General features: G+C 64.7%; 45 protein-coding genes (2 of these 45 only partly in view). 28 read left to right on the top strand and 17 right to left on the bottom strand.

The genetic code is table 11. From position 1 onward, the window contains the following. Positions 1-674: the 3' portion of an Mrp/NBP35 family ATP-binding protein gene (locus tag GA615_RS08535; protein WP_152050854.1), read on the top strand. It extends 424 nt beyond the left edge of the window; the window shows 674 of its 1,098 coding nt (coding positions 425-1,098); the start codon falls outside the window, past its left edge; its stop codon occupies positions 672-674. A gap of 129 nt (positions 675-803) precedes the next feature. Here the strand turns inward: GA615_RS08535 and GA615_RS27780 are convergent, their stop codons facing one another. The 5 genes from GA615_RS27780 to GA615_RS08560 form a co-directional block, all read right to left on the bottom strand. Continuing rightward, the gene (locus GA615_RS27780) at positions 804-1,448 is read right to left on the bottom strand and encodes a DUF433 domain-containing protein (RefSeq protein WP_201750142.1); all 645 of its coding nucleotides are present in this window, start codon (positions 1,446-1,448) and stop codon (positions 804-806) included. 422 nt (positions 1,449-1,870) lie between these two features. Beyond that, positions 1,871-3,436 carry an N-acyl-D-amino-acid deacylase family protein gene (locus GA615_RS08545; protein ID WP_152050855.1) on the bottom strand — a complete coding sequence of 522 codons (1,566 nt, stop codon included), beginning with the start codon at positions 3,434-3,436 and terminating at the stop codon, positions 1,871-1,873. A 9-nt stretch (positions 3,437-3,445) separates the two neighbouring features. Then, positions 3,446-3,943 carry a hypothetical protein gene (locus GA615_RS08550; RefSeq protein ID WP_152050856.1) on the bottom strand — a complete coding sequence of 166 codons (498 nt, stop codon included), beginning with the start codon at positions 3,941-3,943 and terminating at the stop codon, positions 3,446-3,448. Between the two features lie 54 nt (positions 3,944-3,997). Then, positions 3,998-4,678: a DNA-3-methyladenine glycosylase family protein gene (locus GA615_RS08555; protein WP_152050857.1), complete on the bottom strand. Its 681-nt coding sequence runs from the start codon at positions 4,676-4,678 to the stop codon at positions 3,998-4,000. Next, entirely contained in the window at positions 4,647-5,216 is a 570-nt protein-coding gene (locus GA615_RS08560) for a glutathione peroxidase (protein ID WP_152050858.1), read from the bottom strand. Before GA615_RS08560 ends, GA615_RS08555 begins: the two co-directional genes overlap by 32 nt. 321 nt (positions 5,217-5,537) lie before the next feature. Between GA615_RS08560 and GA615_RS08565 the strand changes: the two genes are divergently transcribed. Next, a complete protein-coding gene (locus tag GA615_RS08565; protein ID WP_152050859.1) occupies positions 5,538-6,833 on the top strand; it encodes a formylmethanofuran dehydrogenase subunit B in 1,296 nt (431 codons plus the stop codon). Positions 6,834-6,882: 49 nt separating this feature from the next. After that, the gene (gene fhcD, locus GA615_RS08570; RefSeq protein ID WP_152050860.1) at positions 6,883-7,824 is read left to right on the top strand and encodes a formylmethanofuran--tetrahydromethanopterin N-formyltransferase; all 942 of its coding nucleotides are present in this window, start codon (positions 6,883-6,885) and stop codon (positions 7,822-7,824) included. A 23-nt stretch (positions 7,825-7,847) separates the two neighbouring features. Here fhcD and GA615_RS08575 read toward each other — a convergent pair whose 3' ends face one another. Together GA615_RS08575 and GA615_RS08580 are read right to left on the bottom strand one after the other, a co-directional pair. Next, on the bottom strand, positions 7,848-9,065 hold the full coding sequence (locus GA615_RS08575) for a glycosyltransferase (RefSeq protein ID WP_152050861.1): 1,218 nt from the start codon (positions 9,063-9,065) through the stop codon (positions 7,848-7,850). 21 nt (positions 9,066-9,086) lie between these two features. Beyond that, complete coding sequence (locus GA615_RS08580; RefSeq protein ID WP_152050862.1) at positions 9,087-10,622, bottom strand: phytoene desaturase family protein; 1,536 nt, start codon at positions 10,620-10,622, stop codon at positions 9,087-9,089. A gap of 337 nt (positions 10,623-10,959) precedes the next feature. Here GA615_RS08580 and GA615_RS08585 point away from each other — a divergent pair, with 337 nt between their 5' ends. Further along, the gene (locus GA615_RS08585; protein WP_152050863.1) at positions 10,960-11,397 is read left to right on the top strand and encodes a CBS domain-containing protein; all 438 of its coding nucleotides are present in this window, start codon (positions 10,960-10,962) and stop codon (positions 11,395-11,397) included. Positions 11,398-11,484: 87 nt separating this feature from the next. Here the strand turns inward: GA615_RS08585 and GA615_RS08590 are convergent, their stop codons facing one another. Both GA615_RS08590 and GA615_RS08595 read right to left on the bottom strand, forming a co-directional pair. Continuing rightward, a complete protein-coding gene (locus GA615_RS08590; protein ID WP_152050864.1) occupies positions 11,485-12,690 on the bottom strand; it encodes a trans-sulfuration enzyme family protein in 1,206 nt (401 codons plus the stop codon). A 76-nt stretch (positions 12,691-12,766) separates the two neighbouring features. Continuing rightward, complete coding sequence (locus GA615_RS08595; protein ID WP_152050865.1) at positions 12,767-13,930, bottom strand: PP2C family protein-serine/threonine phosphatase; 1,164 nt, start codon at positions 13,928-13,930, stop codon at positions 12,767-12,769. 385 nt (positions 13,931-14,315) lie between these two features. On the opposite strand from GA615_RS08595, the gene GA615_RS08600 reads away from it, so the two are divergent. The 3 genes from GA615_RS08600 (at position 14,316) to GA615_RS08610 (ending at position 20,383) form a co-directional block, all read left to right on the top strand. After that, entirely contained in the window at positions 14,316-16,988 is a 2,673-nt protein-coding gene (locus tag GA615_RS08600) for a M16 family metallopeptidase (protein WP_152050866.1), read from the top strand. 140 nt (positions 16,989-17,128) lie between these two features. Beyond that, positions 17,129-18,733 carry a prenyltransferase/squalene oxidase repeat-containing protein gene (locus GA615_RS08605; protein WP_152050867.1) on the top strand — a complete coding sequence of 535 codons (1,605 nt, stop codon included), beginning with the start codon at positions 17,129-17,131 and terminating at the stop codon, positions 18,731-18,733. Between the two features lie 330 nt (positions 18,734-19,063). Then, entirely contained in the window at positions 19,064-20,383 is a 1,320-nt protein-coding gene (locus GA615_RS08610) for a tetratricopeptide repeat protein (protein ID WP_161602235.1), read from the top strand. A 61-nt stretch (positions 20,384-20,444) separates the two neighbouring features. Here the strand turns inward: GA615_RS08610 and GA615_RS08615 are convergent, their stop codons facing one another. Then, positions 20,445-21,191, bottom strand: coding sequence for a hypothetical protein (locus GA615_RS08615; protein WP_152050869.1), 747 nt, complete (start codon positions 21,189-21,191; stop codon positions 20,445-20,447). 388 nt (positions 21,192-21,579) lie between these two features. Between GA615_RS08615 and GA615_RS08620 the strand changes: the two genes are divergently transcribed. The 3 genes from GA615_RS08620 (at position 21,580) to GA615_RS08630 (ending at position 26,828) form a co-directional block, all read left to right on the top strand. After that, entirely contained in the window at positions 21,580-23,268 is a 1,689-nt protein-coding gene (locus GA615_RS08620) for a protein kinase domain-containing protein (RefSeq protein ID WP_152050870.1), read from the top strand. 134 nt (positions 23,269-23,402) lie between these two features. Next, entirely contained in the window at positions 23,403-25,106 is a 1,704-nt protein-coding gene (locus GA615_RS08625; protein WP_152050871.1) for a SpoIIE family protein phosphatase, read from the top strand. A gap of 129 nt (positions 25,107-25,235) precedes the next feature. Then, positions 25,236-26,828 carry an NAD(P)/FAD-dependent oxidoreductase gene (locus GA615_RS08630; RefSeq protein ID WP_152050872.1) on the top strand — a complete coding sequence of 531 codons (1,593 nt, stop codon included), beginning with the start codon at positions 25,236-25,238 and terminating at the stop codon, positions 26,826-26,828. Between the two features lie 21 nt (positions 26,829-26,849). On the opposite strand, the gene GA615_RS08635 is transcribed toward GA615_RS08630, so the two are convergent. Together GA615_RS08635 and GA615_RS08640 are read right to left on the bottom strand one after the other, a co-directional pair. Next, on the bottom strand, positions 26,850-29,000 hold the full coding sequence (locus tag GA615_RS08635) for a YfbK domain-containing protein (RefSeq protein WP_152050873.1): 2,151 nt from the start codon (positions 28,998-29,000) through the stop codon (positions 26,850-26,852). Between the two features lie 53 nt (positions 29,001-29,053). Then, complete coding sequence (locus GA615_RS08640; RefSeq protein ID WP_152050874.1) at positions 29,054-29,617, bottom strand: RNA polymerase sigma factor; 564 nt, start codon at positions 29,615-29,617, stop codon at positions 29,054-29,056. Positions 29,618-29,870: 253 nt separating this feature from the next. Between GA615_RS08640 and GA615_RS08645 the strand changes: the two genes are divergently transcribed. Further along, on the top strand, positions 29,871-30,587 hold the full coding sequence (locus GA615_RS08645) for a methyltransferase domain-containing protein (protein ID WP_152050875.1): 717 nt from the start codon (positions 29,871-29,873) through the stop codon (positions 30,585-30,587). 25 nt (positions 30,588-30,612) lie between these two features. Then, positions 30,613-32,247, top strand: a complete 1,635-nt coding sequence (locus GA615_RS08650; protein WP_152050876.1) for an alkaline phosphatase family protein — start codon at positions 30,613-30,615, stop codon at positions 32,245-32,247. Positions 32,248-32,345: 98 nt separating this feature from the next. Here GA615_RS08650 and GA615_RS08655 read toward each other — a convergent pair whose 3' ends face one another. The 4 genes from GA615_RS08655 to GA615_RS08670 all read right to left on the bottom strand — a co-directional run bounded on the left by GA615_RS08655 (position 32,346) and on the right by GA615_RS08670 (position 39,250). Next, positions 32,346-33,365 (bottom strand): HAF repeat-containing protein, encoded by a 1,020-nt coding sequence (locus GA615_RS08655; RefSeq protein ID WP_152050877.1) that lies wholly within the window; start codon positions 33,363-33,365, stop codon positions 32,346-32,348. A gap of 116 nt (positions 33,366-33,481) precedes the next feature. After that, entirely contained in the window at positions 33,482-35,206 is a 1,725-nt protein-coding gene (locus GA615_RS08660) for a M3 family oligoendopeptidase (RefSeq protein WP_152050878.1), read from the bottom strand. A gap of 118 nt (positions 35,207-35,324) precedes the next feature. Next, positions 35,325-37,652 carry an exo-beta-N-acetylmuramidase NamZ domain-containing protein gene (locus GA615_RS08665; protein ID WP_152050879.1) on the bottom strand — a complete coding sequence of 776 codons (2,328 nt, stop codon included), beginning with the start codon at positions 37,650-37,652 and terminating at the stop codon, positions 35,325-35,327. A 53-nt stretch (positions 37,653-37,705) separates the two neighbouring features. Further along, positions 37,706-39,250: a sodium:solute symporter gene (locus GA615_RS08670; RefSeq protein WP_201750143.1), complete on the bottom strand. Its 1,545-nt coding sequence runs from the start codon at positions 39,248-39,250 to the stop codon at positions 37,706-37,708. A gap of 252 nt (positions 39,251-39,502) precedes the next feature. Here GA615_RS08670 and GA615_RS08675 point away from each other — a divergent pair, with 252 nt between their 5' ends. The 15 genes from GA615_RS08675 to GA615_RS08745 all read left to right on the top strand — a co-directional run bounded on the left by GA615_RS08675 (position 39,503) and on the right by GA615_RS08745 (position 55,576). Beyond that, on the top strand, positions 39,503-40,663 hold the full coding sequence (locus GA615_RS08675; protein ID WP_152050881.1) for an FAD:protein FMN transferase: 1,161 nt from the start codon (positions 39,503-39,505) through the stop codon (positions 40,661-40,663). Positions 40,664-40,771: 108 nt separating this feature from the next. Next, positions 40,772-41,725 (top strand): DoxX family protein, encoded by a 954-nt coding sequence (locus GA615_RS08680; protein WP_152050882.1) that lies wholly within the window; start codon positions 40,772-40,774, stop codon positions 41,723-41,725. 100 nt (positions 41,726-41,825) lie between these two features. Then, positions 41,826-43,508, top strand: coding sequence for a Gfo/Idh/MocA family protein (locus GA615_RS28415; RefSeq protein ID WP_152050883.1), 1,683 nt, complete (start codon positions 41,826-41,828; stop codon positions 43,506-43,508). A gap of 234 nt (positions 43,509-43,742) precedes the next feature. Next, positions 43,743-44,324 carry a hypothetical protein gene (locus tag GA615_RS08690; protein ID WP_152050884.1) on the top strand — a complete coding sequence of 194 codons (582 nt, stop codon included), beginning with the start codon at positions 43,743-43,745 and terminating at the stop codon, positions 44,322-44,324. 82 nt (positions 44,325-44,406) lie between these two features. Further along, complete coding sequence (locus GA615_RS08695) at positions 44,407-45,024, top strand: hypothetical protein (RefSeq protein WP_152050885.1); 618 nt, start codon at positions 44,407-44,409, stop codon at positions 45,022-45,024. A 30-nt stretch (positions 45,025-45,054) separates the two neighbouring features. Beyond that, entirely contained in the window at positions 45,055-48,186 is a 3,132-nt protein-coding gene (locus GA615_RS08700; RefSeq protein ID WP_152050886.1) for a PVC-type heme-binding CxxCH protein, read from the top strand. Further along, positions 48,183-49,241, top strand: coding sequence for a low-specificity L-threonine aldolase (gene ltaE, locus GA615_RS08705; protein ID WP_152050887.1), 1,059 nt, complete (start codon positions 48,183-48,185; stop codon positions 49,239-49,241). The genes GA615_RS08700 and ltaE overlap by 4 nt, the downstream gene beginning before the upstream one ends. A 9-nt stretch (positions 49,242-49,250) precedes the next feature. Next, positions 49,251-49,946 (top strand): endonuclease V, encoded by a 696-nt coding sequence (locus GA615_RS08710; RefSeq protein WP_152050888.1) that lies wholly within the window; start codon positions 49,251-49,253, stop codon positions 49,944-49,946. A gap of 118 nt (positions 49,947-50,064) precedes the next feature. Beyond that, positions 50,065-50,526 (top strand): hypothetical protein, encoded by a 462-nt coding sequence (locus tag GA615_RS08715; RefSeq protein ID WP_152050889.1) that lies wholly within the window; start codon positions 50,065-50,067, stop codon positions 50,524-50,526. Positions 50,527-50,573: 47 nt separating this feature from the next. Further along, positions 50,574-51,461, top strand: a complete 888-nt coding sequence (locus GA615_RS08720) for an ABC transporter permease (RefSeq protein ID WP_152050890.1) — start codon at positions 50,574-50,576, stop codon at positions 51,459-51,461. Between the two features lie 48 nt (positions 51,462-51,509). Further along, a complete protein-coding gene (locus tag GA615_RS08725; protein ID WP_152050891.1) occupies positions 51,510-52,796 on the top strand; it encodes an MlaD family protein in 1,287 nt (428 codons plus the stop codon). A 223-nt stretch (positions 52,797-53,019) separates the two neighbouring features. Continuing rightward, positions 53,020-53,304, top strand: coding sequence for a flagellar biosynthesis anti-sigma factor FlgM (locus tag GA615_RS08730; protein ID WP_152050892.1), 285 nt, complete (start codon positions 53,020-53,022; stop codon positions 53,302-53,304). Positions 53,305-53,538: 234 nt separating this feature from the next. Beyond that, entirely contained in the window at positions 53,539-54,042 is a 504-nt protein-coding gene (locus tag GA615_RS08735; RefSeq protein ID WP_235905237.1) for a Fur family transcriptional regulator, read from the top strand. 80 nt (positions 54,043-54,122) lie between these two features. Further along, positions 54,123-54,419, top strand: a complete 297-nt coding sequence (locus tag GA615_RS08740) for a putative quinol monooxygenase (protein ID WP_152050894.1) — start codon at positions 54,123-54,125, stop codon at positions 54,417-54,419. 5 nt (positions 54,420-54,424) lie between these two features. Next, positions 54,425-55,576: an iron-containing alcohol dehydrogenase gene (locus GA615_RS08745; RefSeq protein ID WP_152050895.1), complete on the top strand. Its 1,152-nt coding sequence runs from the start codon at positions 54,425-54,427 to the stop codon at positions 55,574-55,576. Positions 55,577-55,752: 176 nt separating this feature from the next. On the opposite strand, the gene GA615_RS08750 is transcribed toward GA615_RS08745, so the two are convergent. Next, entirely contained in the window at positions 55,753-56,412 is a 660-nt protein-coding gene (locus GA615_RS08750) for an MBL fold metallo-hydrolase (protein ID WP_152050896.1), read from the bottom strand. A gap of 424 nt (positions 56,413-56,836) precedes the next feature. Between GA615_RS08750 and GA615_RS08755 the strand changes: the two genes are divergently transcribed. Further along, positions 56,837-57,671: the 5' portion of a hypothetical protein gene (locus tag GA615_RS08755; RefSeq protein ID WP_161602236.1), read on the top strand. Its footprint extends 8 nt past the window's final position; the window shows 835 of its 843 coding nt (coding positions 1-835); its start codon is at positions 56,837-56,839; the stop codon falls past the right edge of the window.

Raw genomic sequence — 57,671 nt, forward strand, 5'->3', positions numbered from 1 at the left:
ATGTCTACGGTCCATCGGTTCCTCATCTCGTCGGTGCCTCGGGCCGACCGATGGCCAAGGGAGAACGCATTCAGCCCATTGAGGCGAACGGTCTCAAGCTCATGTCGATCGGCTTCCTGGTGAAGCCCGAGCAGGCGGTCATCATGCGAGGCCCGATGCTGCACGGCATCGTCAACCAGTTCCTCCATCAGGTGGACTGGGGAGAGCTGGATTACCTCGTCATCGACCTGCCGCCCGGCACTGGGGACGTGCCGCTCACCCTCTCGCAGACGCTTCCCCTGACCGGCGCGGTGGTCGTCTGCACCCCGCAAGAGGTGGCCTTGCTCGATGCGACCCGGGCCGTCGCCATGTTCCGACAGCTCAAGGTTCCCTTGCTCGGCATGGTCGAGAACATGAGCTTCCTCGATCCTCCCGGCGGTGGCGATCGCATGTATCCGTTCGGCCACGGGGGAGCCCGTCGTCGGGCTGAGGAGCTGGACGTGCCGTTCCTGGGGGAAGTTCCGCTCGTCTTCGACATCCGAGAGAAAGGGGACGTTGGCCTCTTGCACGAAACTCTTGCCGAGGGCTCACCGTCGCGTCCCTACTTGCTTGGTGTCGTCGAGGCGCTCGCCCAGCAAATCAGCATCCGCAACCTCAAGGCTCCGAAGATGCCGACATTGGAAATCATCAGCTAAACGTTCCGCGCCCTTCAAGACCGCCTCGGAGGCGGCTCGTACCGGTTCAACGCCTTGAGGGCCGGAGGGGGAATGCTCCCTCCGGCCCTCATGATGTTGAGCCGTTCGTCAAGCCACGATCCTCCTGGTTCAGAAGGCGATCGGTCCGTCCTGTTCGACCGTGAAGGAAAGGCACGCCCGGAGATCGGCTTCGGTCAGCTCGGGGTAGTTCTTAAGAATGGCGTCCCAGCTCCAACCATCGACGATCAACGAGACAACTTGACCGGCCGTAATCCAGGTGCCTCGAACCACCGGAGACTCTTCCGAGACGTGATCGTCGAACACCAGGCGGTCTCGCCAGGGAAGTTCGTCGCCTTCGGTCGCAGGAGCAACCGGATGGTCATCGGTGAAGCTCGCGGACAGTTCGTTCTTGCTCGGCAGCGGGGTCATCGACGACGTGTCGCCGATGCGGCTGGACGACGGAGCCGGATGTCCCCATCCCTCGGCACGAGCCGATCGGGCCGTGATCAGAGCGTCGAGGGCGCGGTCGATCGACTGCTCGGCCTGGGCCACTTCCTCGGCTCTTGCGTTCAGGCCGTTTTCCCCGGCAACCAGTGTTCGTAATCGGGCCACGGCCAGGACGACGCGATCCGCCATCAACGATTCCACCAATCCGCTCGGTGCCAGCTCGGCCCGAAGCGCTTCGATCGTGTTCGAAAATTCCCGGTCGGTTCCACCCAGCACGCCAAGCGTGGCCGAGACGCTGCTCATTGCGGGAAACAAGGCGGTATCCATGTTGATCCTCTTTGATGTGAAATCCAAAGCAGTCGTTTGATTCGAGCTCGAAACCAGAAACGGAAAGCGAACCGCAAGCGTTTCATTCGAGAACGGAGACATGGCTGTGGGCTCCATCGCAGGGGTCGATCGTCGACCAGTTGCTTTCAGTGATCACCGTCGATCACCGGTTGCGTGTCTTACGAAAACAACATCGTTTTTTTGGGAAGCTCTAGTCACAAAAAGTTTGTGGACAGACGCCATAAAATGACAAGTTCCGGCCTAAGTTCTGATTGGGCAAGGAGTAAAAAAATTGTCCGGTTGCAGGAGGTCTTGCGCAACTAGGCAGAATGGTCTTCGTCGGCGCAAGCACAGACCCCGGACGGCATCGACCGGGGCCTGATCGGAGGAGGAAGATCGGGGGCTACGGCCCCAGGGACGGATCATCGGCCGCGCCGGAGGGCTCGACCGGGGGTGGCGCCGGTGGGCTCACCGTCGAAGAGGGCGAGCGTGCCGTTGACCAGGACGTGGCGAACCCCTTCGGCTTCGGTACGGCCGGCCTCGTAGGTCGAGTGATCGCAAATCGTCGCCGGGTCGAAGATTGCCAGGTCGGCGGCAAAGCCGGGGCGGACCAGGCCACGATCGGTCAGGCGATAGCGGCGCGCCGCATGGCTGGCGAGGTGAACGATCGCGGTTCCCCAGTCGTAATCCTTCTTCTCTCGGGTGTGATAACCGAGATAGCGGGCAAAGGCACCCCAGCCTCTCGGGTGGGGATGGCTGCCCCGGAAAATCCCATCAGACCCGGCCATGTGAGCGGGGTGGCGGAGGATGGTTCGAATATCCTCCTCAGTGCGATCGCCGGCCCGGGCGCCGAAAATTCCGACAGCCATCCCCGACCGGATCAAAAGGTCGCAGACCATGTCGCCGGGAGAGACCCCGGCCTGTCGAGCCGCCTCGACCAGGTTCATCCCCTCGGTCCACTGGTCGTCGGGGTTGGCGGTCATGGTGATGGTGATGGTGTCGAGCCCGTAGGTTAAGCCTCCGCTGAACCATTCGGAGTGCAACCGGGCTCGGATCTTGGGGTCGGCCAGGCGCTCGACGGTCGCCTCGATGCCCCCTTCCTGAACCCAGGGGGGCAGGGCGATCATGCCGAGGATGGTGCTGCCCACCAGGTACGGGTAACTATCGAAGGTCAGGTCGATTCCCTCGGCTCGGGTCTGATCGACGAGCCCGAGCAGCAATTCGGCAGGGCCGTTGTAGTGGGAGATATGCACCGCCGCGCCGGATTGGCGGCCAACCTCGGCAATCTCGGCCACGCCTTCGGGAGCTCGCGGACCGTAACCCCTGATATGAGAAACGTAGACCCCGTCCAGCGGAGCAATCTCCTCGCAGAGCGCGACGATCTCGCGGACATCTGCGTAGCGACTGGGAATGTAGTCGAGCCCGCTGGACACCCCGACGGCTCCTGCCTCCATCCCTTCGCGGACGAGTTGGCGCATGGCCTTCAGTTCGTCGTCGGTGGCGGCCCGAGTGTCGAGCCCCATGACCTCCATCCGAACATTGCCGTTGGGAATCAGGTAGGCCACATTCAGGGCCGTCGTTTGATTGAAGCGGGCAAGGTATTCGGCAACCGTATTCCAGTCGTAGGTGATCCAGTCGGGGTTGCCATTGAAGCCGGCGGTGTAACGCCGCATGTAGTCGAGCGTCTTGGGCGAGGCAGGAGCGAAGGCGCTCCCGTCCTGGCCGATGATGTAGGTCGTCACCCCCTGCTTCAGGGCCGCCCGATGAACCGGGTCGGCCAGCAGCATCAGGTCTCCGTGAACGTGCGCGTCGATGAAACCCGGCACGACATAGAGGCCGGTGGCATCGATGACCTGGCCCGCCTCCGCTTGATCGAGACGACCCACCTCGGCGATCGAGGTGTCGAGTAGACCGACATCGGCTCGGAACGGAGGTGCTCCGGTCCCATCGACGACCATACCACCCCGGATGACCAAATCAAACCGCATGAAAATGGCTCACTTGTTGGCGGGGACATGTCGGACCCGGCGCAGGTTCATCACCAGTCCTCCGGGAACCTCGACGGCGCGGACCTCCAATCGGTTCCGGCCGCTCGGTAAGGTGATCGCTCCTTTCATCGGCTGCGGAAAGAAGCGTGTCGGGCTTCCGGTTGCGTGAACCAGAGCCTCTCGTATCTGATCGTTCGACACCACCTGGACCACCGATCCTCCTCGACCGGCAGGGGCGGCGTATTCCACCACGACGACATATCGACCGGGATCGTCGAGCTCGAAATCCCAGCGGATCTCCTCGGCCTTCGAAACCCAGTCGACCACGTACGCCGGTTCTCCCGTCAGACGGAGCCGATCACCGAGCAAGATTGCCCGATCGGCCGGGAAATCGAGAATTCCGTGACGGTCGGCCTCGGGGCGAAACGGTTCATCGGCCCAGGATGGCGGAATGACGACCAGGGTCAGGGCCAAAATCGCCAAGACGCGTCGGGGAAGGTCGAGCATCAGGAGGGTCCGATTGAGAACAAGTCAGGAAGTCGACCGACGGTCAGGAGCGCGTCAGGTGGGCGGAGTGTCGATGCTTCGCCAGAGATACCACATTGCCACGGATCGAAACGGGCGCCAGGGCTCGGCCAGTTCAACGCAACGCCTGGGGTTTGGCAAGGATTCGAGTTCGTAGTGATCCCGAATCCCGACCCGGACTCCAAGATCACCGACCGAAAGCACATCGGGCCGGTTCAGGGCGAAGATCAGGAACATCTCGGCCGTCCAGGGGCCGATCCCTCGGATTTCGGTCAATTGCGCCATGATCTCCGCATCACCAAGGCGGCCGATTCGGGAAAGGACGAGTCGTCCCGACGCAACCGCTTCGCTCAGGTGAAGCACGTACGAGGCTTTGACCCCCGAGAGGCCCGCGTTCCGGATCCCCTCCACACCCAGCGCCAGCAGCGTTTCCGCCTGATGGCGAGGCGTCCCCTGACCTTCGAGCAACCGACGATTGATCGATGCCGCGGCCTTCGAGGAAATCTGCTGACCGACGATCGCCCGGACCAGAATTCCAAAACGATCGGTCTTCGGCCGGAGCAAACACGGACCGATCCGATCGATCAGGGGGCACCAGCGCGGGTCGATTGCTCTGAGGTGGGCAACCGCGTCGGCCCAGGGGTCGACGCGGGCCGGGAGGATGCGAGGGCCGGAGGGTGCCCCCTCAGGACTCGGCAAGGGCCTTCTCGATGGCATTGACCACCTTTTCCGACTTCGGATCGTCTCCCGGCTCGAACCGGGCAATGACGTTCCCCTTGCGATCGACCAGGAACTTGGTGAAATTCCAGCGAATCGTGCCGCCGTTTTCGGGGTGGGCCTCCTCGTCGGTCAGGAACTCGAACAAGGGGTGGATGCCCGATCCCTTGACGACGACCTTCGAGAACAAGGGAAAGCTCACCTCATAATTCGACTTGCAGAAGGCCCGGATCTCGGCATTGGTGCCCGGTTCTTGCTGACCAAACTCGTTGGCCGGGAAGGCGAGCACCTTGAAGCCTTTCTCGCCGTAAGTGCGGAAAAGTTCTTCCAGGCCGTCGTACTGCGGGGTGTAACCGCAATAGCTGGCGGTGTTGACGATCAGGAGGACCTCTCCCTCATATTGTTTGAGGTCAACCTCATTGCCTTCAATGTCGTTGACGGTGAAGTCGAGCACGCGGCGCTTGGCCTCCTGATCAGATCGGGCGGGCCCCGCGATCAGCAGGGCGATCGAGAGGAACGCGAGCAGGGATCGCATCATCGAATCAGTCTCCGGCGAAATCTCAATCCTGAGGTGGGAAGCATGGGGTCGCGAGCCACCGAAACGCCGATCACCCAGGCCGATCGGACGGTACGGCACTCCTCGAGTGCGATTGAGTTTTATGATGGATCGGCCGGGCCAAGGAATCAAGGGCGATGCGCCTGTTCTCCCTGAGAGTCACACTCAACACTCCCCCTCGGTTCGACAGTGGCCTCGCCTCCGAGGGCATGCTACGATGAGCCTCGATTGCCCGACCTCCCGAACGTCGAAACGCATTTTCCCGACTGTCGATCATTCGGGCATGCTCTGAACCAATTCACCATGACCACGCCCTCCTCTGACATCCGAGTCCTCAACGACGCGACTTGCTCGGCCTGTGGCTTGCTGTGTGATGACATCGTCCTGTCCATCTCGGGCCATCGGATTCTCAAGGCCGATCGAGCCTGCGAGCTTGGCCGTTCGTGGTTCCTGGGCAACCACCGAGTTGAAACGCTGCCGCCCGCGTCGGTCGATGGAATCACCGTGCCCGTCGCCGAGGCGATCGGACGGGCCGCCTCGATCCTCGTCAATGCAAGGGCCCCGGTGATCGCAGGGCTGACCTCGGCAACACTCGAATCTCAATCCCTTGCTGCGCGACTGGCAGATCGGCTTGGGGCGACGATCGGTCCGGATCATTCCGAGGAAGCCACCCCTCGCCTTCTGGCCATTCAACGCTCCGGAGCCGTGCTGGCCTCATTCGGCGAAGTCATTCATCGGGCGAAGTTGATCCTGTGCTGGGGTATCGACCCGGCCAGAACCCACCCTCGACTCCGGGAACGATTGATCGACCGGCCCGGCCGCTTTGTGCCCGAAGGTCGAGCGGGACGAACGGTGCTGGTGGTCGACCAGAGCGTTTCCGAATGTCGAAGTTGGGCCGACGGCGCAATCGCCGTCTCAAGCGGTCGCCACACCGAGGCCATTCAGGCCCTCCGAGGCGCCGTTCGAGGGGTCGCCGCCGATCCGATCCGGGTGGAGCGACACTCCGGATCGCCGGTCGATCTCTGGCAATCCTGGGCCGACCTCCTGAAGCGTGCTCCCTATAGTGCGATCATCTTCGGCGCCGAACTGGCCCGCGAGGGAGCTTCGGCAATCGAGGCCCTGATGCGATTGCTCGACGACCTGAACACGACCACCCGATGCGTGGCCGTTCCGCTGGCCGGTCCCGGCAATCCCGCCGGGGCCGAGGCGATTCTCACCGGAAGGCTGGGGGCCCCGGTTTCCGTCGACCTCGCGGACGGGATCGCCCGGTATCGCCCCGTTGACGCCGATCCGTGGCTCCGCCTGCAATCCGGTGAGGCCGATGCCCTGCTTCTTGTGGGTGAGGACCTCGATGAGCGGACCACGACTCGCCCCAAGGGAGTTCCAGTGATCCTCCTCGGCCCGAACGCCACCGCGCGATCTGCTCCCGGAGTGGTGGCCATCGCCACCGGAATGCCGGGGATCGACGATGGTGGCACCTTCTACCGATCCGACGAAGTGAGCTTACCCCTGCGACCGGCGATGACTCCCGTTCACCCCTCAATGCACGAGGTGCTGGCAACGCTCCTCAGTTACTGTGCGACCCTTCAATCCCACTGATCGCACCACTCCTCAAACCTCCTCCACCGGCTCTCGACCGGAGCGCACAATGCAGGTTAACGGTGTCCCGATCGTCGATACGTTCGCCGAGGCCTTCCCAATGGTCGGCGCTCGCTTGATCGTCACGGCCGACACCGCGCACTGGGCCGAGATTGCCGGTCGAGAAATGACCGGCTACGCCTCCAGTGTCATCTCCTGCGACGCCGAGGCGGGCATTGAGCGTCCCTTGACGCCGGAGGAAACCCCCGACGGTCGGCCCGGCGTGGCGATTCTCGCGTTTGCCTTCAGCAGAAACGCTCTGGAAAAGGCGCTGATCAAACGAGTCGGCCAGTGCGTGATGACCTGTCCGACGACCGCATGTTACAACGGCCTGCCGATCGCCCCCGGAGACAAGACCCTGAGCCTCGGCGGCAAGCTCCGCTATTTCGGGGATGGCTGGCAGATCAGCAAGAAACTCGGCGACCGACGCTTCTGGCGCGTGCCAGTGATGGACGGCGAATTCACCTGTGAAGACCTGTTCGGTTCTCAGAAAGGAGTGGCCGGCGGCAACCTCATTCTGCTTGGCACCGACCCAGGCCCCACCCTCGAAGCCACCGAACGAGCCGTGGACGCGATGCGAAAGGTCCCCGGTGTCATCTTACCCTTTCCAGGGGGGATCGCCCGTTCCGGTTCAAAAGTCGGCAGCAAGTACAAGGCCCTGCTCGCCAGCACCAACACGGCCTACGCCCCCATGCTCAGGGGCCTTGTTCCAACCGAATTACCCGACGAGGTTCGTTGTGCGTATGAAATCGTGATTGATGGTCTGACGCTCCATGATGTCGAGTCGGCCACGGTCGCTGGCCTTCTTGCCGGAGCGACACCGGACATCGTCGCGATCACGGCTGGAAATTACGGTGGGAAACTCGGCCCATTCCATCTTCATTTGCACGAGCTTTTGAGGCGAAACGGCGTCGCTTCCGACGCGTCTCCCTCCAACACCACTGCGACGTAACAACGGACGAGCCAGCCCAGCTTTCACAACCCACCTGAATTCCGAACCGATTGCTCCTTGATGCTCCTGGCGCAGAACTCACGATCCTTCCAGAGAACTCGACCCCGGAAATAGTGCCAGACGCTCGCGGTGGTAATCGCGATATATGCTGAGATTCCCGCTGGGAGTGCGAAGGCAAACACCTTCGGGAGATTCAGGAAGACGACGACGGGCATGGCCGCCACCGCCTGGCCGAGCAACCCCATCAGGCCCACGGCGAGCCAGGCGAGGCGGAACACTTCCGCGCCGTCAGCATTCCAGAGGCCGAACAACCCCACGGCAGTCGCCACCCAGGGGGTCCAGGCCATGAGTAACCCGATCAAGGCCCCCGTCGCGTACTTGTGCAGTTGGTAATCCATCCCCGCATACGCGTTTTTCCGCAAACCGCGCCAGATGTCTTGAAAGCTGCCGTACATATGAGTCTGAGAGAGTTCGGGAGTGGCATCGACCTGGAGCCGACCACCCTGTGATTTGACCCGAGAGGCGAACTGAATGTCTTCCACAATCTCGCCTCGAACGCTCTCAATCCCACCGACACGCTCATACGTGGATCGGCGAATCAAGACGAACGCGCCGTGTGCCAACGCCTCGGGGCGTGCGGGATCGTTCACCCGTCGCAGGGGATAAAGCATGGAGAGAATCTGAATCAAGGCCAGGGCAATCGAGCCTTGCCAGAAGGTATCACAGCGCGGTCGGCCCAGGAAGGAAATGAAGTCCGCTTCCGACCGCTCGGCCTGATCAAGCGCCGTAGCCAATGCGTTTGGGTGCAGCCAGAGGTCGGCATCGACCATCCAGACCCACTCGGAATCGGTCGCGTCGACCCCTTGATGCAAGGCCCAGGTCTTGCCCACCCACCCGTGCGGTCGGTCGCCCCCGGGCAAGAGCCGCACCGGGTGACGATCAGGACCGGCACCGGCAACAGCCTGACGAACCAGATCGGCCGTGCCATCCACCGATTGGTCATCGACCACGTGAATTGAGAGATGAGGGTATTCCTGCGCCATCAGACATTCGAGTGTCTGGGCAATGTGCGCCGACTCGTTGCGGGCCGGAACGACCGCGGCCACCGTCGGTGCTTCCGCTCCCCAACGCCGGTCGGTCGGGCGCAGCCAGCGGGACGATCGTGAGCGATGCACGCAGACGAACGCTAGGGCCACCCAGCCGAGGGTAACGACCAGGGCCAGAATAAATCCAAAAATCATCACGCGATCTCCTGTCTCGTCTCAAGGCCGCGTGGTTGCCGATCGGGGTGGGGTCCGGACACCAAGGTCCTTGGCGATCCGACCCGCGGCGATCTTCCCGCTTTGGACCGCCATGGGAAGACCTGCACCCGGTTGCACTCCCCCGCCAACGAAGTACAGACCAGGCACGTCGGGCCGATAGTTTAAGGGTCGGAAGCCCCCTCCTAGGATGTTATGTTTACTGCTTAAACCGTAGATCGCCCCTCGAAACGCATGGAATTTCCGGGAAAACTCGGCGGGGCCTGTCACCTGTCGCGTGACGGTGGCATCGGCCAGGCCCGTCATCCCGGCGCGTTCCAGACGCTCAATGAGTCGATCGGCATATCGTTCTTCGAATTCCGGATCGCTGGTGGTCTCATCCGGCATTGCGGGAGCACCGATGACGATGAAGGGGTTGCTCCCCCCCTGGGGAGAGTCGGCCGGATCGGTTGCACTGGTGACATTCACATACAAAGGAGGATCGCTCGGGAACTCGCCGCGGTCGTAGACCTCGTCGTAGACCCGGCTTGATCCCTCGGTCAGCACCAGAAGGTGATGAGCCGCGAGGTCCCACGTCCGATTGCAGCCCAGTTGAACGGTGAAGAACGACCCCGAGGGTTCCACCTTCCCCTCACGGATCGTCTCGACCTCTGGGGTAAAGCCGCGCCCCCCTCGTAAGAGTCGATGCGTGTGAACATAATCGCTATTCGACACGACAACATTGCACGGCACCGGACCGTGAGACGTGGCCACCCCCTGAACCCGTCCCGAGGCGTCCAACTCGATTGCTTCGGCTTCCACCCCGGTATGAATCTCGACTCCCAGGTCCCGGCAGGCGGCGGCAATGGCCAGAGGAATGGCGGCGATCCCTCCCGAGGTCGGATACCAGACTCCTTCCCGGATGATCGTCCAAGGGATCACCAGGAGCGAGGCCGGAGCCGTGATCGGGTTGAATCCCGAGTACGTCGGAAAGCCGTAAAGCAGTTCCCGGATCGGACCGGATCGGAACGTGCGATCAACCTCGGCCGCATACTGCTGAAAGGGCGAGATGATCCTCGCCGAACTCATCAGCGGCGAGGTCAAGACCTGCGGCCAACTTTCCAGCAAGCGATCGCAGTAGGCATGGCCGATCTTGGCCGCGAAGCGGTCGAGGCGTTCGAGGAACGGCCCGAGCGCATTGGCATCCACCGGGTCAATCGAGGCGAAGGCATCGCGGAGCCCAGGTTCATCGGCGGGCAGGTCGAGCTGTCGACCATCGGAAAACACCACGCGGAAGGCTGGGTCCAGTCGGTTCAACGGGAGGTAATAATCGGGGTCGAGTCCTGCCTGGGTGAACAGCTCTCGATAAACCCAGGGCATGACAACAATGCTTGGGCCTTCGTCCCATCGAAACCCGGCCTCACGACGCTCGCTGGCCTTTCCTCCAAGGGCAGGGTGACGTTCCAGCAACGTGACTCGCAATCCCCGTCGCGCCAGTTCGAGGGCAGAGGAGAGTCCGCCGACTCCCCCTCCAATCACCACCACATGCGATCCTGCCATGCCGCGTTCTCGATCAAGTCCTGGACGGGAACGCCGATTGGCCGACTGTCGGCCGCAACAACAGCCTGTGATCCCGGAACAATCAGTGTAGGCGCGTCGGCCACGGCGATCCAAGCTCAGAGCCCGGCGAGCGCCCGCGCCCCGCCGCTTGACCGTCGGGCCCTCGAGACGATCCGGGAAATTGAGGGCGAATTGTGTTGCACACCTCCGGGAGATGTTTCAAGATATTCATGCTGTTCCCGTCTCCCTGCGCGTTGCTCCAATCTTGGCCTGGTTTCCCGAATTCTGATCGGGACTCCCATCACCGTACCGGGCCATCCGCGAAGGAGGGTTGATCATGCACATTCGAAGCGTCCTCTCGGGAACGTCCCGGTCGATCATCACCATCGGCTCGGAAGCGACCGTTTCCGAAGCGGTTGCCGTCCTGGTCGAAGAAAATATCGGGTCGCTCCCGGTGGTCGACGACACCGGCGAGATGGTCGGCATTTTCACCGAGCGAGACATCCTCCGAGGGCTTCACCATCAGGGCAAGGAGTATTGCCACGAGCCGATCCATTCCGTGATGACCCGTCCGGTCGTCTCCTGCTCGGTCGCCGAATCGGTACACGACGCCATGGGACGCATGAGCGAACACCGCATCGGTCAGCTTCCCGTGCTCAACGAGGACGGACGCCTCGTTGGACTGGTTTCCGTCGGCGATCTTATCCGCTTCCTGCACGAATCGGCCGATGAGGAACGGAAGAACCTCATGAATTACGTCTACGGCCCCGCCTGACGGTTCCCTGACCCTTGACTCACCGTTCCATCGATTCCTACGCGCTACAACCCTTCCCAAGGGAACGGATGCCGTTCGTCGTCCTGTTCAAGATAGGGTCGCGAGGGCCTGTTCCAGATCGGCAGCAAGATCCGCCGGGTCTTCAAGGCCGATCGACAGGCGGATCAGGCCGGGAGTGATCCCGAGGCGATCGAGCAGCCCAGGCTCCTGCCCTCGATGGCTCGTGGTCGCCGGATGGCTCAGGGTCGTGGCCACGTCTCCCAAGCTGGGTGCGAAGGGGATCTGGCCGAGATTCCGGATGAAGGTATCGGCTCGGTGCCGATCACCGAGATCAATCGTGACGATCGCGCCGAACCCACCGTGAAGCAAGGTGCGTGCGCGTTCGTGATCGGGATGATCGGGCAACCCCGGGTAATGGACGGCCCGGATCGCGGAGGATCGGGTCAGGCGTTCGGCCAGTTCGAGTGCCGTTGCACAACACCGTGACGAGCGCAGAGGCAACGTCGCGAGCCCTCGGCAGGCGAGCCAGCTTTCGAACGGGTTGCCGGACAGGCCGAAGGTGGAGGCGAGCCGGCGAACTCGGTCCATCTCCTCGTGGGTGCCGGCAACGAGCCCGAGGGTCAGATCGCTATGGCCGCCGATCAGCTTGGTCCCGGAGTGAACCACGTAGGAGGCCCCCAGCTCCAACGGACGGCAGAGCAGGGGGGCGAACGTATGGTCAACCACCAGCTTCGCCCCAGCCTTGTTCGCCATCGCGGCCAGAACGGGGAGATCCGGGAGCCGGAGCAACGGGTTTGAGAGCGTCTCGACCATCACCAGCCGGGTCCGGTCGCGCAGGACCGCGGCGAGGGACTCGGGCCGAGTCGCATCGAAACCGGTTGCCTCGATCCCGAACCGTCTCAGCTCGCGATCAATCAGCGAGATGGTCTTCCCATAAAGCTGTTCGGCAAACGCAATGTGGTCGCCTGATCCCAGCTCGGAGAGCAAAACCGCGGCCGAGGCCGCCATTCCCGACCCACAGACGGCCGCCGCTTCGGCCCCTTCAAGGGCCGCAATCCGAGCCGCGAGCGCACTGGCGTTCGGGTGTCCATCCCTCGCATAAACAAACCCGTCGGCCTGCCCCTGGTAGACGGCATCGACATGGTCGAGCCCTTCAAACCGGTAGACCACGCTCAATTGGGGAGCGGGCACCAGGGGAGTCGAGGACGATCCGGGGAGGAGGTTCGGCCGGGCGCAGATCGTTTCCGGAGCGGGCTGAGCCGGGGAACTCCGGGGTGTGTCGGAAGGGTCCATCGCATCGGTTCGGCAGGGTCGATCGGTCTTGAATCGCAAACCACCAAGGAAGGAAGCCGGGACGAAACGAAGCCGATCATCGCGCCCCGATCGGGCCATACTCCTTGCGATGGAGCCGGCCGGCGACGCCAAGTCGTACGATCGCTTCACCCAGATGTTTCAAGGCCAGGCGATCATTCCCGGAGGCTCGGGCCGCTTCCGCCTCGCGCCGACTGTTCGTGAGCTCGGCCCAATCGACCGGCCAGGCGTGTTCGACGGCCATCGAGTGCACGCGGCGGAGGTCGTCGCCCAGGCGATCGAACAGGTTCGCATCGAGCGGACAGGGAGCCGTAACGTAGATGTTTTCGTCCACCGGTTCCAGAACGGGTTTGCGATGAAACGCGTTCATCAGGCCGGTCAACGAGAAACCCTTTCCTTTTCCTGCTCCCTCGGCGGCCGCGCCATTGGTCGTGACGGATCGAGAGGGGTCATCGGGATCCTCCCAGGGACCGGTCCTGACGACCATGACGGTGATGTTGTCCTGTCCCCCTCGCAGGTTCGCGAGGTGTAGCAGGTACTTGCAGGCCACCTCTGGGTGGAAGGCCGACGCGAATGCCCCCAGCTCCGGGTCCTCGACGGGACCAGAAAGGCCGTCGGAGCAGAGCAGGAAGACGTCTCCCGACTCGACCGGATACGGCCCTTCGATATCGACCTCAATATTCGGATCGGGACCGAGGCTCCGGGTGATCACATTCTTTGGCACCGACCTCATCGCTTCTTCGCGAGACAGGTGCCCCCGATAAATCAGCTCCCAAACAAGGCTATGGTCGAAAGTCAGTTGCTCGACCGTACCGTTGCGAATGCGGTAAACCCGAGAGTCTCCCACGTGGGCGATCAGCGCTCCGGCCGGCAGAAGGACAAGGGTCGAGGCCGTAGTGCCCATCCCCTCGAAATCCTTGTTGGCCGTGGCCTTGGTGTGAATGATCTTGGCGACCTCGCGATAGGCTCGGGTTAGCCCCTCGGCCGGGCTGTCGATCTTCAGCTTCGCGAAGTTGTGGGGAATGTTATCGCAGGCGAGCTTGCTGGCCAGCTCTCCCGCGGCATGCGCCCCCATGCCATCGGCAACCATGAAGACATGACCGCGTTTCTTCCAGGTTTCGACCGTCTTGGCGCGGACGATCGCGTGGCTGTCCTGGTTATTCGCCCGACGCATTCCTGTGTCGGTCGCCGCGGCATCGATAATGATCTCTTGCCAGTTCACGACCGGCTCCCGCTGATTCGTCGATCGTACTCTGCCGGTCGGTAGCAGCGCCTCGATCGAAGGGGGCGTACTCCTTGGACACAATCAACCCTGACGCAACGACCATCCAGCCCCGAGGCACAGGTCACACGATCATGATCGCCCGCGACCATTGAGACGATCTTACCGACCGATCCTGCCGCTCAATAGACCCCAGACGACCTGAATCGGACGGATTTCCATCCGATCACGAGAGGATTGCTTCTCCTTCAGGGTAACGCGTCTGATGGTAGGCACGAAAGATTACTTCGACTAAGGTGGAATTGTGACTGACCTGGGACCCGGGAAGTTTCCCCGTCCTCCAGCCCCGAGCAAACCCGGCCCCGCACCCGAGACCCGATCCGGCATGACTCCCTTCTCCCGGCCTCCCGAGATCGCCTTTCAGAAGCAAACGCTGTCAAACGGTCTCGATGTCATCGTTCGTCGAGACCCTCGCCTCCCGATCGTGGCCGTGAACCTCTGGTATCACGTTGGCTCAAAAAACGAACGGCACGGCCAGCGCGGCTTCGCTCATCTGTTCGAGCATTTGATGTTCGAAGGCTCGCAGCATTTCCCCGGCGATTTCTTCAAACCGCTCCAGCCCAAGGGAGCTTACGTTAACGGCTCGACCTCTCCCGACCGCACCAACTACATCATCGACCTGCCGACCGCGCACCTGGAACTGGCCCTGGCGATGGAATCGGACCGCATGGGCCATCTGCTCGCGGCCCTCAGTGAGGAGAAGCTGGAGATCCAGAAAGGGGTCGTCCAGAACGAATACCGCCAGAACTACGCGAACCGCCCTTACGGCAGCGTCTCTCGCGTCTTGCCTGAAGCCCTCTATCCCCCCGATCACCCGTACCACTGGCCGACCATCGGCGCCATGGAAGACGTGGCCGCGGCCTCGTTGACTCAGGTGGAATCGTTCTTCCGCCGGTTCTATGTCCCCAGCAACGCCAGTTTTTGTCTCGTCGGCGATCTGGACGAGGACCGCGCCTTTGCACTCGCCGAACGCTACTTCGACCCGATTCCGGGGGGCGTTCCCGCGATGCGACCGCCTGTTCCCGAGGTCACCTCGCCTCCGGCCGACCCGATCCTCTTGCGCGATCGGGTGGAACTGAACCGCCTCTACCTGACCTGGCACACCGTTCCGCAGTTTCACCCCGACGACGCCCCGCTCGGCCTCGCCGCCGACATCCTGGCCCGAGGGCGGTCCAGTCGGCTCTACCGCCGGCTTGTCCTCGACCAGCAGATCGCCCAGAACGTTTCGGTTTACCAATCCGGTCGCGAGCTGGCCGGAACCTTCGGGATCATGGTCACGCTCCGACCGGGTCAATCCTGGGAGGTTGCCCGCGATCTGATCGACGCCGAACTGGCCGGCCTCGCCCGGCAGGTCGATCCCGACGAACTTCACCGTGCCCAGACGGGAAGGCTAGGCGCCTTGATCTATGCCCTGGAGTCGCTCGGTGGCTTCGGGGGCGTGGCCGATCGCCTGAACGCCTATAACATTTACCTCGGCGATCCGGAACGCATCACCTCCGATTTCGATCGCTTCGCTCAGGTCACCCCCGACCAGATCTCCGAGGTCGTTCGGCGATGGATCGCCGGAGAAGTCGGGACAACCGCCCCTCGGGTCGAGCTGGTCGTCCTCGGCCGCTCCGGGTCCCCCGCTCCCGAGCCGCTGAATCGTGCCCAGGCTCCGGCCGCGGCAACCCCTGTCCCGTTCCGTGCCCCGATTCCCGAGCGATTGACCCTCCGATGCGGGGCCGAGCTCTGGGCGATCGCTCGACGCGATCTCCCGGTCGTCACCGCCAGCCTCGCCGTTCCCGGAGGAGCAGGGGTTGTCGCTCCCGACCGGGCCGGACTGGCCAGCCTGACCGCCGCGATGCTCGACGAGGGAACGACAACGCGATCGGCCGTCGACCTGGCAATCGAGGCCGAATCCATCGCGACCAGCCTCTGGGCCTCGGCCGGTTGGGATGGCTCGTACGTTGGCCTGCGATGCCTGACCTCAAACCTCGATGCCAGCCTCAACCTGGCAATCGACATCCTTCGCAATCCGACCTTTCCCGAAGCAGAGTGGAACCGCATCCAGAACCAGTCGCTCGCCGCGCTTCGAGCCCGTCGCGACCGGGCAGAGACGGTTGCGGCCCTCACGCTGCTTCGAGCCCTCTATGAGGCCGATCACCCCTATCAAGTTCCGGCCGACGGAACGCCCAGCTCCGTCGAGCGGCTTGATCGTGAGCGGCTTCGGCAATTTCACGCCGAGCGTTATCTCCCGGCCGGATCGGCCTGGATCGTCGCGGGAGACATCGATCCGCAGGCAATTGCCCGGCAGCTTGACGATCGACTCGGCGACTGGTCCGGGACCGCTCCCGAGCCGATTCCGCCGATCGCTCCGGCCTCAGCCTCCCGCCGTCGGATTATCCTGGTCCACCGGCCCGACGCTCCCCAGTCGAACGTTCGGGTCGGGCAGATCGGCCTGCATCGTCGCGAAGAGGATTATCTCGATGCCATCGTCCTGAACCAGATCCTCGGCGGCCAGTTCTCGTCTCGGCTCAACGAATCGCTCCGCGAACAACGGGGGATGACCTACGGGGTTCGAAGCGCCTTCGATGCCCGTCGAGGGGCCGGGCCCTTCACCGTCTCGGCGGCCGTCCAAAGTGATCGGGCCGCCGAGGCAGTCGAGGAAATCGTCCGGGAGATCGAGCTGTTGCTCGGCGACCGCCCCCCTTCGGATCGAGAGCTGGACGACGCGAAGCGGAGCCTCCTGGAAGGACACGCCCGGCACTTCGAAACCCCTTCGGACCTCGTCTCCCGCTTTGCCAGTCTGTTCCTGCACGGTTTCCCGGCCGACCACCACGCCCGGTTTGCGGAACGCCTGGCCGCCGTCAGCCTCGACTCGATGGCTCAGGCCGCCGCTCGTCGCCTTCGTCCGGAAGGCTTGGTAGCGGTCGTGGTGGCCGACGCCGACGACGTGCTCAAACCGCTCGAAGCCCTGGGCTGGGGGCCGGTCGAGCGAATTGACGTGTCCGAATGAAACGGCGTCTGATGGCGTCCGTTCGTTGGGGGCCATTTGTGGTCGCGAGGCTCACGCTCGAACGACTCCCTGGTCCCGTGCGCTACAATGGATCAGCCACGATCGAGGGTTCCTGCATCTTCAACTGACCGGAGCGAGCGATGCCGACCCGTTCCAAGCGGTTTCGACCGCTCCGCCGAACCCGGATCGCCTTGCGTCGGGCTATCCTCCGTCTCGATCAAAACCCGCCTGCCTGGACCCGGAATCTCACGCCCTGGTCGGCCAGCCTGATCACCCACCTGATCCTGATTATCCTGATCGCCATTCTCGCCTTCCTGAATCCCGTGGCCAACCAGGACGACGGCGACCCCGGATTCCAGGCCAGGATGGCGGATCAGCTCACCGATGATCTGACGACCCTCGACACCCTCGACCAATCCGGCGATCCCTTCACCCGGCTCGACGACCCGACCCCTTCGCTCCCGATCGATCCAACTGCGATCGATCCCGAGGTCGTCAACGTTCCTGAACTGGCCTCCCGGTTCGGACCCGAGTTGAAACAGAGTCCCCTGGAGTGGGTCGTCGAACGCCCCGATCGTCTCATGCTCGGTCAGGCTCCGATGGCGACTCAGCTTGGCAGTCAGGCACAAATCGCCCCCTTCTCGGGTCGAAGTGCCTCGATGAAAGCCGCGCTGCTGCGTCGGGAGGGAGGGACCGCCGAATCGGAAGAGGCCGTCGAACGCGGGCTTCAATGGCTCCTGCGGCATCAGGGCCCGGCGGGCAACTGGTCGCTTAACTGCGCCCCCCACTGCACCGAAGGCCCGTGCCCCGGCAACGATCAGATGATCTCGGACACCGCCGCCACCGGGCTGGCCTTGCTCCCGATGCTCGGCGCCGGGCATTCACACGTCGAGCCCGGCCGCTACCAGACCAGTATCGACCGCGGCCTGACCTGGCTCAAAGGGGCTCAGCAGCCCAGCGGAGAACTGTTTCTCGGCGGAGGAGGAAACGCCCGGATGTACAGCCACGCCATCGCCACAATGGCGCTGTGCGAGGCCTATGGCGTTTCCCGAGACGAGGATTTGCTCGAACCCGCCCGGCAAGCCGTGCAATTCATCATCCTGGCCCAGAACCAGCAAGACGGCGGCTGGCGCTATCAGCCGGGCGACGCGGGCGATACCTCCGTCTTCGGCTGGCAGATGCTCGCCCTGCGCAGTGCCTCGCTCGCGGGCATCAAGATTCCCGATCACGTCGTCACCGGTTGCCGACGCTACCTCGACGGTGCCGCGGCTGACCCGGTCGGAGCAACCTACAGCTACATGCCTGGCCGCAAACCCAGCCTGGTGATGACCGCGGAAGCGCTTCTCTGCCGCCAGTACCTCGGGTGGAGACGGACCACACCCGCCTTGCGATCCGGAGCGGCTCAGGTGTTCCAGGATCTGATGACCTCCGGCGATCGGAACATCTACTTCTGGTATTACGCCACCCAGATGCTCCACAACCTCGGTGGCAAGCCCTGGGAACATTGGAATACCCGCATCCGCGAGGGGCTGATCGCCAATCAGATCCAGGGAGCCGGCTGCGACCGAGGGAGCTGGGACCCGAACAGCCCCCAGCCTGACCGCTGGGGCCGCAGCGCCGGCCGCCATTACACTACCTGCCTTTCCATCCTGACCCTCGAAGTCTATTATCGCTATCTCCCGCTTTACCAGGAACGTGATCTTCGCCCCTTGAGCCCTCCCCCCCCCTCCGACACGGCCGACTGACCAACACGCTCAGAACGCCCCCCCGGAAGCCCATCCCTCATCGATTCGGCAAGATGCCGAAGACGCAGAACGGCGAAGTTTTTCGGAAAAACCTTGGAAAACCTGGGCAGTTTCTCCGCGCAATGTCGCCCAATGATTCATGGCTCAATCATTGGATTGGGGCAAGGGTAGACGACCCGCCTATACTATCACTCGCACAGAAGAAATCATCATCTCATCGGTTCATCAAAGGCCCAAGATTTCATGACCATCAAGCGGTCTGGTTCCGTCCGAGCAGGGCGGGCCTTGGTTGCGGCGGTTTCGGTGTTATTCGGAATCGGAGCCTGGTGGGTGATCCGGGGGATTGTTCCGGTCGAAGATGGAATTCCCGAGGCTGATCCGCTGGCGATGGCCCGATCGCAACTGGAACAGGGGCAGGGGGAGCTTGCTTGGGAGACGCTCGCCTCGCGCGTTCGCCCCGATGCCGAAGCCCATTGGCTCCTGAGCCGGGCTGCGTTGCAACGCGGTGATCTCCAAACCGCGGAAGCCTCACTGGCCGAGGCTCGGTCGCTCGGGTTCGAGAACGATCCGATGCGGACGGAACCCGCGGTTTTCGTCGGATCGGCTCGATGCGTGTCCTGCCATGCCGAAATTGCCCACGATCAGCAAGCCAGCCATCATGCCTCGACCTTCGCCGGCGCCGATGACCTGGACCAGCTTCCCTTGCCTGATGGCCCCATCCCCGACCCCGAAGTGCCGGAGGTCATCCACTCCTTCCGCAAGGAGGGCGATCGGGTCATCGTGGAAACCGAGGTTGCGGGCGAGCGATTTTCGATGGTCCTCTCGCATCTGATGGGCTCGGGACACCACGGAACCACCCCGGTCGGGATCGATCCGCTCGGCAATGTCGTCGAGCTTCGGCTCTCTCACTATGCCAAAGAGGTCGGGTGGGACCTCACGACCGGCCACCTTCCGCGCCCTGCCGTCCCCTCCGAGTTCCTTGGGCGAACCCTCGCTCCACACGAGCAGCAGAGCTGTTTGAACTGCCACACAACCCACCTTCAACCCGACGAATCGACCGCTTCCTGGACGGTCGTCGAAGGTGGGGTCCGGTGTGAGCAGTGTCATGGTCCCGGTGGGAACCATCTGGCCGCGGTGAACGGCGGGTTCTCCGAGCCGGCGATCATGCGACCCCGGCTCGCTTCGGCCGAGCAAGTCGTCAACCTCTGCGGAACCTGCCACCGGGCCTCGGAATCAGGCCCTCAGGACGAATCGAGCAATCCCTTCCTCGTCCGGTTCCAGGCAACGACGTTCGTCAGGAGTGCCTGCTTCATCCAGTCAGCTTCGACGGCGAAGTTCGATTGCGTCAGTTGCCATAATCCGCACCGTAACGCCGAAACCGACTCGAGGCACTACGATTCCGTTTGCCTCTCGTGCCACTCAGATACGCGATCCCTTGATCAAACGATCGCCACAGCGACCCCCCGGGAATTCACCGCGCAAACCCTTTGCCCGATCGAGCCGACCCAGGGTTGCGTCTCGTGTCACATGCCCCCTCGGGAAAGCTCGATGCGAAACACTCTGTTCACCGATCACCACATTCGGGTCCAGGAGGACCTGGATCGGGTCGATCCCCCAGACTCGGTTTCGGAACAGCGGGCCGAAGAGTGACGAGAATTCCCCGGCCCCGTGTTCCCGAACTGGAAGAAACGCTTGCCTCGAAACGTCACGATCAAGGGACGAACTGGGCCAACGGAATCGTTTTGTGCACCACCAATCGACCCACGGCCAAGGTCTGCGGCGTGGCGTTCACGGGCAAGTACCAGACCAGATCACCCGGTCGGACGAACGAGGGCGATCCGATGGTGACCTGAGTCACCGACATCCCACCCGCGCCGGGAACCACCATCGCCGAAGGTCCTCTCGGTGGCGCAATCACAATCGGATTGCCGGCGATCAACGCTCCCACCAGATGACGACGCTGCGGCATCCATTCCTCGCCGGGAATCATGGAATACCGCCCGAACACGTTGACCTGGAACGGGTTATTCCGATTCAAAGCCCGATTGTAACTGGCCAAGACCAGCGAGGTTGGGGTCACCAGGGCGCGGGCGGATCCCTCGAACAGATCGACGTGACCGGCCACGACACTGCCGTTCATCAGGTCGATGCCGGTCACCTCGGCCAGGGTTCCGGGAGCGGCCAGCCTCGGGTTCGCCGGCCAGCGGATCACGAAGACCTCAATCGCTCCGAACGACACCGGAAACTGCTGTCCGGCCGCATTTTCGAGCACAATCCACTTGGGCGTCGCCGTCACCACCCGGGCCCATTCCCCTCCGCCCGGCTGGAACTGCGGGGCGGTGAACCCCCCGATCGCTGCCGTGAACGGCCCCTGGGCGCGAGTCACCGACGCCCCGAGGCTCAACATGCCGGCGATCCCGATTCCCAGAATCACTGCTCGGAGCCTGTTGCGAGTCATCTCGGAAACCTCCCCGAGTCGAGAACCCCGGGCCCTTGTTCGAATTCCGATCGCCTGGACGTGGTCGGGAACGCGATCGCTCTTGATGGTTTATTCTAACCTGTATCCGCGACTCGCGGCGAGTGTCATCTGCTGAACCCGTCCGATCCGATCATTCGGGGCCATCGGGTGGATTCACCCTTCCCGACTCCCGCATCCATACGCCGCCGTTCGTGATCCTGAACCGTTCGTTCTGATGGAGCGGGTCCGTGGGGCTCCGAGTGTCTGCAAGGTCGGTTTTCCTGTTTGCAGGGTCGCCAGACGGTCACTACACTAGTCAAAGTCGTTCCATCACTTCGCCTTAACCCATTGGGGTGTCGGTCGAACTTTACGGAGTCCGAGCGGTCCAATGAGTGATTCCGAGGCGACCACTGGATGGGCTGACGCCGACTCCTCCGGAGCTCCCGATCGTGATTTGACCGGCCAGTTGCTCGGGGGCGAGTTCCTGGTGGAGCGATTGATCGGCCGGGGAGGGATGGGAGAGGTCTATCTCGCCCGGCAGCAGGGGTTAAATCGGCCGGTTGCGTTGAAGGTGCTCCGGCCCGACCTGGTTTCCAACCCGACCTACCTGAGCCGATTCGAGGTCGAGGCCACCGCGGTGGCCCGCTTGAATCATCCGAACATCGTGCAGGTCTACACCCTCGGCCGAGACGGCGACCTGCGCTTCATCGCCATGGAGTATGTTCAGGGGACGAATCTCCGGGACTATCTCCGCAAAAAGGGGACCGTCGAGCTTCCCCTGGCCTTTTCCATCATGCGGCAAACCTGCCAGGCCATGGCGGCGGCCAGTGAGTTGGGGCTGATCCATCGCGACATCAAGCCCGAAAACCTGATGCTGACTCGCAAGGGGCAGGTCAAGGTCGCCGATTTCGGCCTCTGCCGCGAGCAAGGAGCCGAGGCCCTGCACCTGACCCAGGAAGGGGTCACGCTCGGGACCCCCATGTATATGAGTCCCGAGCAGGTCCGGGGGCTGAGCCTCGACCATCGCAGCGACCTCTACTCGATGGGGGTCACCTTCTACCACATGCTCGCCGGGGTTCCCCCCTTTCGGGCCGAGACCGCCGTTGCCGTGGCCTTGAAACACCTGCAGGAGCAACCGATCGACCTGTCCGTGCACCGACCCGACCTGCCTCCCGAGTTGGTCAAACTGGTCATGAAGCTCATGGCCAAGAAGCCCGAAGACCGCTACAAATCGGCCGGTGAACTCGATCGGGAACTCCTCCGCCTCCGTGGAATCGTCACTGCCACTCAATCGATTCCCACAATCTCAACCGGTGAACCCACACCTTCGCCTCTCCCCGGTTCCTCAATCGCCTCGGGGCCGTCGATCCTTCAACGAACCGCATGGAGGATTGGTCAGCTACGGCTCGGAGGGGGAACACTCGTGACGCTCGGGGGGCTCGGCCTGCTCGTTGGCGCGGCCCTTGGCTGGTCGGCCCGCCCGACCGACATGCTTTCCGGCGGAGCCCCGGCCGGACCGCCGGCCCTCTGGATGGCTCCCGCCTGGGAATCGATCCCGAAACAGGCGACGGCCCAGGATCAGCTCCGCTACGCGCAGCTCCTCGCTCGCCCCTCTGATCGTTCGGCAGCGCTGCTTGCGGTCCCCGGCCATTTTCCGAGGGCCGAGCCCTGGGGCTCGACCGCTTACACGCAACTGGCGCGTGCATTGTTCGACCGCCTCGATCACCTCGGACTCAACGCCCTGGCCGACTCACTCGAAGCAGAGCCCGAGGCCGCAACCCAGCGGCGCCGACTGGCCGACATCTGCCGAGCCGCCTCGAACGCCCTGGAAGATCGACCCGACCTCGCCCTTGAGCATCTGACTGCCCGAGCCCCGGCTCCACCCTATCTCGAACCGGCTCTGGCCGAGCTGGCGCTGGAAGTGGCGGAATGGGCCAGGAGCAGCCCCAGCGCAAGCCCGCTGGCGGCCCAGTGGACAAACGTTCGAGAAGATCTCCTCCAGGCGCTCCGCATCGTCACCTTCGATCCCGCCGAGCGATTCGAACCCGGGCGACGACGCCCCCAGGCCCGACCCTGACCCTGAACTCTGACCCGCTCGGGATCGTATCGGATCACAATCGACGCAGAACGGTTCTTAAAACATCCCATTCACCCCTCGTTCCTTGCACCTACACGACACGACACGGTCAAGGTCTTCGGAGTTTTCCCGCGATGCCATTCCTCCGCAGAGAGAACGGCGAGCAACGCGGTCAGTGCATCGACCTCAAGGAGGAGGCGTTCCTGATCGGCCGCGCCCCGGATTGCAATCTGGTGCTCGACCCGCAGGGCGTCAGCCGCCGCCACGCGCAGATCGGCGTCGACTCGGGCCACTACTACCTGGAAGACCTCGGCTCTCGGAACACCACGAAGCTGAACAATCAGGTCGTTCCTCCCTGGCAACGCCTTCCCCTGAAGGCGGGCGATCGGATCAACATCTGCGACGTCGAGTTCGTCTACCTGACCCGGATGACGCCACCGGAGTCCGACGCCTCTGAGGTCATCGTCACCGAACACGGGGGCGAATCGACCATCCACACCCTCGACGCCTCCTCCACCTCCAGCGGAGGAACCCGTGTCTCGGCCGAGCGCAAGCTCGAAGCCGTGCTCGACATCACCCGCAACCTCTCCAGCACCGTCAAGATCGACGCGGTGGCGCCGAAAGTTCTCGACACCCTTTTTGAAATTTTCCCGACGGCCGAACGCGCCTTCTTGATTCTCAAAGACCCCCAGGCCGACCGCTTGATGCGCAAAGCCTTCAAGCACCGTCAACTCCGGCCGGCTCGAACCGGGTTGCAACGGCTTCATGACGGTGCGTCCAAGGACGACGAACCGCCGATGAACATCAGCCGGTCGATCGTCAACCATGTCCTCGACCGCAAGCAGGCCGTCCTCAGTCAAGACGCCGGCAACGATGCCAACCTCCCCGTCGCCGCCTCCATCGCCGACCTGAAAATCCGGTCGGTCATGTGCGCCCCCTTGCTGACCCCCGACGGCCAGGCCATGGGCATCATCCAGCTCGATACCACCTCGGCCCGTCAGTTTCAGCAAGAAGACCTCGACCTCCTCGCCGCCGTCGCCTGCCAGTCCGCCATCGCCATTCAAAACGCCCGAATGTACGAAGACATGCTGAAACAAGAGCGTGTCAATCGCGACCTTCGCCTCGCCGAGCAGGTCCAGATCAGCTTCCTGCCCGACTCCGTGCCTCAGATTCCCGGCTATGAGTTCTTTGCCTATTACCATGCCGCCAACAACGTTGGTGGAGACTACTACGACTTTGTCCCCTTGCCCGGCAACCGTCTCGGAATCGCCCTGGCCGACGTTTCCGGGAAAGGAATTCCCGCGGCCCTGATGATGGCCAAGTTCTCCGGGAACACCCGCTACTGCATCCTCACCGAGAACGCCCCCGCCCCGGCCGTAACCATCCTCAACGATCAACTGTGCGAGGCCGGGCTCGAAGAAAAATTCATCACCCTGAGCCTCTCGGTCCTCGACCTCGAACGCGGCAGGCTGACCCTCAGTTCGGCCGGACATTTGCCGGTCCTGATCCGTCGCGCCAACGGTCGGGTCGAGGAACACGGTGTCGACATCTCCGGGCTCCCGCTCGGCATTCTTCCCGATTTTCCTTACCAGCAAGTTGACATTCAGCTCGATCGCGGTGATGTCGTCGTCATTTACTCCGATGGCATTACCGACGCTCGCAGCCCTCAGGACGAGATTTACCACTCCGTCGACAAACCGAGACTCAACAACCGCCTTGCTGAGCTTTCCGGTAGCCCTGAAGCCGTTGGCCGCGCCATCCTTCAGGAAATCCGCGAGTTCTCCACCGGCGAACCCCAGGCCGACGACATGACCATGATCTGCTTCGGCCGCGTCTGACCGCTCGTGGCGCCTGTTCTGTCCGCTGCCGCGAGACGCGTCGAACGACTTCACCAGACCATCGGCCACCCCTCAGGGCAAGTCCCTCACGGTCTTCTTCCTTCTTGATCTTTTCGCCAACGATTCTCTATGTCCCTTCGCGTTGCCAACATCTCGACCCCTCTGGGTGAAGACGAGTCGGCTCTGGTCGATCACCTGGCTTCCCGGCTTGGCGTGGGTCCGTCCGACATCAGCCGATGGCGGATCCTCCGCAAGAGCCTCGATGCCCGCCGCCGAGACGACATTCGCTTCGTCTACTCCGCCGAGGTCGAGTTGGCCGACCCCGGCGCCGAGGCGTCGCTCGCCGGATCGGGGCTGGCTCCCTACACCCCCGAACGGTTCGACTGGCCCGACGCCGGATCAGAGCCGCTCCGACACCGACCGGTCATCGTTGGATCGGGTCCGGCCGGCCTGTTTGCCGCCTACTTCCTGGCCATCAGCGGATACCGACCGCTGGTCCTCGAACGAGGCCGAGCGGTCAAGGAACGCGTGGCCGACGTCCGAACCTTCGACCAGGGCGGCGCAGTCGATCCTGAGAGCAACTACCTGTTCGGCGAGGGTGGCGCCGGCACCTTCAGCGATGGCAAGCTGACCTCTCGGGGCAGCGGCCCCGACGTCCGCCGCGTCCTGGAAGTCGTGGCCGACTGCCACGGCAAGCCCTCGGTCGTCTACGAGCATCGGCCGCACCTTGGCTCGAACCGTCTTCCCTTGATCGTCCGCACCCTCCGCCGCAAAATCGAGGAGGCCGGCGGCGAGGTCCGCTTCGCCTGCCGGGTCGAGGATCTCGACCTGATCGACGGCCGCCTCAACGGCGTGATGACCAGTTCCGGCCACATTCCGGCCGACCTGGTGGTGCTCGCCACCGGCCATAGTGCCCGAGACACCTACCAGATGCTCCTTCGGCGCGGCGTTCCCCTTGCCTTCAAGCCCTTTCAGTTCGGGGTTCGGATCGAACAGCCTCAGGAATCGATCGACCGCGCCCGATACGGCCCCTCCGCCGGACACCCCGCCCTCGGCGCGGCCGACTACGAACTGGCCACTCGCGCCGGCGATCGCGATCTGTTCACCTTTTGCATGTGCGCCGGTGGCTATGTGATGGGCTCCGTGGCCGAACCCGGCTACTTCTGCACCAACGGCATGAGCGAGAGTCGACACGACTCTCCTTTCGCCAACAGCGGGATCGTCATGACGATCGGCCTTCAGGACGTCGGTTCCAACCATCCCCTGGCTGGAATCCACTTCCAGCAACGGGCCGAGCGCGCCTCCTACCTCATTGGCGGTCGATCCTACACCGCGCCGATCCAGTCCGTCCGCGACTTCTTCGCGGGTCGCGCCAGCTCGGGGACCCTCCCCAGCAGTTATCCCCGAGGAACCGTCTCGACCGACCTCGGGCTGTTCCTTCCTCCGGTCGTCATGGCCGCCCTGGAACGTGGCTTGCCCCAGTTCGACCGCTCTTTTCGCGGCCTCTTTCTCAAAGGGGCGACCTTGACCGGCCCCGAGGCCCGAGGAAGCTCTCCCGTCCGCATTCCCCGCGACCCGACCTCGCGCGAAAGTCCCACCGTCGCGGGACTTTTTCCCTGTGGAGAAGGCGCCGGCTACGCCGGAGGGATCGTCAGCGCCGCCGTCGACGGACTCCGCACCGCCCGAGCCCTCGTCGGCCGCTTCTCCTGGCCGCAAGGCTGACGACCTGGCCCAGAACTTGGTTCAGGGAACTGCCGGCTCCTCCCCAGCAAACCGCTGCTCGACCTGATTGAGCAACTTTCCCAGCTCGTCTCGAACGCCCGGCAAATATTGCTCATCTGTGGATTCGGCCAGTTCTTCGATCTGACGCAGGGTGTCTCGATTCCCCTCGATCACTCCCTGGACCACGAGCCCGAGCCAGCCGAGGGCTGTCGCCAGCCGAACATCGTCCGTGGCCTCGTCCATCGGGGTTATTGCATCCGGCACATGCACGGTGATCGATCGACGGTCTACCGTTCCCGGTACCCGGTAGGCCACTGAAGCGGTCAGCAGCTCGTTCTGGCCGATGGCGGTCGGCGCCCCTTGGTATCGACCGGCGCGATTCAGGCCGGCTCCCTCCGACTCACCCGGCCTCGCAATCGGCTCAACCTCAAACAACACGGTGGACGCATCACCTGCCTTCAAGACCTGAGGCTCCTCGCCGATCCGAGCCAGGGTGAGCCTCCTTCCTTCAAATCCGATCGGCCGGTAGCGAGCCACCCGAGCCCAATTGAACTCGACCTCGGCCGTCACCTCCTCAACAACCACCGGTGGAGCCCCCTCAGCGTCGTTCGGGTCGGTACTCCGAGCGATTAACGCAAGTCGAACCAGGTGGTTTCCTTCCGTCCAGGGCGCAGGCACGACCCGGACATCGACTCCAACCGGCTCCCCGTCCTCGGGCCGATCGTAGGAATACGAGGGCGAATTGACGAGACTCCCGGTCAGGGTTTCGGGGCCGATCGGCAATCCCTCGGCCTCGATCCGCCGGCCAAGCTCCGCGATCGAGACTCGACCGGGATCGACCGGAACCGCCGCGAAGGGCTCCAGATCGGTCTGGAACCACAAAAACCCGACCGCTTCCTCCCCTCGATCTCTCTCCGCCCCGAGATTCGAGAAAATCAGCTCCCCATCCCGACCAAACCGAGCCAACGGCACCGGCCCCCGATCCACCTGGAACGAGTTCGTGAGTTCTCCGCTCTGAAGATCAAAGACCGCCACGGAGCGATCCACAGTCGAGGCCAGCAACCGGGAACCTGTCGGATCGACAACCACCTCTCGGATCGGCTTCTCCAGCGCAAACCGTTGTGCCGGGCTTCCCTCGGGCAAGTTGACCACCTCGACCACATTTCCCGGTTGCACCGCCACGGCCTGCGATGAGGTCGATCCTGCCCTTCTCTCGATGCCCCGAGTCCCAACGACGGCCGCGAGCTGGTTACCCTCAACCTGATCCGCCGACCCTCGCATCGCGTCGGCCTCGACCTTCGGAGCAGGGGGGGGGCTCATGATCGGCTCGGCTTGCGGAGCAAGGGGGACCGTCTCGGGTGTGTCGGTCCCTCTCGCTGCGAACCCCATTCCCCCGAATCCTCCTCCCCGACCCAGAAGACCATCGGGTTCCCCTCGGTCGTTCCCTTTGGCCAGGCCCGGCATGGCGTCTCCCGTCACGGATTCCGACGGAGCCACCGCCCCCCCTGGGAATCGAGGTTCACTCACGTTCGATCGGCTCGGGACCGATCGAGTAAACCCCTCTTCCGGTGATCCCGGCGGGACCGCCCCCATGGCGAGCATCCGTTCCTCGGGGTTTGTCACCTCCTCCTCGGCGACTGCATCGGCTTCGGTCATCATCGCCGCTCTCGGGAAGGCGTCGGACGCCGGCTCGGGAGGCCTGAAGGCCGAATCGTCCCTCGAAGGAGACGCGGGCTCAGCGGTCTCACGTGGTGACTCGTCGACGGCCGCCCCGATCGAACCCGGCGCCGCTGGCGGCTGGAAGGCAAGGCTTCGCCCCTCGGTGGCCGCTCCTCGGTCTGCAACCAGAACGCCGATGCCAAAGCCGCTCATGGCCATCACGACCGAGGCCGCGACCGCAAACACCACTCGACGCACCGGGAAGCCACTCGACGTCGCCGGAGCCGTACCGAGCTTCGCGTCCAGATCGAGCCGCTGAACGATCGACAACCCCGGCATCGGCTCCTTCCGCAGGGTGCCGGAGAGCATCGCCGCCGTCTCCCGGACCTCGTCGACAAACCGCGCCGCCTCGGGACTCCGGGCCAGCAACGATTCGACCGCAAGCCGGTCGGCCTCGTCCAGCTCTCCCAGGGCGAAGGCGGTCAGGTTCGGGTCATCGGGATCGAAGGTCATCGGCACTTCCCCGGCCGTTCAGGCCGCGGTCTCGGAGACGAAACGGTGACAGATCAGGCATGCTGGCTGGAGGATGCGGCCTCGCCGTGCGACGCCCCCAAACGCCCTCGAAGCGACTTCAAGCCAACATGCAACAGATATCCCACGTTGCTGACGCTCAGGCCGGTAATGCGGCTGATCTCTTGATAGGAAAATCCTTCCTGGAACCGCAGGCGAATCACCTCCTGCTGAGTCTCCGGGAGCAATGCCATCACCCGGAGCACCCGCTCCAGCTCGTCGCGTTGTTCCTGGCCGTCGCTCGGATCGGGGTCCGCTGCCGGCACAATGCTCAGATAGGTTTCCGGCTCGCTCGATCGATTCACCCGCTTCTCCTTCCGGAGGAGATCGAGCGCCCGATTCCGGCAGACCGTGAACAGCCATTCGGCCAGATGGGGCTCGACCCGCTCGCGATCCTGACCACAGAGCTTCAGAAACGTCTCCTGCACGATGTCCCGGGCCGACTCCATCTCGCCCACGATCCGGAACGCAAAGCGCACCAGCGGCCCCTCGAACCGCTCGACAGCAGCCCGAACCCAGGCATTCCGGTCGGTCGTCGCCGATGCGTCTCCGCGCGTCATCACGTCTCCCGAGCTTCGGGGGCCGGCTCGTTCGTCCTCCCTCAAGAATAACGCAGCAGACTCGACCATCTTAGGGGGAATTGGCCAATCTCCGAAAGCACGAATTGATCCCCCTGGATTCCTCGCCCGGCTCCCTCCTCATTCCGATTGACCGATCCGACCCACTCGTCTATGATCCCGACCCGAGATCCCCGCAGGACGCGGGGCACGCCGCTTCCGGTGTTCACGAAGGGCCCAGGGAGGATCGCCCCTCATGCGAGACCACAACAAGGCGTTCTGCCAGCTCGTCTCCGAGACGTTCGACTGCCCCGGGCCGATCGTCGAGTTCGGCGCCTATCAGGTCGAAGGACAGGAAGGGTTCGCCGACCTTCGCTCCTTGTTTCCGGGCAAACAGTATCTCGGCTGCGACATGCGATCCGGCCCCGGTGTCGATCGGGTCGAGGACGTCAGCGCCATGACGCTGAACGACGAATCGGCCGGGACCATCATCTGCCTCGAAACCTTCGAACACGTGTTCGAGGTGCGACGGGCCTTTGACGAAGTCTACCGCGTGTTGAAGCCCGGGGGCCTGTTCATCCTCACCTCCCCCTTCCACTTCCGCATCCACGGCTACCCAGATGATTACTGGCGGATGACTCCGTCGTGCCTGGGCCGAATGCTCGAATGCTACGCGCTTCGGGTCGTCGGGCAGCAAGGGCCGAAGAAGACGCCGCACACGGTGATGTCGCTCGGCATCAAGCACCCGGCCCCGGCCGACGCCGTCGAACGGGCCGAGCACCTCGTCTCGCGCTACCAATCCTGGCTCATCGACCAGGAAGCGGCCATCCCCTCGATAACCAAGGTCCGCCGTCGCCTGTCAATGCTGTATCGCTCGAAGGCCGAACGGCAGCTCCTCCGAGACGAGTTCGCGGTCAACTTCTCGATCGAAGGAACGGCCGCCCTGGCCGATGCCGTCGCGCGGGCTGCCTGATTCGAGCCAGAGGAGACGACCGCCCATGTCTGCCCCATCCGACCGGGTTCTAATCCTCGGGCTCGACGGCGCCACCTGGTCCGTGATCGACCCGATGCGACGCCGAGGGGTCATGCCGAACCTCGACGCCCTGCTCGCGCGCTCCGCTCGCGGCACGCTTCGATCGTCCGAGCCCCCCATGACCGCGGCCGCCTGGACGACGATGCAGACCGGCTGCGATCCGGCCGATCATGGCATCTTCGACCACCGCTATTTTGATCCCGCGTCGAACATGATGCGGGTCAACCACTCCGGGCGATTCCGCGTGCCGACCCTCTGGCAACTGCTCGATCGCGCCGGCCGAAGCGTCATCAGCTTGAACCTCCCCGGAACGTACCCCGCGCCCAAGGTGCGCGGCATCGTTGTTTCCGGGATGGACGCCCCCCACCTGGAGGCCGCCCTCTCTGGTGCCCCGGCCGACTTCGCCGCGGCCCTCCGGCAAGACGTCCCCCGCTACGGGCTCAAATATCAATGGAAGCGCGTTCCCGAATCACTCGATGAGTTGAAGGCGAACGCCCGAGACACCACCGAGGGCTTCCTCGGCCGTGCGGAAGGGGCCGTGCTCGCCGATCGGATGATGCCCGACTGGTCGGCCCTGATGGTTCAGTTTCAGAACCTCGACCCCTTTCAGCACCGCGCCTGGCGGTTCCTGAACGTGGACGAAACCGGGATCGACCGCCCCGACTGGAACGACGCCGCCGCCGAGGTCCTCCGCGGACTCGACCGAGCCATCGGTCTGCTCTGCGAACTGGCCGACCGCCGAGGCGCGGTCATCCTCTGCGTCAGCGATCACGGCTTCGGCCCTTGCCTCGGACGCATCCACGTCAACCGGATTCTGGTGGATCAGGGGTTGATCACTCTTCCTGGATTCGGCGGGCGGATGCGTCGCCGGGCCACTCAGGCCATCGACCGCGTCCGCCTCTGGAGCGACAAGCGACGCGATCCGAACGCCCGAGGCGCCTCGTTTCACGCCTCGATCGCCGCAAGCTACCCCTTCGACTGGTCGCGGACCGTGGCCTTCGCCCCTCACCAGGACTGCGGAGCGATGGTCTACATCCCACGAACGGGTCGGCCGGGTGGCCCCTTGCCCTCGACCCCTCGCCAGATCGACGAGGTTCGCCAGCAAACCCGAGCCGTTCTCGCCGAGGCCAGGCACCCCGACACCGGCAACCCGCTGTTCCCGAAGGTCATCGACCTCGGGGCCGACTACCAGCTCGACCCAAGCGAGTTCGGCTATCCCGACCTGCTCGCCTTGCCCGACGAAAATTACTGGGTCCGAACCAAGTTGACGAGCGACCGCTCATGGGTCGCCGCCGACCCCTCGCTGCCCGGCACACATCGTCCCGAGGGAATTGTCTCCCTCTGCGCCCCCGGCGTACAGACCGACCGGGCTCTCGACGCCAATCTCCGCGACGTCGCCCCTTCAGTCCTGGCCATGCTCGGCGAGCCGATTCCTGAGCACATCCGAGGCGTTCCCTTTGCCGGCCTTGACGCCCGAAGCGTGCGGACCGACGCCGCCTCCGAGCCCGTGAAACCGCCCCACGCCTCCAGCTTCGACTTCGACCCGGAAGACGAGGCGATCGTCGAGCAACGACTCATCGACCTCGGCTATCTCGGCTAATCCCGCGATCGCCAGGTGAAGGGTTTCGGATCAAAGGGCCGGGGTCGATCGACTCCGGCCCTTGGCCGCGCGCCAACCTCGCGGCGCGATCACGCCCCTCAAAAATCGTCGCTTTCCAGAATTCCGGCCACCTGCCCCTGATCGTTGATCGCAGTGGCCGACGAAAACATCGGCCCTCCCTCGTCGATCCGTCGCAGCGTCCCCGACTGATAGACGAAGGGATCGGGGCCGATCTCCGAACCCGCCGGCCCGTCGATCATGCCGACCACAACCCCGTGGTTATTCACATCACTGGCTTCTGATCGCTGGTAACCTTCCGGTTCGGCCAAACGCTCGTATCCCCCGTCCCGAGTCCAGAGGGCGGCATGCGGCAAGCCGTCTCCGGCGAAGGTGAATCCAACGACCATCCCGGCATTGTTCACCGCCCTTGGAATCAGGGCTCCCGATTCCGAGATGACCGTGCGCGTCCACGTTCCCGAATCATCCTCCGTCCAGAGACACCCAAACACCCCATCGACGGCGGACACCGCCTTGCCGTCGTCACTGATTGCGACCACGTTCGATCCCAAGCGGTCCTCGTGAGGCAAGGCGGTGCCCACCCACGCCTCACCCTCCAGGTTCCAGACACAGGCCCGCACCCGATTATCCCCGACCGAGAAGCCACTGATCCGCCGACCATCGCTCGACACCCCGGTGGCGAACGAGGAGTAATCCCCCTCCAACGCACCCAGACCCCGAATGCCTCGCTCCGCATCCCAGACAAATCCCTGGTTGAGCAGCGGAGTGCGTCGACCCGGCGTCATCGGCTTGCTCACCCGCCCAACCACCAGGCCACCATCACTGACGGCGGCTGGGAAGGTCGCCGTGTACCCCTCCAGCAGCGGAAGATAGGTCATCTGCTCCCCCTTCACAATGAAGGGAACTTGAGCCACCACGCCGGGGCGCTCCTCCTCCTCAATCCATTCGAATCCGATCACATCACCAGCATTGTTGATTCCCGTTGCAATGATCCCCTCGGGCTTGGGACTCACCACGGTGATCGGTCCAGATGGCTCATCAGCCCCAACGCACCACGTCGCGTTCAGCGCCAGAACCACGACCAGGCAGGAAAATCGCATGAACCCTCCCTTTCATGTTGATCGTCGAGTGATGCGTCAGGGCTGTCTTGCGTGCTGAAGTATTCCGAGGCCGACCCTCAAACCCGAAACCATACTCGAGGTTCCGGATCGAAGGATCAGGCGTCGCCGAGCCGTTCCAGCTCCTCTCCGATGTCGTTCATCAACGGAGCGATCGTGGCCGCGGAGAAGTCAAACGTCGCTCCCGCCGCCTCGAACAGTTCGGGCAAGGGACGCGAACCGCCCAGGGCTAGCGCCGACCGATAGGCCGAAACCGCCGCCTTCCGATCCGTTCGCGACCGCCGCCACACCTGAAGCGCTCCTAATTGTGCGATCCCGTACTCAATGTAATAAAACGGATACAGGAAAATGTGTAACTGACGATGCCACGAACTCGACCGGATCTCCTCGTACCCCGACCAGTCGATCTGGCCGCCGAATCGATCCATCAACTGGTTCCAGGCCGCCCGACGATCGTCTCGCGAGTGGCCGGGATTGCGGTAAATCCAGTGCTGAAAGGCGTCGACCGTGGCAATCCAGGGAAGGATCAGAACAATCCCTTCGAGCAATTCACGAACCGAGCGTTTCGCGTCGGCCTCGGAATAGAAGACCGTCAGCTCGGGGGCGCCGAGCAATTCCATGCTCATCGACGCCACCTCGCAAAATTCGATCGGCGCGTCGCGGTACTCGGCCAGCGGTTCGCCTCGCGCGGCGAGGGTATGGAAGGCGTGCCCCCCTTCGTGCAAGACCGTCCGCAAGTCACCATCGACTCCCACGGCATTCATGAAAATAAAAGGAAGTCGATCATCCTCCAGATTCGCCTGGTAACCGCCGGGAGCCTTCCCCTTTCGGTTGGCAAGGTCAAGCAGCGACTGCTTGTGCATGAAGGAGAATTGCGCCCCGAGATCTTCATCAACCTTGCGAAAAATCTGAGCCGCTCCTTCGGCCAGGCGGTCAGCATCGCTGAACGGCCTCAAAGGTGCTCGTCCCTTCGGGTCCACCGCCAGATCCCATGGACGCAGCGATTCCAGCCCCATCACCGTGCGTCGTTTCTCCTGAAGCGCACGAGCCAGGGGAACCACTTCCGACTCAATCGCCGCCTGAAACGCCTCGGCCTGCTCCGGTCCGTAATCAAAGCGTTCTCGGCTCGCATAGGCATACGAAACGTAATCCGGGAACTCGGCTTCCCGAGCAATCTCCTCTCGAAGGGTAATCATCCGATCAAAGAGGGAATCAAGCGTGTCTCGATCCTCCAGGCGGCGCCGAGAAACCATCTCCCAGACTTCTTGACGCAGCGCCCGGTCGGTTTCTTCCAGATACGGGGCCATCTGAGCCAGTGTTTTTTCCTCGCCCCGGAAGGTGACGGTCATCGAACCGATGGTCTTCTGGTACGTCTGCCCCAGCTCGGCCAGCTCGGTTTCCCGAGGAATGTTCGCCTCTCGATACAGACGGCGGCGATTCTCCTGTGCCCGATCAAACACATGATACCGCTCCGGTGGCAATCCCGAGCGATGGGGAGAGTCGAGGTAGCGGTTGCGTAGCTGGTTCAGATACGGCTTGAGTTTCGGCTCGATGTCCCGGACAAAGGCCAGGTGAGCAGCCTCGCGCTGCGGATCGTCCGTCTGGCAGGTCATGGCGATGTAACGCTGCGACCCCTCCTGCGAGACCGCCGCGTTCAGCTCTCCCACGTCCTTGAGCCACTCCTCCAGCTCTTCGGGAGACGCAATCGGTCGTTCCAGCAGTTGCTGATAATACGGCTCGATCTGCTCCCAGGTCTTGAACGCGACTTCGGCCGGGAGCCAGCGGTGCGGAAAGGTTTCGGGAGTGTAGGTTGCAATGCTCATCGGTTCTCGACCTGGAGGACGGTTGCGAACAGCGACTCAGGCACGATCGCCCAGAGATCGCCCTCCTCGCAATGCTGACGCAAGGGGGAGGGCGTGGGCAATCCCAACCGGCTTGATCTCAGTCTTCGTAAATCAAGTACTTGGCTCGAACAGCCAGAAACGCGCGGAGTTCTCGAGCCCAGGTCCGTTGCACGGCCCGAACACTCGCCCCGTCCACGATGGCATCATACGCCGCCCGGTTCGTCATCAAACGATTGAGCGCCTCGGGCTTCCAGTCATCGGGGTAGAGCCGACGCAGGGTTACCGCCAGCCCGATTCCGGCCTCGATCGGATCGAAGGACTCCCAGTCGTCGATGATGAGGTAAACCCCGCCGCAATCCTCCCCTTCGTACTGCCGCTCGGAGGGGGAAAAGCGAATCGGGACGAAGCGAACACCGTCGATCCCTTCGGCATTCAACTCTCTGGCCCACCGCTGAGGGTCGATCCAGGGCGCCCCGACCCGCTCAAACGGTGTATCCGTGCCGCGTCCGGTGGCAAGGTTCGTCGCTTCAAGCAATCCCACACCGGGATAAAGCAACGCCTCGGTCAAACTCCTCATGTTGGGGGAGGGATTGACCCAGAGCAGGCCCGTCTGATCGAACCAGAACGACCGACGCCAGCCCTGGCACGGAATCACGGTCAGTTCCGCGTTGATCTCACGCTCCTGATTGAACATGAGTGCCAGCTCACCGATGGTCATCCCATGCCTGACCGGCACACGATGAAAGGCGATAAACGATTCCAGGTCGTCATCTCGCACCGGACCTTGAACCGCTTGCCCACCGATCGGATTTGGCCGGTCGAGCACGAAGATCGGGATTCCGGCCTCGGCGGCGGCCTCCATCGCCAGCCCCATCGTGCTGACATACGTGTAAAAGCGTGTCCCGATGTCCGCGATGTCGAACACCAGGGCATCGAGGCCCTCCAGCTGCTCGGGACTCGGCTTGCGGCGCTCACCATAAAGGCTGTAGATCGGCAAGCCGGTCTGTTCGTCCTTGCTGTCGTCGATGTTCGTATCGAGCAAGCCTCGGATGCCGTGCTCGGGGCTGAACAAGGTGACGAGCTCAATCCCTTCCGCCTCAAACAGCACGTCGATCGTCGTTCGACCGTCCCGAGTCCGCCCCGTGTGGTTCGTGATCAGGCCGATCCGCTTTTCCTTGAGCGGGGCGAAGCCGTTGGCCTCAAGCACGTCGATCCCGCATTGCACCTCGCCTTCCTCGACCGGGGCAGGGGGAGTCGGCCCATCAATGATGGCCGAGGCCACGATCGTTGCCAGGCGGCGGCGGAGTGCCGTCGGCGAGGGCTTGTCTCCGTCGGGATGCAAGCGGCTGGTCAAAAGAATCACAAATGTCTCGGTCTCCGGATCAATCCAGATGCTCGTTCCCGTGAATCCGGTGTGACCGAAACTGCTCGGGCCGAATCGCTCACCCTTCGGCGCGCTATAGCCGGTGTTCAGATCCCAGCCCAGCCCCCGGCGTTCTCCTTCCGGCGTGTCTCCGGCGTCAATCATCGCCCGAACCGTGGGCGGTGCCAGAATCCGGGTCCCGCTCGGGCTCTTGCCTTCATTCAGCAAGGTTTGGGCATAAACCGCCAGATCATCGGCCGTGCTGAACAGGCCGGCATGACCGGCAACCCCTCCCACGGCTCGCGATCGCGGGTCGTGCACCACCCCTCGCACCCATGTCTCACCTTCCCGTTCGGTCGGGGCAATCCGATCGAGGTCGATGCCATGTTCCAGGGGCAAAAAGCTTGAACCGTGCATTTCTGCCGGCTTGAAGACATTCTCACTCACAAACTGGTCGAGCGTTGTCCCTGAGACGCGTTCGACCAACCGACCGAGAATCAGGAACCCGACATCGGTGTAGCGAAACTGCTCGCCGGGCGTTCCAACCAGGTCGATCTCGTTGATCCGGCGCCACGCTTCCTCGACCCCGTGCTGGTAATCACCGATCGGATTGTCCGGGATCAAGCCCGCTCGGTGTCGCAAGAGCATCTCGACCGTGATCGCCTCCTTACCGTGGTTCGCCAGTTCGGGCAAATACGTGGTGATCGGCGCATCGAGATCAATTTCGCCACGCTCCCAGAGAACCATGACGGCCGTCGCGGTCGCAACTGGTTTGGTCAGCGACGCCATGTCGAAGACCGTGTCGCGAGTCATCTCCTGGGCTTCCGGCTCGACCGCCCGACGGCCCACGGCCTCGGCCAGGGCGATCTGACCCCGGCGGCCGACCACCACCACCGCCCCCGGAATCGCTCCCTCCTCGACGGCCTCCGAAACGGCCGTTCGGACCTCGTTCAGGGCCTCCGGATCGAACCCGAGGGACTCGGGAGGGGCCTCGGCCAGTCGCGCCGAGTCGGACAGGCCGATCGTCAGACCGACCACAAGCAGCACGCAATGGGAGAACATCGTCACTCCAGGGCAAGAGAGGCTTGAGCAAGGTGAAACGAGAATGACTGCCGTCAGGATTCTGAGGCGGGAATGGTCGCGGAGCCTTTTCGGCTCACCCGAGACGCCAGCAGGCCGACCAGGACGGTCGTTCCCGATCCGACCAGGGCGAAATACGGCCAGGCCAGTGCTCCCTCGAACGGATACAGCGGCTCGATCAGTTCCGGTCCGAACCGGGCATACGAAACGGCCACCAACCCCGCGACCATCCCGATCAGGGCCGACCGCTGATTCACCGTCGTCGTCAAGATGCCGAGCAAGAACACGCCGAGGATAATCCCGGTCACGAACGACGCGATCGCCAGCGCGTCCTCGACCACCGGGCTGTTCTGGAATTTCGCCGCCGCGACGCCGGCAATCCCCATCTGAGCCAGTCCCCAGCCGACGGTCATCACCTTCGAGAGCCTCAGCAGGCGATCATCGCTCATCGAGGGCGCCATCGGCCGAATGAGGTCGTTAATGGTCGACGAGGCCGAGGCATTCAACGAGCTGGACAGGGTGCTCATCGCCGCCGAGAAGATCGCCGCCACGACCAGCCCCACCAGCCCTGTCGGCAAGTAATTGACAATGAACGAGGCAAACTCGTCGTCCACCTGCAACGGTCGTTCAGGAGGATATTCCACATAGAAGATGGAGAGCGCGACGCCGATCAACAGGAACAGCGCGAACTGCGCAATCACCACGAAGCCGCTGCAAATCAGGGCCACCGCCGCCTGGGTTTGCGACCGGGCCGACAGGTAACGCTGAACCATCATTTGATCCGCGCCGTGGGTTGCCGTGTTCAGCACGACCCCGCCAATCATCCCCGCCCAGAAGGTAAACGGCCGGGTCAGATCAAACGTGAAGTCGAACATCCGAAACTTGCCGAGCGCGCTGCCGGTTTCCCAGAGATCGGCCCAGCCGCCGTCGAGCCGAGCGACCATCAAGACCAGAGCCGCCACGGCGCCGATCATGTAGATGATGAACTGCGTCACGTCGGTCCAGACGACCGCCGTCATCCCACCCAGAAACGTGTAGACGATCGTCGACAGGCCCATCATCACAATGGCGATCGGCATGGCCCAGTCAATCGGCATGATCGAGCCTGGCCCATCCCCCACCAGGCCGCTCAGCAGCAGGAGGTTCCGCAACACGAGCGCCGCCAGAAACAGGCGAAGGCCGTCTCCCAGGGTCCTCGAAAGCAGGAAGAGGACCGAGGCCGCCGTCTTGGTCGCCCCTCCGAACCGATCGTTGAGGACCTGATACGCCGTGTACATCTGCCCCCGAAAGTAGCTCGGCAGCAGGATGACCGACACCAGGACTCTGCCGACGATGTAGCCGAGGGCCAGTTGCAGATAGGTAAAATCGCCCCCCTCTCGATAGGCCAGACTCGGCACGCTGAGAAAGGTGGCCGTACTCGTCTCGGTCGCGACGATCGAGAGCATCACCGCCCAGGCAGGCACCTGCCCTCCACCGAGGAAGTACCCTTTCAGCCCCTTGCTTCTCGACCCCAGGATCGAGCCGAACAGGGTGACGCCGACGATGTAAACAACAATGATTCCGAGGTCGATCGGGCTCATGGGCAGGGAACCGGGCCTTCGGCATCTATAACTTTCCGAATCACGAGGAAGCGAATCAGCCTAACCGGCTCGAACCGGCTTGACCACTCCCGCCCGATGGTTCGAAGGTAAGGTGATGCCGCACCACGTCTTTGTCGGGGAGATCTTCCTCCCCACCCTGTCGTGAGGTTATAATGAAAGGTGCCATCACGATCCGATCTACCCAAAACATCGTCTGGTCCGTCGGTCTTGACCGATGGAAACCCACGAGTGATGGCCCCTCCCGCCCCACCGTTCCCGGTCGCCGACCCCCGCGAAACGAGGTCTGGAGTGCTCCCTCCTCCATCGAGTGTCAGCCGCCGCGATTTGTTCCGGTTCCGCTCCCCCGGCCGAGCGTCTGAACCGAACACCCCGGCTCCTTCCCCTGCGCTCGAACGCGTCAACGGTGGCGATCTCGTGCTGGCCCGCCGGCCGGGCATGGGTTCGTACTTCGAGGTCCGGCTCCCCGTTCGCACCCCTGGAGCGGCCGCGCTCGCCCAGTCGGCGCTCGACGTGATCGACGCTGTCGAATTTCTCTTGACCATTTATCGGGACGATTCCGAGGTCAGCCGCCTGAACGCCTCGGCCCACGAGGGGCCGGTTCGCGTCTCTCCCGAACTGTTCTCCCTGATCGAGCGTGCCCTCCAGATCGGCCGGCAGACCGACGGTGCCTACGACCTCGCCTCAGGGGCCCTGAGCCTCGCCTGGGGATTCATCCGAGGGCCAAAGCGGGTCCCCAGTCCCGATGACCTGGCCGATGCCCGCGATCGCTCGGGAAGCCATCTGATCCAGCTTGACCCCGAGCAATCGACCGTTCAGTTCTCTCGTCCCGGAGTCGTCCTGAACTTCGGCGCGATCGGCAAAGGCTACGCACTCGACCGGGTCGCCCAGCTCATCCGCGATTACTGGTTCCCGACCTCCGCCCTCGTTCACGGAGGCCAGTCGAGCCTCTTTGCCCTCGGTTCGCCCCCCGATCGCCTCGGCGGACGCTGGCAGATCCGGGTGGTTGATCCGTTTGACCTCTCCCGATCAGTCGGCACCTTGCACTTGCGGAATCGCGGCCTCTCCACCTCCGGCGGATCGATCCAGTGGTTCGAGGCCAACGGCTGCTTCTACAGCCACATTCTTGACCCCCGAATCGGCGAGCCGCTCGACGCCGACGCCCCGGCCAGTGTCACCGTCCTCGCTCCGACGGCCGCCGAGGCCGATGCCCTCTCCACCGCCTTCTCGATCCTTGGCCCCGACGGTTCGGCCGCAATCCTTCGCGATCGAACCGACATCGCCGCCCTGTTCATTCTTCGAGGAGAGGATGGCCGATCCCGAACGGTGACGTTCAACCTCTCCGATCACGATTTCTCCCCCGAGTCCCTCGAAGGCGCGACCGCCCCGCCGTAAACTGTCGGGATTGCATCCCGGGCCCCTGGCCGGTCGCCAGGGTTTCGGGAGAGCCGCTCCTCGCCCCTGGAGCCGCGTCTCGTTTCCCTTGAAGGAGGGTCGCCCACGATGGCCCCGCGTTGGTATTATCCCGGCTTCTTCGGCGCCTTGTTCCTGGTGCTGCTCCGCATCGCGATCGGCTGGCACATCTACTACGAAGGCCGCGAGAAGATCGAGAGCCAGGACACCGCTCAGCCCTTCTCCTCCGAATCGTACCTGCGAAACGCCACGGGGCCGCTCGCCGAGAACTTCCGCAACCTCGTTCCCGATGTCGATAGCCTCGATCAGCTCAATCCGGACCTGCTGAACCAGTGGTGGGATGAGGAACTGCGACGGGCCTCGGCCCACTTCCAGTTCAATGCCGATCAACTCGCCCAGGCCCGCGAACAGCTCGATCAGACCAAGGCCCGCGCCGAATCCTGGTTTGCCGACGACGAAACCGCCGACCAGATCGCCGATTACAAGGAAAAGGTCGCTCAGGTCCGCGAGGGTCGGCGTCAACCCCCGGAAATGGCCTTCGAACGCGATCGGCTGCAAGACCTTCAGTACGAGGTCGAAACCCTTCGCAAGGAACTCGTCGCCCCGATCGACCAGTGGACGGCCGACCTGCGCTCCTCCTGGGTCGCGCTGGCCGAGCCGGATCAGCTCGAAACCGCCGGCGAACTCGGCCGTCCGCCGTCATCGCTCGACCGGATCGACCTGACCACCATGTACGGCCTGACCATTTGCGGACTCCTGCTGATGGCCGGCCTGTTCACTCCCGTCGCAGCCCTGGGCGCCGCCGGATTGTTGTTCCTCTTTTACATCAGCATGCCCCCGTTCCCGGGTCTGCCTCCGAACCCTCGGGCCGAGGGGACGTACTTGATCGTAAACAAAACGCTGATCGAGATGCTCGCCTTGCTCGCCCTGGCGGCGACCCCCAGCGGCCTCTGGTTCGGCGTTGACCGTTTGCTGTTCGGCTGGATCGATCGGCGGAACAACACCCGCGCTGTCGAGGCCCGCGAGCCCCAAGCCACCGCGTAATCTCCACCTTCCTCGGGCCGTCGCCCCGGCCCGATCGCCCCGACGTTGACCGGTCCTAGAACGTTTCGGGACCGCTTCGAACCGACAGGAGCTGCCAAGCATGACCAACCATCTCACCGACGAGCAGCGTGCCATCGGTCGGGCCAACGCCTACGCCGCGATCGGCGGGCTGGAGACCGGCCCCCGAGCGGGCTACCCGACCCGTCGCGACTTCCTCGTGGCCGCCGCCGCCGCCGGGCCCGCCCTCGGCGCCCTTTATTTCGGCTACAAGCCCCTCGGGGCGAACCAGCCGGCCGTCAAGGCCGTCGTCATCGGCACCGGCAACGAAGGTTGCGATGCCATGATCCGCCAGTCGAACCGCGACTACATTAATTACATTGGCTTCTGCGACGCCCGCCCCTACAACCAGAAACGCGCCCTCGACTACTTCGCCCGCCAGGACCTGGGCCAGTACACCAAGTCCGACATCGCGGCCCTGAAGAACTACGGCACGATCAAGGAGGTCCTCGACGACCCCGAGGTCGAAGTCGTCGTCATCGCCCTGCCGCTTTGGCTGCACGCCCCGGTCGCCATCGACGCCCTGAAGGCCGGCAAGCACGTCTTCTGCGAAAAGCTGATGGCCCACGACATCAGCGAATGCAAGGCCATGATCAAGGCCGCCAGGGAGAACAACCGCCTGCTGGCCATCGGCCACCAGCGGCACTACTCGGCCATCTACGACAACGCCAACGCCCTGATCCGCGCCGGCATGCTCGGCGACATCCGCCACATCCGGGCCTCCTGGCACCGCAACAACGGCCAGCTCCAGTTCGCCAAGAACGACGACGGCACCATCCAGCGCGACGACAAGGGCGATCCCGTCATCCTCCGCGACGACGACGGCAACCCCCTCTACTACGACTCCTGGAAGCCCCCCTACATGGAAGGGGACGACAAGGTCGACCTCGACGCCATCGCCTACAAGGCGTCCGACGGCAAGGTTTACAAGTGCAACAACCACGACGAGCTCGTCCGCTGGCGGCTCTATGACAAGACCGGCGCCGGCCTGATGGCCGAGCTGGGCAGCCACCAGCTCGACGCCTGCTCCATCTTCCTCGGCAAGCAGCACCCCCTGGCCGTCTCCGGCTTCGGCGGCACCTACTACTACCAGGACGGCCGCGAGGTCGACGACCACGTCTTCGTCAACTTCGAGTTCCCGAAGATCGGCGCCAACCTCGACAGCCGAGGCATGCCCGACACCGACGAGCGCGTCGTCGTCTCCTACTCCTCGATCACCACCAACGCCTTCGAGGACTATGGCGAGACCGTCATGGGGATCTACGGCACCCTGATGGTCTCCAAGGAATACGACATCTACCTCTACAAGGAATACGACCGCAACCGTCCCCAGGACAACTGGGCCGGCCGCTCCACCACCATCTCCGTCGAGTCGGGCAACGCCCTGGCCACCAGCCCGAGCCTCGCCGGCCCGTCGCAGGCCCAGTCGCTCGGCGCGATGGCCGCCGGCCCCGGCGACCTCCCCTCGCGCGGCTACCGCGAGGAACTCGAGCACTTCGCCTACTGCATCCGCAACGGCGACCCGAGCAACTACAACGGCGACACCGACCACCAGCCCCGCTGCCCCGGCCCCGTCGCCCTGGCCGACGCCGTCATCGCCCTGACCAGCAACCTCGCCATGCGGCACAACGCCCGGATCGAGTTCAAGCCCGAGTGGTTCGACCCCGAGTCCCCCGCCGTCCCCGAGGCCGACTTCTCCGGCCGCCTCGCCCGCGGCCGCGCGTGATCGGCCTTCGTGCCGACCACCCCCTTCGGTTCCAGCAGCCCGGCCCGGGATTCTTCTCCCGGGCCGGGCCTTGTCATTCCCGAGGCGTGGCCAGCAGCTCACCCTTGTGATCGATGCAACAAGGATTCGTCGGAATTTCACTGGACGACGTGTCCAAAGGGGGATAGCTTCATCCCTCGGGCCGGGAACAGACCGGCCCGCGTGCCGGGAAACCCCATCTTCCGGAGGACACCGATGACATTCCCTCCCCGAGCCATCTCGCTCAGCCTCCTGCTCGCCATCGCCTTCGCCCCCGTCGTCGTCGCCGCCCAGGACGAGCCCGAGGACCCACGCGCCCCGCTCCCTGAAGGGCACTTTCGGATCGCCTCGTTCGAATTCGCCGAGACGGCCAACATCATGGCCATCGAGGCCGAGATCGAGGCCCCGGTCGGCTCGATCGTCGACATCCGGTCGGAAGGCCCCGGCCAGCAGGGCTCGCGGAGCCGTTCGAGCATCGCATCCCCCTCGGGGAAGGCCACCGGCCGGCTCCACATGCTCGCGATGCTCGACCGCTTCGGGGTCTATCAGTCCCCGATCGGCCGAGAGGTCGAGGGCCTGAGCACGTTCATGCTCTTCACCAAGGCCGCCCGCAGCGGCGGTGGCGGCGGCGGTTCCGTCATCATCCCCGCCGACCAACCGCTCGACGAGATCCTGACCCCCGCGCTGAAGCCCGGCCTCCACCGGCTCGGTTCGAGCGTCGACGCCTTCCGATTCCAGGAAAAGACCTATACCATCACCGTGACCTACCCCGGGGCCGTGGTCGGGGAGAACCGCTGATCCAGGCCGGCCGAGCCCAACCCTCGGGCGATCCGGCGTCGATTTCCGAACTCCCCATCCTGTCGAACCGGGGTCTCTTCGCATGATGACAACAGCATTGCTGATCACCTCCGTGCTGCTCCCGGCGGCGGCGGGCGCCCCGCCCGATGCGGCAGCGGCCCGGGCTCCCGGCCAGGCGATCCCGGACGGGCACTTCCGCGTCCATTCCTCCGACTTCGGGCGCACGGCCCACCTGGCGCTGATCGAGCTGCAACTCGACATCCCCGCCGGCATGACGCTCCTCGTCGAGGACTTCGGGAATGGCTCCATGAGGCGCCCCGTCCCCGAGGGCGGCGACCGGCCGTTCCATCGGGAGCACTTCGCCGCGGTGGTCGACCGTTTCGGCGTCTTCCGATCCGGCGGCGACTTTGGCAGAATGCCGGGCGAGTCGTGCTGGTTCGCCACGAAGACCGACAGCAGTTCGGGCGTCTCCCAGGTCCGCGACGTCCCCCATCACCTGCCCCTCGAGCAGATGTTCGAAGGCTTCCTGGAGCCCGGGGACTATCCGGTCGGCCCGCCGCTCGAGGTCTTCCGCTTCCGGGACCAGACCTGCACGATCCGCGTCGTCCCGAACGCCGAGGCGCCAGCCGCCCCCCGGCCGGCCCCCAGGCGACCCGGCGCCGATTTCCTCGGCTGCCTGAACCCGGCTGCCCACCCCTGATCCGGCCGCCATCGCGGTCGAGGAGCGAAGATGATGAGACGGACGTCGGTCCTCACCGCGATGGTCCTCATGGCGCTCGGGGCGGTGCTGCCGCTCCGGGCCCGCCAGGACGCCCCGATCCCTCACGGTCAGGACCGACCGCCCAACCCCGCCCGCAGCCCGGCCGAGGCGATCGCCGCGATGACCGTGCCCGACGGCTTCACCGTCGAGCTCGTCGCCGGCGAGCCGAACCTCGTCAACCCCGTCGCCATGACCTTCGACGAGAAGGGGCGGATCTGGGTCACCGAGAGCCTCGAATACCCCCGCCGCGAGCCCGGCCCCGGCCGCGATCGCGTGAAGATCCTCGAGGACACGAATGGGGATGGTTCCGCTGATTCGGTGCGAATCTTCGCCGAAGGGTTGAACATCCCCTCGGGGATCGCCGTCGGCCACGGAGGCGTCTGGGTGGCCAACGCGCCCGACATCCTCTTCTATCCGGACGCCGACCGCGACGGCGTCGCCGACGGCCCCCCCCAGGTCGTCGTCTCCGGCTTCGGCCGGTTCGATACACACGAGCTGCCCAACAGCCTCACCTGGGGGCCCGACGGCTGGCTCTACGGCTGGAACGGCGTCTTCAACCCGAGCAAGGTCGAGCAACACGGCAAGACATTCGAATTCACCTGCGCCATCTTCCGCATCCACCCGGTCACACGCAAGTTCGAACTCTTTTGCGAAGGGACGAGCAACCCCTGGGGCATCGCCATCGACCCCGAGGGCTCGCTGTTCGCCTCGGCCTGCGTGATCGACCACCTCTGGCACCTGGTCGAGACGGGCTACTACCACCGGCAGGGGGGGCCGTACCCGCCGTTCACCTGGAAGATCGAATCGATCGTCGACCACTTCCATCAGAAACGCGCCTACTGCGGCATCACCTACTTCGACAGCGACGCCTACCCCGCCGAGTACCGCGACAAGCTCTACATGGGGAACATCCACGGCAATTGCATCAATGTCGATTCCCTCACCCGCAACGGCTCCACCTACCAGGGCCACGGCGAAGCCGACTTCCTCTCCGCCAACGACGCCTGGTTCATGCCCGTCGTCCAGAAGGTCGGCCCCGACGGCTCCCTCTACATCCTCGACTGGTACGACCGCTACCACTGCTATCAGGACGCCAACCGCGACCCCGCCGGCATCGACCGCCTCAAGGGGCGTCTCTACCGCGTCCGCTACGGCGACACCCCGCGCCGGGCGAACTTCGATCTCGCATCCGAGCGTGATGATTCCCTCATCCGGCTCCTCGACAGCCCGAACGTCTACGACCGCGACATCGCCCAGCGCCTGCTGACCGAACGGCTCATGCGTGGCAGCGTCGTCAACAGCCGGGCCCCGCTTTACGACCGGGTTCGCGCCGCCGTCTTCTCCGACGACCTCGGCCGCAAGGGACGCCTTCACGCCCTCTGGGCCCTCGTGGGATGGCTCGGTCAGGGATACGCCGCGCTCGATCACTTCCCCGACATCGACCGATCCGTCGCCTGGACGTCTGAACTCATCCGCGACCTGATCGCCCACGACGACCCGACCTTCCGTGCCTGGGGCGTCCGCTACGCCGGAACCCTGGGACGGGTCGAGCCCGACGTCCTCGCATCGCTCGTCACCCTCGCCGCCGACCCCTCGCCCGACGTCCGCTTCCAGCTCGCCATCGCCTCCCGCAAGGTCGAGGGCATGGACGCGATGGTCACCCTGCTCGCGGTCCTCGGCCAGACCGAATCCGACCCCTTGCTCCCCCGCGTCGTCTGGCAGAACCTGCACCCGATGCTCGACGATCCCGAGGCCGTCGCTCGCCTGGCCGACTTGCTCCAGGGTGCCGACCTGCGCTGGTCGTCCTCGCTGGCCGAGATGCTGCCGAGGATGCTCGACCGCATCATCGCCGTCGATGCGGTTTCCGGGGAACAGATCGCCGACCTCGCCCGGTTCATCATCGAGCACGAATCGGTTGATCACTCCTCGCGGCGGGCGAGTCTCGCCACGATTTCCGATCAGGTGCGACAAGGGCGGTTCGATTCCGACCGGCTCGCCTCGCTCCGCGCGGGCCTCCAGCCGGCCTTCCGCCGCACCCTGGTTGATGAGGATGACCCGATCCGGCCCGCCTTCGCCCGGCTCGCCGCCCTTTGGGGAGACGCCGACGCCCTGGCCCTCGTCCGCCAGCGGTTCGCCGACCCCGAGGCCGAGGACGCCGAGCGTCGCGCGTCGCTCGATGTCCTCGTCGCGGCCGAGGATGCCGACGTCTTCCCCGCGATCGCCGACGTGATCGCCCGCCCGGAAGCCGGTTCCGTCGCCTTCCGGGGCGAGGTACTGGCCGCGATCGGCCAGATCAACGAACCTCGGATTGCTGACTTGATCCTCGGCTCCTACTCTGCCTTCGAGCCCGAGCTGAAACCCCGCGCCGTCGCCCTCCTCACCCAGCGTCCCGCCTGGACCCGGTCCTTGCTCGAAGCGATCGGGCGTGGCGAGCTGCCCACCCAGGTCCTCAACGTCAACCAGGTCCGCGCCCTGCTGGAAAGCCCCGACCGCGACCTGGCCGACCTCGTCCGCCAGACCTGGGGCACCGTCCGCGAAGGGCGCGACCCGGCCCGGGAACAGATCCTCGCTCAGGTGCGCAACGCCCTGAACGAGGCCCACGGCGACCCCATCGCTGGCCGGCTCGTCTTCGAGCGTGTCTGCGCCCAGTGCCACCAGATGTACGGCAAGGGGGAACAGGTCGGCCCTGACCTCACCGGCAACGGCCGAGGCTCGTATGAACAACTGTTCTCGAACGTACTCGACCCCAGCCTCGTCATCGGCGCCTCGTATCAAGGGACGATCGTGGCCACCGCCGACGGCCGCATCCTCGCCGGATTGGTCGAGGAAGACAACGACCGTCGGATCGTCCTGAAGCTCCAGGGGGGCGAGCGAGAGGTCATCCCCCGCGACCAGGTCGAGGAGGTCCAGGTCAGCCCGCTCTCCCTCATGCCCGAGAACCTGGAGGAGCAGATCACCCCGAGCGAGATGGCCGACCTCTTCGCCTTCCTCTGCCTCGACCGCGCCCCGGAAGACCCCGAAGCCCGCCCCATCGACGGCACCCCCCGCACCCTCATCGCCCCCCGAGCGACCCCAGCCTCGCCCGAAGGATCTCAGGAATGAGCACCCGATCATTGATTGACCTCCGATCCGACACCGTGACTCAGCCCACCCCCTCCATGCGCCGGGCGATGGCCGAGGCCGAGGTGGGCGACGACGTGTACGGGGAGGACCCGACCGTCCTCGCCCTCGAATCCCGGGTGGCGGACCTGCTCGGCAAGGAGGCCGCCCTGTTCGTCCCCTCGGGCACGATGGCCAATCAGATCGGCATCGGCTTGCATGCGGGGCCGGGAGATGAGTTGATCTGCGACGCTCGCGCCCATGTCTATGTCTGGGAGGCCGGGGGCATCGCCCGGCACTGGGGGGTGCAGGCCCGCACGATCAACCCGCACGGAGGCCTGATCACCGTCGACCACCTGCGGGACAAGATCCAGCCCGACAACGAGCACTACGTCCGCACCCGCCTCGTCTGCCTGGAGAACACCCACAACCGCGCCAGCGGCCGGGTCCAGCCGATCGACTCGGTCCGCGCCATCTCGGGCTGGGCCCGCGAGCACGGCCTGGCCATGCACCTCGACGGTGCCCGGCTGATGAACGCCGTGGTCGCCTCGGGCGTCCCGGCCCGCGACTGGGCGGCCGAGTTCGACACCGTCTCGATCTGCTTCAGCAAGGGGCTCGGGGCTCCCGTCGGCTCGGCCATCGCCGGATCGGCCGATCTCATGCGCCAGGCTCACCGGCTCCGCAAGGCCCTGGGCGGCGGCATGAGGCAGGCGGGGATCATCGCGGTCGGCGCGCTGCACGCCCTGGAACACCACGTAGACCGGATCGCCGAAGACCACGCACATGCGCAAATGATTGCGCAAGCGATCGAACAGGCTCCCGGCCTGTCCCTCGAATCGGGGCCGGTCGAGACGAACCTCGTCTGGATTGCGGTCGATCCCGAGGTCGGCACGGCTCGGGAGGTGGCTGATCGGCTCCGGGAACTGGGGGTGCTCGTCAGTGCGCTCGGACCTCAGATCCTCCGGGCGGTCACCCATCTGGACTGCTCCCGATCCCAGGCCGAGCAAGCCGCCGAGGCCATCTCCCGCGTGACCGCGGGGATGGTCCGAACCGCCTGAGGCGCACCGATGCCCCGAGAGCCGCTCCACCGCTGGGACCTTGCTCCCGACGAGGCCCGTGTCCTTCAGCGCGATCTGGCCGCCCGGCTCGACACGACGTCGCCGCTGGGTCCCTGTCGCCTGATCGGGGCAGCCGACGCCTCGTACAACCGAGGCGACGACCGCCTCTTCGCCGCCGTGGTCGTCATTGATGCCGAGACGGACGCGGTCGTGGAGCGAAGCGGCCTGATCGCAACCGCTCGTTATCCGTATGTCCCCGGCCTGCTCTCGTTCCGGGAGGCCCCTGCCGTGCTCGAGGCGTTCGATCGCCTGAGGAACCGTCCTGACGTCCTGATCTGCGACGGCCAGGGGATCGCCCACCCGAGACGCCTGGGCATTGCCTCGCACCTCGGCCTCTGGATCGACCTGCCGACCGTCGGGTGTGGCAAGTCTCGCCTGTGCGGCACCTTCGAGGCGCCCGGCCCGGAGCGGGGGGATCGATCGCCCTTGATCCATCTTGGGGAGACGATCGGCGTTGCCCTCCGCACGAAACGCCGGACGAACCCGGTCTTCGTCTCTCCGGGCCATCGTTGCGACCTCGACGGTGCCATCCGAATCGTCCTGGAAACAACCGGGAAATACCGCCTTTCGACCCCGATCCGGTTTGCCCATGCTTATGTGAACGAGCTGAGACGACAGGCCGGGGAGCGACCGGAAACCCCTTGAGGAGCCGGTTCGGCATGAGCCTCGGGTAGGCAACTCACGCGAAGGGTCGGCTCGCCAGCCCGACCGGCATTGCCCGATCCGGGGGCTTCGGGTAAGCTCCGCCCCGATCGCGCCAGGCGTGCCCCGATTGGGTCGCACGATCCGGGCCGAGTCTTCGGAAGGAACCGAGGAACCAAAGGCGGCTGGGATGAATGGCTGGCAACTCCGGATCGTGCTGGTGGTGATGACCTTCATCGCCCTGTTCTCGGGGTGTCGTTCCGGCGTTCGCGACTTCGCGGAGCTGAACGATCCGGCGCCGTTCGTCCGGGCCAGGGCGGCGGGACTGGACGATTCGGTGAGCGATGCCCAGGCGATTCCGGCCCTGATCGAGCACCTCAACGACGTGGACCCGGTCGTCCGTCTGTCAAGCCACGAGGCCCTCCGGCAGCGGACCGGCCAGGACTTCGGGTTCATCCCGTACGGGACTCCGGAGGATCGAGCCGCCGCCGCGGCCCGGTGGCGGTCGTGGTGGGCATCACAGGATGGTTCGACCTCGGATCGTCGGCGAGTGCCTCGGGCCGGGAACGCCCCTCGACGCTGATTGAGTAGCCACCCCGAGAACGACCCCCGGCCAGGGAGGGCCGGACCATGTCCGACCGCATCGCCGCCACGATCGAACCCGATCCCTTGCCGAGCGTGCTCGGGCCGATCCGGCCTATTGTCCACCTGCTGGCCTATGTCGGCGGCCTGGCACTCTGGCCGATCCGGGCCTTCTCTGCGATTGCCGAGCCGAGGCCGAGCGGCACCCTGTCGCTCCGCGCGGCCACGATGGCACAGCTCGACTGGCTGATCCTCGCCGGCTTGCCCATCGTCGGACTCGTGCACATCGGCATGGGCTCATTCTTGTCCATGCAAGCATACTTTGGCGCGACATTCGAGGCCGGGGTGGGTCCGGTGGTGGGTGTCGGCCTCATTCGCAACGGAGGCCCGTTGCTCTCGGGGTTCATCCTGGCCGGTTTGCTGGCGAGCCGGGCGACGGTCGAGCTGCGGACCCGGCCTCGGCCGGAGATCGACGCCGATCCCGGCTGGATTGCCGACCGGGACGTGACGCTGGGCCTCCGGGCCGACGAACGATCGGGGCCGAGCGACGCCCGGGCGACCCTGCCCCGGCTGCTCGCCGCGGCGTTGATGGGGCCGGTGCTGGCCGCCTGGGGCACGGCCGTCGGGACGTTCGTCGGCTATCGGATCGCCCACGTGATCCTGGGGATCCCGATCGAGACCCTCTTCCACACGTTCGCCGAGATGCTCTGGATGCGAGACGTGGTCGGCCTGGTGGTCAAGGGGGTCGCCTTCGGCTCGATCGCGGCCACGGTCGCCTGCTTCGAGGGGGCCCGGCGCGACGCGTTGCCGCCGCACCTGGCGGGCCTGCGGGCCTGCTGCCTGGCGATGGCCCTGATCCTCGCGGTCAACCTGTCGTGGTTCCTGTTCGTGTACCTGGCGGGGCCGGCGTTCGGCCCGACGGTCCTGCCGACCTGACGAGGGGACGGGCGATGCCCGCCCCGACACTTGGAGACGGAAACCCCCATGAGCCGCTCGACGATCCGAGACGCCCGCGTCGGCCTGGTCCTGGTGGCGGCGGCGGCCGGCCTGCTTGGCCTGGTCGTCGTGGCCGGAGGAGGGCCGGGCTACCTGGTGGCCGATCGCACCTCGATTGACGTCTTCTTCCGGGACGGCCAGGGGATCCGCCCCGGCCATCCGGTCCGGATCGCCGGCCTGGAGGCGGGCCGGGTGTCGGACGTGGACATCGTGGACCACGAGGGGGCCCTGCGCGCCCGGGTCCGCCTGTCGATCGCGCGGGACCTGGCAACCCGCCTGAAGCAGGACGCGGTGATCGTCATCGCGTCGAGCCTGACCGGCTCGTCGAGCGTCAATATCGCCTCGGTGGGAGAGTCGGGGGTGGCCTGGGTTCCGGGTCAGCCGATCGAGGGCATCGAGAGTTCCCTGTTCGATCCGTTGCTGGAACAGGTCGGGCTCGGTCCGGTCGAGCGTGACCACCTGAGCCATACGATCGGCCAGGTTCGGCGGACGATCGACGACATCTCGCCGAGGCTCCAGAAGACGCTCGCCGCCTTCCAGCAGGCGGCCGACGACGTTCAGCACGCGACCGAGATTGCCGGGCCGGCCGTGGCCGGAGCTTCGGGCAAACTCGACGCCATGACCGAACGGATCGAGGCCCTGCTCGCGCAGGCGGTCACCCTGATCGACGAACTGGAAGGAGCCGTCGTCGAGAATCGGGAGGGGATCGCCGAGACGGTGGACAACGTCCGGCACCTCTCGGCCAAATCGAACGTGATGCTCCAGCAGTACGGGCCGAAGCTCGGAGAACTGGCCGAGAACCTCGACGAGACCCGGATGCGGGCCGATCGGGTCCTGTATCAGGCCGACATCTCGCTGGGGAACATCTCGGGCATCCTGGTCAACAACCGGGCGAACATCGAGCGGACCATCGGGAACGTGCGGGACATTACCGACTCGGGGCGGATGACAGTTGAGAAGATCCGGGCGAATCCGCTCTTGATCAGCCCCCTGTACAAGCCGGGCCGAGACGCCGAGATCGCCCTGGCGAACTTCGACACGGCCAACGTCGTGCTGAAGGCGGCCAGCGAGTTCAACGACGCGGTCAAGCACCTCCAGGCCCTGCGGACGCAGATGCAGACCCCCCAGCAACAGCAGGCGGTCGACCAGATGCTCCAGCGAGCCTCGGCGATCAACGCCCAGCTCGAACCGATGATGCGAGGACTGGCCCAGGGCATCCAGGCCCAGCCGCAACCGGATCGAAGCCGAGGGGGCGGTCTGATGAATCGGGAGTAAACGTCTGAATCGATCCCGGGATTTTCGCATTTTCGGTTAAATTCGTTCCAGCTTCCGGCCGATCTAAGTGACAGACGAAATGATTGTGATGGTCCTCAAGCCCTCGACCGCGGCCTTGCCCTCACGAGGGGGGCGGGGGGTCGAGATCGCCGGGCCAGAACTTCGAGGCCGAGCCGGAATCGATCGGCAGGGTCTCTCCCAGGTGCAAAAGGAGACGCAAACCATGGAAATCCACGGCGCCGGCGGCCCCCAGGGCCCGCAACCGATCTACCCCCGACTGGCCTCCTTCAGCGTCGAATCCACGGCCAACGCCCCGGCCGCCGCGCCGAAGGATCAGGTCGAGATCTCGCAACTCGGGCTGGTGCTCGACGGCATTCATAGCCTGCCGGAAATCCGCCACGAGAAGGTCGAGGCCATCCGTCAGCAGATCGCCGAGGGGACCTACGAGACCCCCGAGAAGCTGGAGCGAGCCCTCGATAACCTGCTCTCCGAGCTCTCCGGATTCTGACCGAGACGACCCCCGCGGTCGTGACGACCTGGGTCTGACCCCGGGCTGGAGCCACCAGCCCGGGTCGACCCGAGGGCATCGCTGGATCCACGTCCCTGAGGATCGAACGCCCTGAGGTGGGTTCCCCTGGCCGCGATTGGTGGAAGGCGCTATAATCGAGAATTGTTCTCGATTCCGAGCCGAAACCACCTGGTCCACGGTCGATCGCCACGTCCCGAGAACCGCCTCACAGGAATGAGCATCGTGACGCCACCTGCCGACCTCGAACCGCTCCAGGTTAAAGAAAGCCCTGAGGAGAAGTTCCGCGAGTTTCTGGAAATTCGGGGCGAGAAACTGACGGAGCCGAGGCGGATTCTGGTCAACCATATCTTCAATTCCCACAAGCATTTCGACGCGGACGAACTGGTCGCTGATCTGCGTGAGGCTGGTCGTCGGGTCAGTCGATCGACCGTCTACCGGACGCTCCGCCTGATGGTCGAGGCCGGCTTGCTTCGGGAGCTTCGGCTGACCAATCGGTCGGCCTACGAGCACAACTACGGCTATCCGTCCCACGACCACATGCACTGCACCGAGTGCGGGGCGATTGTCGAGTTCCGCAACGACGAGATCCGGCGCATCCGAGACGTGATCGCCGAGCAATTTGGCTTCCGGGCTGAGAATCACAAGTTTGTCATCACGGGTCAGTGCCCCGATTGCTTGAAGGCTCGCAGCCGCAGGCGGAAGCTCGATCAGATCTGAGGGACACCCCCAGAACTGGGGCTTAGACCGCCGTGGTGGTGCCTTGGTCTTAATGGTCCCGATCGATCCGAGAACTCCCCATGTTGATTGTCCATGTGCACATCCAGGTGAAGCCCGATCAGGTTGAGGCGTTCAAGGCGGCCTCGGTGGAGAATGCGAGGAACAGCCGGCAAGAGCCGGGAGTGGCGCGGTTCGACGTGTTTCAGCAGCAGGATGATCCGACCCGGTTCCTGCTGGTCGAGATCTACCGGACGCCAGACGCTCCGGCGGCACACAAGCAGACGGCTCACTACCAGAAGTGGGCCGAGACGGTCGCAGACATGATGGCGGTGCCGCGGTTCAGCGTGAAGTTCGACGCGGTCGATGCCGAGGCGTAACGCTTATGATCTTCGAGTTTGCCACGGCCGGACGCATCCTTTTTGGGTCGGGGAAGGCTGCGATGCTCCCCCGCCTGGCCCGCGACCTCGGCCACCGGGCCCTCGTGGTGCTGGGAGGCTCCGAGCGGGGACGTGAAGGGCTGTCGGCGGGCTTGGCGGAGGTCGGCATCGCGTCGGTGGTGGTCGCGGTCAGCGCAGAACCGACCACGCATCAGGTGGACGAGGCGACCCGACTCGCCCGAGCGGAAGGGTGCGACCTGGTGATCGCCCAGGGGGGTGGCAGTGTCCTCGACCTCGGGAAGGCGGTGGCGGGCTTGCTCGGCAATCCGGGAGCCGTGCTCGATTACCTGGAACTGGTCGGCAAGGGCCAGCCGTTGGAGAAGCCCGGTGTGCCCTTCATCGCCGTGCCCACCACGGCGGGGACGGGAACCGAGGTCACTCGGAACGCGGTGCTCGACGTGCCCGAACATCGGGTGAAGGCGAGTCTGCGGAGCCCTCACCTGCTGGCTCGGCTGGCGATCATCGACCCCGAGCTGACCGTCTCGATGCCCCCGCACGTCACCGCCTTCACCGGCATGGATGCCCTGACGCAACTGATCGAGCCGTTTGTCAGCAACGCGGCCAACCCGATCACCGACGGCATCTGCCGTGAGGGGCTCGTCCGGGGGGCGCGATCGCTGACCCGAGCCTTTGAGGATGGTTCGGACCTCGCCGCCCGAGAGGACATGGCGCTGGCGGCCCTTTGTGGAGGGATCGCCCTGGCCAATGCTCGCCTGGGGGCAGTTCACGGCTTCGCGGGAGTGCTGGGCGGAGCCACCGGCCACGCCCACGGCGCGATCTGCGCAAGGCTGTTGCCGATCGTCATGGAAACCAACCTCCGAGCGATCGAGGATCGAGGCGACCCGGCGATTCTCGATCGTTACACGGAGGTGGCTCGCATCCTGACGGGCGATCCAGGGGCGAAGGCAATCGACGGCGTGGCCTGGGTTCAAGCCCGATGCGATGCGTTCCAGATCCCGAATCTCGGCGCGGCGGGGCTGTCGCGTGAGATGTTCGACACCATCATCCCGGTCGCTCAGCGGGCCAGCAGCATGAAGGGGAATCCGGTGGCGCTAACCGACGCGGAACTCCTCGCCATTCTCGACGCAGCGCTGTGAGGCTTCACCGTTGCCCGGCCGATCGGCCCGCGAGCGGTGCGAACTGCCGAGCGTGACAAGGGGTTCGAGCGTCATCGCGGAAGGACTCCGAGGGAAGCGGTTCGCGGCGAGGCGAAGGCGGTGCTCGGGGTCCTCCCACGCCTTCGGTTGTGATCCCGAAGGAGAATCGGACAAGGCTATCGGGCCGAGTCGAGGACGACGATCCGACGCGGCCCGAGGGTCGAGGGATCGACCGTGATCGACGAGGCACCGGGGCGATCGACGGGCCAGTCGGGCAAGGCGTCCAGGAAGCGCTCGACGGGCTGGATCTTCAGGTTGATCTTCGGGGTCAGGTAGTGCATCGGGAGGATGAGCCGGGGGGCGAGGGCCTCGACCAGGGGGGGGATGAGTGGGAAGTCGATCGTCGGCGGGCCTCCGGCGGGGAACAGGAGGATGTCGGGCTGGCCGAGTCGGGCCAGTTCGTCGGGGCTGAGGGCATGGCCAAGGTCGCCGAGGAAGGCGATGTGCAGGCCTTCGGCGCGGAAGTGGAGGATGGTGACCTCGTCGCCGGGGAGCTTCTCCGGGGTCTCGAAGACGGGGAGGGCCTCGAAGCGGATGCCACGGGCCTCGACCCCTTCCGAGGGGAACTCGGTGCCCAGGAGGTACTGGAACGGGGGGACGATCTCCGAGAGCCCGCTGTGGTACTTCGCGTTCTCGTGGCTGGCCACGACGAAATCGGCCGGGTCGGCGATCGGGGCGTAGGAGCCGGCGTCGGCCGAGGTGTAAGGGTCGAGGATGATCCGAGTCCCCTCGGTATCGATCAGGAAGGCGGCGTGTCCGTACCAAAGGATGCGCATCGTTCGGGCTCCCGAGCGGGGTCTGAGGATCGCCTGTCCGGAAGGAATCGGGCGAGATTGATGGCGGTAGCGTACCCGGAGGATCGGCCCCCGTCACGCTTGGGGGGGGCAACGACGGAGCGCGGGGGCAGGAGAAGCGAGCGAGCATTCGGGGCGTTCCCTGCGCGTTCGGGCGTCCGCTCCGGGAGCCAAGATGCCGGGGCTGGGAGGGTCGGCTCCGATCGGGTACAACGGTTCGAGGATGTCGGGAGACGAGGACCGACCTCGGCCGCGGTTCCTGGTGAACCAGGAGGAGGACCCCGTCGATCGGGGGAATCGGATTGGGGATGAGCGGGAAGCCGCCCGGGACCTGGAACGGCGGCAGCAAGGACGGGCTGAGGTCGGCCGGGCCGGAGTCGAACTGAGCCAAGGGAGGATGCAAGCCATGTCGGAGTCCTCGTCATCACCCCCTCCGGAGAACGGCAAGCCAGCCTTGCCCAGCCTGCCGGTCGTGACGCTCGAACCGTGGGAGCAGCGGTCGAACCTGGAGAAGTATGGGGCCTTCTGGTACCTGGCGCTGGGGGGGCTGGTGATCCTGGCGGGATTGATCCTCTGGTTCGGCTGGGGGGTCTGGTCGCTCCGAGAGGTCTGGCGGGATGTGTACGTCCTGCACGACCCGAACCGAGGGGTGGTCGAGCGGGTCAACGCGGCCGACCGCCTGGCGAGGAACCCGGAGACGACCGAGCGGCAACGGTACGACATCGCCATCCGACGCGACCTGCCCGACCTGGCCCGCTACCTGATCGCCGAGTCGTTGACCGCCGAGGCCGCCACCGGCGACCCAAGAGCCTATGCGATGGCCGTGGCTCGGAGCGAGGGGGACGGCTGGCCCGCTTGGTTCCGGCTGCTGATGCTCCGCCCGCTGGCATACGGATCGGGGGCAGGGGAAGCGATTGAGCCGGTGCCCCTCCGCGAACTGAGCGAGCATGACGACCCGGTGATTCGCCTCTGGGCTCTGTACACGCTGGCCGAGGCGTCTCGCTACAACCGCAATGAAGCAAACCAGTTACGGGATGCCGCTAACCAGGAATCTCCCGAGGCCGGGCTGGCCGCGGTACTGGTGCAGGCGCTCGATGCCGAGACGGACGCCGAGCGGATCGACCGGCTCGACGAGGCGACGCGGTGGGTCCGGAGGCATCATCCGGGGGCCCTGGCCGTCTGGTTCGGCTGGGATCGGTTCGAGGGGGAACTGGTGCGCGTGCCGGTCGAGGTCGAGGCGA

Origin of the sequence: Tautonia marina (assembly GCF_009177065.1) — a bacterium.
GTDB lineage: Bacteria > Planctomycetota > Planctomycetia > Isosphaerales > Isosphaeraceae > Tautonia > Tautonia marina.

Coding starts and splice junctions, on each gene's coding strand:
- GA615_RS08625 (WP_152050871.1), top strand. CDS start 23,403: ATGCCATTCCTCCGCAGAGAGAACGGCGAGCAACGCGGTCAGTGCATC.
- GA615_RS08560 (WP_152050858.1), bottom strand. CDS start 5,216: ATGATGCGATCCCTGCTCGCGTTCCTCTCGATCGCCCTGCTGATCGCG.
- ltaE (WP_152050887.1), top strand. CDS start 48,183: ATGAGCACCCGATCATTGATTGACCTCCGATCCGACACCGTGACTCAG.
- GA615_RS27780 (WP_201750142.1), bottom strand. CDS start 1,448: ATGGATACCGCCTTGTTTCCCGCAATGAGCAGCGTCTCGGCCACGCTT.
- GA615_RS08680 (WP_152050882.1), top strand. CDS start 40,772: ATGGCCCCGCGTTGGTATTATCCCGGCTTCTTCGGCGCCTTGTTCCTG.
- GA615_RS08725 (WP_152050891.1), top strand. CDS start 51,510: ATGAGCCGCTCGACGATCCGAGACGCCCGCGTCGGCCTGGTCCTGGTG.
- GA615_RS08720 (WP_152050890.1), top strand. CDS start 50,574: ATGTCCGACCGCATCGCCGCCACGATCGAACCCGATCCCTTGCCGAGC.
- GA615_RS08645 (WP_152050875.1), top strand. CDS start 29,871: ATGCGAGACCACAACAAGGCGTTCTGCCAGCTCGTCTCCGAGACGTTC.
- GA615_RS08620 (WP_152050870.1), top strand. CDS start 21,580: ATGAGTGATTCCGAGGCGACCACTGGATGGGCTGACGCCGACTCCTCC.
- fhcD (WP_152050860.1), top strand. CDS start 6,883: ATGCAGGTTAACGGTGTCCCGATCGTCGATACGTTCGCCGAGGCCTTC.
- GA615_RS08675 (WP_152050881.1), top strand. CDS start 39,503: ATGGCCCCTCCCGCCCCACCGTTCCCGGTCGCCGACCCCCGCGAAACG.
- GA615_RS08590 (WP_152050864.1), bottom strand. CDS start 12,690: ATGGACCCTTCCGACACACCCCGGAGTTCCCCGGCTCAGCCCGCTCCG.
- GA615_RS08615 (WP_152050869.1), bottom strand. CDS start 21,191: ATGACTCGCAACAGGCTCCGAGCAGTGATTCTGGGAATCGGGATCGCC.
- GA615_RS08710 (WP_152050888.1), top strand. CDS start 49,251: ATGCCCCGAGAGCCGCTCCACCGCTGGGACCTTGCTCCCGACGAGGCC.
- GA615_RS08695 (WP_152050885.1), top strand. CDS start 44,407: ATGATGACAACAGCATTGCTGATCACCTCCGTGCTGCTCCCGGCGGCG.
- GA615_RS08740 (WP_152050894.1), top strand. CDS start 54,123: ATGTTGATTGTCCATGTGCACATCCAGGTGAAGCCCGATCAGGTTGAG.
- GA615_RS08650 (WP_152050876.1), top strand. CDS start 30,613: ATGTCTGCCCCATCCGACCGGGTTCTAATCCTCGGGCTCGACGGCGCC.
- GA615_RS08735 (WP_235905237.1), top strand. CDS start 53,539: ATGAGCATCGTGACGCCACCTGCCGACCTCGAACCGCTCCAGGTTAAA.
- GA615_RS08600 (WP_152050866.1), top strand. CDS start 14,316: ATGACTCCCTTCTCCCGGCCTCCCGAGATCGCCTTTCAGAAGCAAACG.
- GA615_RS08555 (WP_152050857.1), bottom strand. CDS start 4,678: ATGCCATCGAGAAGGCCCTTGCCGAGTCCTGAGGGGGCACCCTCCGGC.
- GA615_RS08745 (WP_152050895.1), top strand. CDS start 54,425: ATGATCTTCGAGTTTGCCACGGCCGGACGCATCCTTTTTGGGTCGGGG.
- GA615_RS08565 (WP_152050859.1), top strand. CDS start 5,538: ATGACCACGCCCTCCTCTGACATCCGAGTCCTCAACGACGCGACTTGC.
- GA615_RS08670 (WP_201750143.1), bottom strand. CDS start 39,250: ATGAGCCCGATCGACCTCGGAATCATTGTTGTTTACATCGTCGGCGTC.
- GA615_RS08545 (WP_152050855.1), bottom strand. CDS start 3,436: ATGCGGTTTGATTTGGTCATCCGGGGTGGTATGGTCGTCGATGGGACC.
- GA615_RS08550 (WP_152050856.1), bottom strand. CDS start 3,943: ATGCTCGACCTTCCCCGACGCGTCTTGGCGATTTTGGCCCTGACCCTG.
- GA615_RS28415 (WP_152050883.1), top strand. CDS start 41,826: ATGACCAACCATCTCACCGACGAGCAGCGTGCCATCGGTCGGGCCAAC.
- GA615_RS08655 (WP_152050877.1), bottom strand. CDS start 33,365: ATGCGATTTTCCTGCCTGGTCGTGGTTCTGGCGCTGAACGCGACGTGG.
- GA615_RS08750 (WP_152050896.1), bottom strand. CDS start 56,412: ATGCGCATCCTTTGGTACGGACACGCCGCCTTCCTGATCGATACCGAG.
- GA615_RS08660 (WP_152050878.1), bottom strand. CDS start 35,206: ATGAGCATTGCAACCTACACTCCCGAAACCTTTCCGCACCGCTGGCTC.
- GA615_RS08635 (WP_152050873.1), bottom strand. CDS start 29,000: ATGACCTTCGATCCCGATGACCCGAACCTGACCGCCTTCGCCCTGGGA.
- GA615_RS08730 (WP_152050892.1), top strand. CDS start 53,020: ATGGAAATCCACGGCGCCGGCGGCCCCCAGGGCCCGCAACCGATCTAC.
- GA615_RS08630 (WP_152050872.1), top strand. CDS start 25,236: ATGTCCCTTCGCGTTGCCAACATCTCGACCCCTCTGGGTGAAGACGAG.
- GA615_RS08700 (WP_152050886.1), top strand. CDS start 45,055: ATGATGAGACGGACGTCGGTCCTCACCGCGATGGTCCTCATGGCGCTC.
- GA615_RS08605 (WP_152050867.1), top strand. CDS start 17,129: ATGCCGACCCGTTCCAAGCGGTTTCGACCGCTCCGCCGAACCCGGATC.
- GA615_RS08640 (WP_152050874.1), bottom strand. CDS start 29,617: ATGACGCGCGGAGACGCATCGGCGACGACCGACCGGAATGCCTGGGTT.
- GA615_RS08575 (WP_152050861.1), bottom strand. CDS start 9,065: ATGATTTTTGGATTTATTCTGGCCCTGGTCGTTACCCTCGGCTGGGTG.
- GA615_RS08585 (WP_152050863.1), top strand. CDS start 10,960: ATGCACATTCGAAGCGTCCTCTCGGGAACGTCCCGGTCGATCATCACC.
- GA615_RS08580 (WP_152050862.1), bottom strand. CDS start 10,622: ATGGCAGGATCGCATGTGGTGGTGATTGGAGGGGGAGTCGGCGGACTC.
- GA615_RS08665 (WP_152050879.1), bottom strand. CDS start 37,652: ATGTTCTCCCATTGCGTGCTGCTTGTGGTCGGTCTGACGATCGGCCTG.
- GA615_RS08690 (WP_152050884.1), top strand. CDS start 43,743: ATGACATTCCCTCCCCGAGCCATCTCGCTCAGCCTCCTGCTCGCCATC.